Origin of the sequence: Streptomyces sp. NPDC059452 (genome assembly GCF_042750035.1) — a bacterium.
Classification (GTDB): domain Bacteria; phylum Actinomycetota; class Actinomycetes; order Streptomycetales; family Streptomycetaceae; genus Streptomyces.
Genome location: NZ_JBHYVE010000043.1, coordinates 1 through 40,528, shown reverse-complemented (window position 1 = coordinate 40,528; position 40,528 = coordinate 1). Strand labels below are relative to the sequence as shown.

General features: G+C 71.2%; 34 protein-coding genes, 1 tRNA gene and 2 pseudogenes. 12 read left to right on the top strand and 25 right to left on the bottom strand.

Translation table 11 applies throughout. The annotated features are described in order from the left end of the window. Nucleotides 1–429: 429 nt before the first annotated feature. Nucleotides 430–1,020 (top strand): lytic polysaccharide monooxygenase, encoded by a 591-nt coding sequence (locus ACFW9Z_RS34010; RefSeq protein ID WP_384647088.1) that lies wholly within the window; start codon nt 430–432, stop codon nt 1,018–1,020. Between the two features lie 72 nt (nt 1,021–1,092). Here ACFW9Z_RS34010 and ACFW9Z_RS34005 read toward each other — a convergent pair. From ACFW9Z_RS34005 to ACFW9Z_RS33995, 3 genes are all read right to left on the bottom strand, one after another. After that, nucleotides 1,093–1,165 (bottom strand) — tRNA-His (locus ACFW9Z_RS34005). 120 nt (nt 1,166–1,285) lie between these two features. Next, the gene (orn, locus tag ACFW9Z_RS34000) at nt 1,286–1,891 is read right to left on the bottom strand and encodes an oligoribonuclease (RefSeq protein ID WP_311602199.1); all 606 of its coding nucleotides are present in this window, start codon (nt 1,889–1,891) and stop codon (nt 1,286–1,288) included. A 10-nt stretch (nt 1,892–1,901) separates the two neighbouring features. Beyond that, the gene (locus ACFW9Z_RS33995; protein WP_384647085.1) at nt 1,902–3,116 is read right to left on the bottom strand and encodes a helix-turn-helix domain-containing protein; all 1,215 of its coding nucleotides are present in this window, start codon (nt 3,114–3,116) and stop codon (nt 1,902–1,904) included. A gap of 994 nt (nt 3,117–4,110) precedes the next feature. Between ACFW9Z_RS33995 and ACFW9Z_RS33990 the strand changes: the two genes are divergently transcribed. Further along, entirely contained in the window at nt 4,111–4,632 is a 522-nt protein-coding gene (locus tag ACFW9Z_RS33990; RefSeq protein WP_366821840.1) for a universal stress protein, read from the top strand. A 128-nt stretch (nt 4,633–4,760) separates the two neighbouring features. Here the strand turns inward: ACFW9Z_RS33990 and glmS are convergent, their stop codons facing one another. From glmS to ACFW9Z_RS33975, 3 genes are all read right to left on the bottom strand, one after another. After that, nucleotides 4,761–6,590, bottom strand: a complete 1,830-nt coding sequence (glmS, locus tag ACFW9Z_RS33985) for a glutamine--fructose-6-phosphate transaminase (isomerizing) (protein WP_384647082.1) — start codon at nt 6,588–6,590, stop codon at nt 4,761–4,763. A gap of 84 nt (nt 6,591–6,674) precedes the next feature. Next, nucleotides 6,675–6,950: a hypothetical protein gene (locus ACFW9Z_RS33980; protein ID WP_384647080.1), complete on the bottom strand. Its 276-nt coding sequence runs from the start codon at nt 6,948–6,950 to the stop codon at nt 6,675–6,677. 278 nt (nt 6,951–7,228) lie between these two features. Next, complete coding sequence (locus ACFW9Z_RS33975; protein WP_384647077.1) at nt 7,229–8,131, bottom strand: DUF4429 domain-containing protein; 903 nt, start codon at nt 8,129–8,131, stop codon at nt 7,229–7,231. 169 nt (nt 8,132–8,300) lie between these two features. On the opposite strand from ACFW9Z_RS33975, the gene ACFW9Z_RS33970 reads away from it, so the two are divergent. After that, nucleotides 8,301–9,908, top strand: a complete 1,608-nt coding sequence (locus tag ACFW9Z_RS33970; protein WP_384647110.1) for a beta-N-acetylhexosaminidase — start codon at nt 8,301–8,303, stop codon at nt 9,906–9,908. A gap of 62 nt (nt 9,909–9,970) precedes the next feature. On the opposite strand, the gene ACFW9Z_RS33965 is transcribed toward ACFW9Z_RS33970, so the two are convergent. The 6 genes from ACFW9Z_RS33965 to ACFW9Z_RS33940 form a co-directional block, all read right to left on the bottom strand. Then, complete coding sequence (locus tag ACFW9Z_RS33965) at nt 9,971–11,749, bottom strand: IucA/IucC family protein (RefSeq protein WP_384647074.1); 1,779 nt, start codon at nt 11,747–11,749, stop codon at nt 9,971–9,973. Next, the gene (locus ACFW9Z_RS33960) at nt 11,746–12,318 is read right to left on the bottom strand and encodes a GNAT family N-acetyltransferase (protein ID WP_384647072.1); all 573 of its coding nucleotides are present in this window, start codon (nt 12,316–12,318) and stop codon (nt 11,746–11,748) included. The genes ACFW9Z_RS33965 and ACFW9Z_RS33960 overlap by 4 nt, the downstream gene beginning before the upstream one ends. Continuing rightward, nucleotides 12,315–13,592, bottom strand: coding sequence for a lysine N(6)-hydroxylase/L-ornithine N(5)-oxygenase family protein (locus tag ACFW9Z_RS33955; protein WP_384647070.1), 1,278 nt, complete (start codon nt 13,590–13,592; stop codon nt 12,315–12,317). Before ACFW9Z_RS33955 ends, ACFW9Z_RS33960 begins: the two co-directional genes overlap by 4 nt. Then, the gene (locus ACFW9Z_RS33950; RefSeq protein WP_384647068.1) at nt 13,576–15,024 is read right to left on the bottom strand and encodes a pyridoxal phosphate-dependent decarboxylase family protein; all 1,449 of its coding nucleotides are present in this window, start codon (nt 15,022–15,024) and stop codon (nt 13,576–13,578) included. Before ACFW9Z_RS33950 ends, ACFW9Z_RS33955 begins: the two co-directional genes overlap by 17 nt. A 532-nt stretch (nt 15,025–15,556) precedes the next feature. Then, complete coding sequence (locus ACFW9Z_RS33945) at nt 15,557–16,420, bottom strand: siderophore-interacting protein (protein WP_384647066.1); 864 nt, start codon at nt 16,418–16,420, stop codon at nt 15,557–15,559. Between the two features lie 247 nt (nt 16,421–16,667). After that, a complete protein-coding gene (locus ACFW9Z_RS33940) occupies nt 16,668–17,309 on the bottom strand; it encodes a GNAT family N-acetyltransferase (RefSeq protein ID WP_384647064.1) in 642 nt (213 codons plus the stop codon). Between the two features lie 159 nt (nt 17,310–17,468). Between ACFW9Z_RS33940 and ACFW9Z_RS33935 the strand changes: the two genes are divergently transcribed. Further along, on the top strand, nt 17,469–17,912 hold the full coding sequence (locus ACFW9Z_RS33935; RefSeq protein WP_384647062.1) for a winged helix-turn-helix transcriptional regulator: 444 nt from the start codon (nt 17,469–17,471) through the stop codon (nt 17,910–17,912). Nucleotides 17,913–17,966: 54 nt separating this feature from the next. Next, complete coding sequence (locus tag ACFW9Z_RS33930; protein ID WP_384647060.1) at nt 17,967–18,509, top strand: DUF1707 domain-containing protein; 543 nt, start codon at nt 17,967–17,969, stop codon at nt 18,507–18,509. A gap of 118 nt (nt 18,510–18,627) precedes the next feature. On the opposite strand, the pseudogene ACFW9Z_RS33925 reads toward ACFW9Z_RS33930, so the two are convergent. The 6 genes and pseudogenes from ACFW9Z_RS33925 to ACFW9Z_RS33900 form a co-directional block, all read right to left on the bottom strand. Continuing rightward, nucleotides 18,628–18,858, bottom strand: a pseudogene (locus tag ACFW9Z_RS33925) (YdcF family protein); the annotation flags it as partial. Then, nucleotides 18,855–18,965, bottom strand: a pseudogene (locus tag ACFW9Z_RS33920) (GntR family transcriptional regulator); the annotation flags it as partial. The pseudogenes ACFW9Z_RS33925 and ACFW9Z_RS33920, both read right to left, overlap by 4 nt. Before the next feature lie 123 nt (nt 18,966–19,088). Beyond that, a complete protein-coding gene (locus ACFW9Z_RS33915; protein ID WP_384647058.1) occupies nt 19,089–20,258 on the bottom strand; it encodes an acyl-CoA dehydrogenase family protein in 1,170 nt (389 codons plus the stop codon). A 4-nt stretch (nt 20,259–20,262) separates the two neighbouring features. Continuing rightward, a complete protein-coding gene (locus ACFW9Z_RS33910) occupies nt 20,263–21,237 on the bottom strand; it encodes a hydroxymethylglutaryl-CoA lyase (RefSeq protein WP_384647056.1) in 975 nt (324 codons plus the stop codon). After that, complete coding sequence (locus ACFW9Z_RS33905; protein ID WP_384647054.1) at nt 21,234–23,192, bottom strand: biotin carboxylase N-terminal domain-containing protein; 1,959 nt, start codon at nt 23,190–23,192, stop codon at nt 21,234–21,236. Before ACFW9Z_RS33905 ends, ACFW9Z_RS33910 begins: the two co-directional genes overlap by 4 nt. Nucleotides 23,193–23,199: 7 nt before the next feature. Then, nucleotides 23,200–24,822, bottom strand: coding sequence for a carboxyl transferase domain-containing protein (locus tag ACFW9Z_RS33900; protein ID WP_384647052.1), 1,623 nt, complete (start codon nt 24,820–24,822; stop codon nt 23,200–23,202). A gap of 110 nt (nt 24,823–24,932) precedes the next feature. On the opposite strand from ACFW9Z_RS33900, the gene ACFW9Z_RS33895 reads away from it, so the two are divergent. The 3 genes from ACFW9Z_RS33895 (at nt 24,933) to ACFW9Z_RS33885 (ending at nt 27,630) form a co-directional block, all read left to right on the top strand. Beyond that, nucleotides 24,933–25,550, top strand: a complete 618-nt coding sequence (locus ACFW9Z_RS33895) for a TetR/AcrR family transcriptional regulator (protein WP_384647050.1) — start codon at nt 24,933–24,935, stop codon at nt 25,548–25,550. A gap of 83 nt (nt 25,551–25,633) precedes the next feature. Then, nucleotides 25,634–26,299: a GPP34 family phosphoprotein gene (locus ACFW9Z_RS33890; RefSeq protein ID WP_384647048.1), complete on the top strand. Its 666-nt coding sequence runs from the start codon at nt 25,634–25,636 to the stop codon at nt 26,297–26,299. 104 nt (nt 26,300–26,403) lie between these two features. After that, nucleotides 26,404–27,630: a DUF418 domain-containing protein gene (locus ACFW9Z_RS33885; protein WP_384647107.1), complete on the top strand. Its 1,227-nt coding sequence runs from the start codon at nt 26,404–26,406 to the stop codon at nt 27,628–27,630. Between the two features lie 9 nt (nt 27,631–27,639). Here ACFW9Z_RS33885 and ACFW9Z_RS33880 read toward each other — a convergent pair whose 3' ends face one another. Next, nucleotides 27,640–28,554, bottom strand: coding sequence for an NmrA family NAD(P)-binding protein (locus tag ACFW9Z_RS33880; RefSeq protein WP_384647046.1), 915 nt, complete (start codon nt 28,552–28,554; stop codon nt 27,640–27,642). Between the two features lie 270 nt (nt 28,555–28,824). On the opposite strand from ACFW9Z_RS33880, the gene ACFW9Z_RS33875 reads away from it, so the two are divergent. Then, a complete protein-coding gene (locus tag ACFW9Z_RS33875) occupies nt 28,825–29,484 on the top strand; it encodes a TetR/AcrR family transcriptional regulator (RefSeq protein ID WP_384647044.1) in 660 nt (219 codons plus the stop codon). On the opposite strand, the gene ACFW9Z_RS33870 is transcribed toward ACFW9Z_RS33875, so the two are convergent. After that, nucleotides 29,468–32,476 carry an SGNH hydrolase domain-containing protein gene (locus ACFW9Z_RS33870; protein ID WP_384647042.1) on the bottom strand — a complete coding sequence of 1,003 codons (3,009 nt, stop codon included), beginning with the start codon at nt 32,474–32,476 and terminating at the stop codon, nt 29,468–29,470. The two genes, ACFW9Z_RS33875 and ACFW9Z_RS33870, sit on opposite strands and share 17 nt — an antisense overlap. 24 nt (nt 32,477–32,500) lie before the next feature. Further along, nucleotides 32,501–34,411 (bottom strand): glycosyltransferase family 2 protein, encoded by a 1,911-nt coding sequence (locus tag ACFW9Z_RS33865; RefSeq protein WP_384647040.1) that lies wholly within the window; start codon nt 34,409–34,411, stop codon nt 32,501–32,503. 330 nt (nt 34,412–34,741) lie between these two features. Between ACFW9Z_RS33865 and ACFW9Z_RS33860 the strand changes: the two genes are divergently transcribed. Then, nucleotides 34,742–35,587 carry a phosphatase gene (locus ACFW9Z_RS33860; protein WP_384647038.1) on the top strand — a complete coding sequence of 282 codons (846 nt, stop codon included), beginning with the start codon at nt 34,742–34,744 and terminating at the stop codon, nt 35,585–35,587. A gap of 70 nt (nt 35,588–35,657) precedes the next feature. Here the strand turns inward: ACFW9Z_RS33860 and ACFW9Z_RS33855 are convergent, their stop codons facing one another. Genes ACFW9Z_RS33855 through ACFW9Z_RS33845 form a run of 3 tightly spaced genes read right to left on the bottom strand, consistent with a single transcriptional unit; the run spans nt 35,658 to nt 38,756 of the window. Continuing rightward, nucleotides 35,658–36,629, bottom strand: a complete 972-nt coding sequence (locus ACFW9Z_RS33855; RefSeq protein ID WP_384647036.1) for a cation diffusion facilitator family transporter — start codon at nt 36,627–36,629, stop codon at nt 35,658–35,660. 53 nt (nt 36,630–36,682) lie between these two features. Continuing rightward, nucleotides 36,683–37,555 carry an acyl-CoA thioesterase gene (locus ACFW9Z_RS33850; RefSeq protein WP_384647034.1) on the bottom strand — a complete coding sequence of 291 codons (873 nt, stop codon included), beginning with the start codon at nt 37,553–37,555 and terminating at the stop codon, nt 36,683–36,685. Between the two features lie 43 nt (nt 37,556–37,598). Continuing rightward, complete coding sequence (locus tag ACFW9Z_RS33845; RefSeq protein WP_384647031.1) at nt 37,599–38,756, bottom strand: acyl-CoA dehydrogenase family protein; 1,158 nt, start codon at nt 38,754–38,756, stop codon at nt 37,599–37,601. Between the two features lie 217 nt (nt 38,757–38,973). Here ACFW9Z_RS33845 and ACFW9Z_RS33840 point away from each other — a divergent pair, with 217 nt between their 5' ends. After that, complete coding sequence (locus tag ACFW9Z_RS33840) at nt 38,974–39,315, top strand: DUF5713 family protein (RefSeq protein ID WP_384647028.1); 342 nt, start codon at nt 38,974–38,976, stop codon at nt 39,313–39,315. A gap of 15 nt (nt 39,316–39,330) precedes the next feature. Here the strand turns inward: ACFW9Z_RS33840 and ACFW9Z_RS33835 are convergent, their stop codons facing one another. Next, on the bottom strand, nt 39,331–39,831 hold the full coding sequence (locus ACFW9Z_RS33835) for a MarR family winged helix-turn-helix transcriptional regulator (protein WP_384647026.1): 501 nt from the start codon (nt 39,829–39,831) through the stop codon (nt 39,331–39,333). Nucleotides 39,832–40,107: 276 nt separating this feature from the next. On the opposite strand from ACFW9Z_RS33835, the gene ACFW9Z_RS33830 reads away from it, so the two are divergent. Further along, nucleotides 40,108–40,461, top strand: a complete 354-nt coding sequence (locus tag ACFW9Z_RS33830) for a PRC-barrel domain-containing protein (RefSeq protein WP_384647024.1) — start codon at nt 40,108–40,110, stop codon at nt 40,459–40,461. Nucleotides 40,462–40,528: the final 67 nt, after the last annotated feature.

Here is a 40,528-nt window from a genome sequence, read left to right as displayed (position 1 = left end):
TTCCTTGCCCTGGGCGTCCCCCGGGTGGCGCCCCCGCCCCCCCGCCGCCCCCGCCGGGGTCACCGGGGGGGATGAGGGCCGCCCCGCCGCGTCCGGGTGGCCCCCGGGCCGGGCCCGGGGCCCGACCTGCTCGTTTGCGCCCCCTGTGAGCCCGGGCCCGCAGAGCGCCGCCCCTGTCATTGGTATGGACATGACCATGAAGCCGGGATTAGCCTCTTCTTGGTCTAGACCAAGCGTGGCGAGCCGCCGCCCGGTCCAGCCATCCGATCCACCTGATCCACCTGATCCATCCGATCCACCTGATCCATCCGATCCACCTGATCCATCCGATCCACCTGATCCATCCGATCCACCTGATCCATTCGATCTACCTGGTCCGTCCGATCCATCCGCCCGCAAGCTCCACCCCCCTCACCCCAGGAGCACCGCATGCGCAGAAAGATCACCGCCTTACTCCTCGGCCTCGGCGTCGCCGGGGTCTCCCTGTTGGCCACCTCCGGCAGTGCCCAGAGCCATGGCTACGCCGATTCGCCCGTCAGCCGGCAGCAGCTCTGCGGCAACGGGACCGTCCGTAACTGCGGGCAGATCCAGTGGGAGCCGCAGAGCGTCGAGGGCCCCAAGGGGTTCCCGGCGGGCGGTCCCCGGGACGGGCTGATCTGCTCCGGAGGCAATCAGCGGTTCGCCGAGCTGGACGACCCGCGCGGCGGGGCCTGGCCCGCCTCCGCCGTACGGGGCGGGCAGAGCCACACGTTCCGCTGGCGGATCACCGTGCGGCACGCCACGACCGACTTCCGGTACTACGTCACCAAGGACGGCTACGACCCGAGGAAGCAGCTCACCCGTGCCGACCTGGAGCCGCAGCCCTTCCTCACGGTGCCGTTCGGCGGCCGGCTGCCGGAGTCGACCGTCAGCCATGCCGGTGTCCTGCCGCAGAAGTCGGGCAAGCACCTGATCCTCGGCGTCTGGACCATCTCGAACACGGGCAACGCCTTCTACGCCTGCTCCGACGTCACGTTCTGAGTCCCGGCCGCACCAAAAGAGGTCACGGTACGAAGAAGGGCCCCGGTCCAAAGACCGGGGCCCTTCCATCAGGGTGAGTAACGGGACTTGAACCCGCGACATCCTGGACCACAACCAGGTGCTCTGCCAGCTGAGCTATACCCACCATGTCGCCCGGTCGTTTCCGACCGGCCGAGAAAAAGTGTACAGGGTCCGGGAGGGTGCTCGCTCCCCCGTTTCCCCGGGCCGGGCCACGGGCGCTCGCACGCCCGTGACCAGCGGGTTTCTACGGTGTGGCCGGGACCACATGGCGCGCCGCGATCTCCTTGGCGCGCTCGGAGTCCGGGCCGGGCTGCGGGACGAAGACCGCTTCCCGGTAGTAGCGCAGCTCCGCGATGGATTCACGGATGTCCGCCAGCGCCCGGTGGTTGCCGCTCTTGTCGGGGCTGTTGAAATACGCCCGCGGGTACCAGCGGCGGGCCAGCTCCTTGACCGAGGACACATCCACGATCCGGTAGTGGAGGTAGCCCTCCAGTTCCCGCATGTCCCGCGCCAGGAAGCCGCGGTCGGTGGAGACCGAGTTTCCGCAGAGCGGGGCCTTGCCCGGCTCCTTCACATGCTCGCGTACGTACGCCAGGACCTGCTCCTCGGCGTCGGCCAGGGTGGTTCCCCCGGCCAGCTCGTCGAGGAGACCCGAGGTGGTGTGCATCTGCCGCACCACCTCGGGCATGGTCTCCAGGGCCGCGTCCGGCGGGCGGATCACGATGTCCACCCCTTCGCCGAGCACGTTCAGCTCCGAGTCGGTGACCAGGGCGGCCACCTCGATGAGTGCGTCGTCCGTCAACGAGAGCCCGGTCATCTCGCAGTCGATCCACACCATGCGGTCGTTCATGCGCCCCACCCTACGGGGCGCTCCGCTGTCCCGGCAGGGCCGGGCGCCCGGGAACGTACGCGTCAGGACCCGGCGGGAACGGCTCCGGGGAGCCGCCCGCCGCCACGGAGACCGCCGCCGAGGGCACCGGAGCGCCCCTGCGGCCGGACGGCGAGCCCTGGCTGGGCACGACCGTCTCCAGCACCGTCGCGGCGCTCTCCGCCACCCCCTGCGGACGGCGGGCCCGGTAGGCGGCCCGGTACGCGGCGGGGGAGGAGCCGAGCTGGCGGCGGAAGTGCCCGCGCAGCGCGACCGGTGAGCGGAAGCCGCAGCGGCCGGCGACCTCGTCGACCGAGTAGTCGGAGGTCTCCAGCAGCCGCTGTGCCTGAAGCACCCGCTGGGTGATCAGCCACTGGAGCGGTGCGCTCCCCGTGAGCGAGCGGAACCTGCGGTCGAAGGTCCGCCTGCTCATGTAGGCGCGCGCCGCGAGCGTCTCCACGTCGAACTGCTCGTGCAGATGCTCCAGCGCCCAGGCCACGACCTCGGCGAGCGGGTCGGAGCCGATCTCTTCCGGTAAAGACCTGTCCAGGTAGCGCTCCTGCCCGCCACTGCGCCGCGGCGGCACGACGAGCCTGCGGGCGAGCGCGCCCGCCGCCTCCGTGCCGTGGTCGGTGCGGACTATATGGAGGCAGAGATCGATACCGGCGGCCGTACCGGCGGAGGTCAGCACATCGCCGTCGTCCACGAAGAGTTCGCGCGGATCGACGTGCACCGACGGATAGCGCTTGGCCAGCGTCGGCGCGTACATCCAGTGCGTGGTGGCCGGCCGGCCGTCCAGCAGTCCGGCCGCCGCGAGCACGAAGGCTCCCGTGCACAGCCCGACGATCCGGGCACCCTCCTCATGGGCGCGCCGCAGCGCGTCCAGTGCCTCGGCCGGCGGCGGGGAGGTGATCGACCGCCAGGCGGGCACCACCACGGTGCCTGCCCTGCTGATCGCCTCCAGGCCGTACGGCGTGGTCAGTTCGAGCCCGCCGGTGGTGCGGAGTGGTCCGTCCTCACCACCACAGACCAGCAGGCGGTAGCGGGGAACTCCCGCGTCCTGCCGGTCGATTCCGAAAACGGAGAGCGGGATGGAGCTCTCGAAGATAGGGCCGCCGCTGAAGAGCAGCACGGCAACGACTTCCCGGCGTCGCCGCCCGGTCAGCTTGCGTGCGGCCTCCGTCGCGGTGGCGGAGTCCTGGCTCATGACGCTAAGCCCCCCTCGGTGTTCGCGTCTCCCTGGTCCTTACGGGCCTGCCGCTCCTGCACGTTTCCCCTCGGTTTCGCACGTTTCCCCAGTCCCCGATTTTCAAGATCGAATCTACTGCGTCGCGTGGTCCTGCCGTGACACCTTCCCCCACCGGCGCTATGTCGATAAGGAAACGTGGCGTGAAGCGTTCGATCACGAAGCGTTTCACCCGCGAAGCGCACAGGGAAGTGCCCTTCGCCAACGTGGCCCGTCCGCGTCGGGTGAAAGCGTACCGCTCGGTCTCTTCCTGCCTGGCGGGAGGTGGGTTGTCCGGCCATTCCGGGAAGGGTTCGGCCGGTATATGAAGTTGGCTGAAAACTATCGGTTGTGTGCGCTGCTTCCGGTCACGCCGGGCGCACAACTACCGCTCGGCGGCTGCGCCGGTGCGCTCTCCCGGCCGCGCGGGGCGTGGCGGGTTCGGACCGCCGGGTCGGCAGGTGACGGTCCGTCGGTGCGCGGCCGGACGCGGAGTCGGGGGCGGTCCGATTACCGACCGGGTGGTCGGCGGGGACCGAGAACCGCCGATACGGTCGGGTGTCGGGGCGGGCTCGTCGCAGCATCGTCGACCGGGGTGACCGTCCGGCGGAGGTGTGGCCAACGGAGGCCGCCTGCCGGGTGTGATCGTCCGGGGGGCCGCGGGGTCGCCGGGTACCGTGGAAAACGGGGCGATCACCCTCATCCGGCCCGCCCGAGGCCCGTGTACGACACAACCGGCATTGCCATACCGGGCAGCCTCGGGCATGCTCCCTCCAGCGTCACGCGTGCTTTTGCGGGGGTCTGGGCAGTGGGGGAGTGGCGTCGTATCCTGGTGGGTATGGGGTTGGGAAGATGATTCCCGGACAGAGCTCGCCACCCGCTGACGCATCCCTGACCGATGCACCTCCGCCGACGCAGCCGATGCACCGCTCGAAACCGCTCCCTCCTCACGAGGACTCTCTTCGCCGAGACACCGATGGCCGGTCACGAAATCCCTGAACCCGCAGACCGCAAGCAGGTAGCCGACCCCCGGTCGGAGCCGCGGACGGTCGAAGAAGCACGCCATGCGTGCGATCCCGCCTTCCGGCACGGAGTCGTGGTCGGTTTCGACGGCTCCACCTCCAGCGAGCGGGCCCTCGCCTACGCGATCGGCATGGCCGGCAGGTCGGGCTCGGGCCTGATCATCGTGCACGTCGCCAACCGGCTCCCCACGACGGTCTGGGCGGGGTGCGAACCCCCCGTCTTCGTCGATGTCCCCGACCACCGCACCGAGGTCCTCGGCCTGGAGCTGGCCTGCGCGGACTATCTCTCCGACGTGCCCTGGGTGCTGGTGGAGCGCGGCGGCGACATCTGCCACGAACTGGAGGAGGTCGGCCGCGAGTACTCCGCCGACGCCATCGTCGTCGGCTCCACGCACGGCATCGTCGGCCGCATCTTCGGCTCGGTCGCGGGCCGCCTCGCCCGCCGCGCCCAGCGCCCGGTCGTCGTCATCCCCTGAGGGGCCGCCAGAAGGGCCCGCCACGCGATGAGTTGGGCCCCGTACGATGAGTTGGGCCCCGCACCGTCATCGCGACGGTGCGGGGCCCACTCACGTACGTACGGTACGTATCTACGGCGTACCGATCGCTACTCGACCGTGACCGACTTCGCCAGGTTGCGCGGCTTGTCGATGTCCCGGCCCATCGCGAGGGCCGTGTGGTACGCGAAGAGCTGGAGCGGGATGCCCATCAGGATCGGGTCCAGCTCGTTCTCGTTCTTCGGTACGACGATGGTGTGGTCGGCCTTCTCCTGGGCCTGGTGCGCCACGGCGAGGATGCGGCCGCTGCGCGCCTTGATCTCCTCCATCGCGGCCCGGTTCTTCTCCAGCAGCTCGTCGTCCGGCACGATCGCCACGGTCGGCATCGCGGGCTCGATCAGCGCGAGCGGGCCGTGCTTCAGCTCGGAGGCCGGGTAGGCCTCCGCGTGGATGTACGAGATCTCCTTGAGCTTCAGGGAGGCCTCACGGGCCACCGGGTAGCCGCGCACCCGGCCGATGAACATCATCGACCGGGCGTCCGCGTACTCCGCCGCCAGCCGCTTGATCTCGTCCTCGCCCGCCAGGATCTCGCTGATCTGCTCCGGCAGCCGGCGCAGCCCGTCGATGATCCGCTTGCCGTCGGCGACCGACAGGTCACGGATGCGGCCCAGGTGCAGCGCGAACAGTGCGAAGGCGACCACCGTGTTGGTGAAGCACTTGGTGGAGACGACGCAGACCTCCGGGCCCGCGTGCACGTACATACCGCCGTCGGCCTCCCGGGCGATGGCCGAGCCCACCACATTGACCACGCCCAGCACCCGGGCGCCCTTGCGCTTCAGCTCCTGGACGGCGGCCAGCACGTCGTACGTCTCGCCCGACTGGGAGACCGCCACGTACAGGGTGTCGGGGTCCACGACCGGGTTGCGGTAGCGGAACTCGGAGGCCGGCTCGGCGTCGGCGGGGATGCGGGCCAGCTCCTCGATCAGCTGGGCGCCGATCTGGCCCGCGTGGTACGAGGTGCCGCAGCCGAGGATCTTGATCCGGCGCACCCCGCGCGCCTCGCGGGCGTCCAGGTTGAGGCCGCCCAGGTGCACGGTGGAGAACCGATCGTCGATCCGGCCGCGCAGCGCGCGGTCCACGGCGTCGGCCTGCTCGGAGATCTCCTTGTGCATGTACGTGTCGTGGCCGCCCATGTCGTACGACTCGGCCTCCCACTCCACGGTGGTCGGCGTGGCCGTCGTGGTCGAGCCCTCCGTCGTGTACGTACGGAAGTCGTCGGCCTTCAGGGTGGCCATCTCGCCGTCGCCGAGCGTGACGACCTGGCGGGTGTGGGCGACCAGGGCGGCGACGTCGGAGGCGACGAACATCTCCTTCTCGCCGATGCCGAGGACGACGGGGGAGCCGTTGCGCGCGACCACGATGCGGTCGTTGAAGTCGGAGTGCAGGACGGCGATGCCGTACGTGCCCTCGACCGAGCGCAGCGCCTCGCGGACCCGCTCCTCCAGGGTGTCGGCCTGGGCGCGGGCGATCAGGTGGGTCAGCACCTCGGTGTCGGTCTCGGAGAGGAAGACGATGCCGTCGGCGATCAGCTTGGCGCGCAGCTCGGAGGCGTTGTCGATGATCCCGTTGTGGACGACGGCGACCTTGTTCTCCGCGTCCAGGTGGGGGTGGGCGTTCTCGTCGCTCGGGGCGCCGTGGGTGGCCCAGCGGGTGTGCGCGATACCGGTGGTCCCGGCGAACCGCTTGGGGACCTTGGCCTCCAGCTCGCGGACCCGGCCCTTGGCCTTGACCATCTTCAGCGTGCCGGGCTTGCCCGCCGCCGTCTTGCTGGTGATGACGATGCCCGCGGAGTCGTACCCCCGGTACTCCAGCCGCTGCAGCCCCTCCAGCAGCAGCGGTGCCACATCACGCTTGCCGATATATCCGACGATTCCGCACATGAGTTCTCTGCCCCTCCTCGACGTACACGTACATGTATGCGCTCGGCGCCCCGCACAGGCGCCCGGTGATCCGCCGCGGCCGGATCAGCCGTAGACGATGCGGCGCAGCTGGCGGAGCGAGAGCTCCGGCGGCGCCACGGCGCGGTGCGGCAGCTCGGCCGCGATCCGCTCGAAGATCTCCGTGTTGACCAGGCCGCCGGACTGCAGTTCGCGGTGGCGGCGCCGGACGAAGTCGTCGGTGCCCTCGTCGAAGTACGCCAGCACGTCGAGGACCACCCGGGCCGCCTCGCCGCGCTGGAGCGCGGTGGAGCGGACGAGGTGGTCGATGAGGTCGTCGTGCGACGAGCGGCGTTCAAGCACCCGTCGATATTGCGTGCCGGGGCGCTCTTACGCAAGAAATCTGCCCGATTTCGGGCAGCGGGGGCTCGAAAAGTGGCCCGAGCGGGTCATACGGGGGCCATGTGCGGGCCATACGAGGGTCCCGCACCGGTCAGATGCGGCCCAGGGTCGTCAGGTCTCGTACGGCCCAAGGCCGCCCAGGTCCCGTACGACCCAGGGCCGTCAGGTCCCGTACGGCCCAGGTCCCCGGCTCACATGCGGCCCAGGTCCCCGGCTCACATGCGGCCCAGGTCCCCGGCTCACATGCGGCTCAGGATCGCCTGCTTCGCCGTGCTGAACTCCTCGTCGGTGAGGACCCCGGCCCGGTGCAGCTCGCCCAGCTCCCGCAGCCGCCTCAGCAGGGCGTCGTGATCGTCGGCGGGCGGTACGGCGGCGGGTGCGGGCGTGGGCGCGGGCTCGGGCGCCTTGGTGAGGGCCGGGGGCCCGGCGGGCGCGTCCACGGCCGTACGGACCTGCGGCAGCCGGGCCAGCACCGCCGCCGCGACCACGACCGCTGTGTACTCCTTCTTCGACAGCCCCCACAGGTCCAGGGAGTACGGGTCGTACGCCGGCGGGGTCGAGACCGGCCCCTCCACCGGCTCGAACCGCAGGTAACCGTTCTCCATGCCGATCGACGGCAGCCACCGCACCCCCGCCACCCGCGCCAGCGGCAGGGTCGCCGGGCCGCTCGCGGTCTTGGCCTCCTCGGCCTTCCAGTTCCAGGTGAGCCGGACGGTCTCGCCGTCGAAGGACGCCGTACCGTCGCCGCCCCCGCCGGAGACCGGCAGCGCGGGCCCCGGCAGCAGGAAGCGGTCCACCGGGCCGTCGGGGACCTGCTCGATCAGCAGCGCGTTGCGGACCTCGTCGACGAAGTACTCCGCCACCCCCGTGCGGTCCTTCTCCACGGCCAGGACGTACGGGTCGGCCCCGTTCTTGAGGCGTCCGTCGGCGGCCTGAAGGACCGGGCAGGCGCCCCCGCGCAGCCGGAGCCGCAACCGGCCGCCCTTGCGCTCCGGCTCGAACGAGATGCCCGCCAAAGCCTGTATGGGGACGGACAGTTCACCCAGCGTCAGCCGGACCGGGTGGGCCTTGCCTCCCGGTACGATGCGTACCGTCTCCCCGTCGAACGTCCACGTTCCGTCACGCTGGATGATTTCTGCCATACCCACGATTCTGCCAGCCGGCTCCGGGGGGCGACCCGGCTCCACAGGCAGGACCCGTCGAAGGGACAGGCTTGTGCGACAGCGAGAGTCATGGCGGCGGTCACCGCGACAGCGGCGTACCGCCCGGCACGGAACCCTTCCCCGACTGCTCGGCACCCTGCTGATCGTCGTGGCGCTCGGGTTCTCCTCCGCGGGCGCGGTCCCCGCCCGGCCCGGAACGGAAGCCTCCGCGCCCCGGCCCCTCGGGCAGCTCGTGCCCGTCCCCGCCGAGGTGGTGCCGGGCGGTTCCCCGTACGCCATCACCTCCACGACCCCGATCAGGGTGGCCGACGGCTCCGGCCACGGCTCCGGCTCTGGCACCAGCTCCGTCTCCAGCTCCGGCTCCGTCTCCGACGAGGTGCGGCGGATCGGAACGTACCTGTCGGAGCTCCTGCGCCCCGCCACCGGCTACGCGCTCCCCGTCACCGACCGCCCCGGCCCCGGCGGCATCCGGCTGGAGCTGGGCTCCCCGGACCGGTCCCTGGGCGAGGAGGGGTACCGGCTGCACTCCACCCCCGCCGCGCTCACCATCACCGCCCGCGCCCCGGCCGGGCTCTTCCACGGCGTCCAGACCCTGCGCCAGCTCCTCCCGGACCGGGTGGAGGCCGACAGCCGCCAGGAGGGGCCCTGGAAGGTCGCGGGCGGCACGATCACGGACGCGCCGCGCTACGGCTACCGGGGCGCGATGCTGGACGTCTCGCGCCACTTCTTCCCGGTCGAGGCGGTCAAGCGGTACATCGACCAGCTCGCCCTGTACAAGGTCAACAAGCTCCACCTGCACCTCTCCGACGACCAGGGGTGGCGCATCGCCATCGACTCCTGGCCCCGGCTGGCCACCCACGGCGGCTCCACCGAGGTCGGCGGCGGCCCCGGCGGGTACTACACGAAGGAGCAGTACCGCGAGATCGTCCGGTACGCCGCCTCCCGCTATCTGGAGGTCGTCCCGGAGATCGATCTGCCGGGCCACACCAACGCCGCCCTCGCCTCCTACGCCGAGCTGAACTGCGACGGGGTCGCCCCGCCGCTCTACACCGGCACCACCGTCGGCTTCAGCTCGCTCTGTGTGTCCAAGCCGGTGACGTACGACTTCGTGGACGACGTGCTGCGCGAGGTGGCGGCGCTCACCCCGGGGAAGTACCTCCACATCGGGGGCGACGAGGCGGACGCCACCAGCGACGAGGACTACGTGGCGTTCATGGCGAAGGCCCAGGCGGTCGTCGGGAAGTACGGCAAGACGGTGATGGGCTGGCACCAGCTGACCGCCGCCGAGCCGGTGAAGGGCGCGGTGGCGCAGTACTGGGGGTACGACCGTACGGGCCCCGCCGAGCGCGGGCAGGTGGCCGACGCGGCGAAGAACGGCACCGGGCTCGTGCTCTCCCCGGCCGACCGGATCTACCTCGACATGAAGTACACCGAGGACACCGAGCTGGGCCTGCGCTGGGCCGGTCTGGTCGAGGTCCGGCGCTCCTACGACTGGGACCCGGCGACCTATCTGGAGGGGGCCCCGCAGGAGGCCGTCCTCGGGATCGAGGCGCCGATCTGGACCGAGACGCTGACCGACAGCACGGAGATCGAGCAGATGGCCTTCCCGCGGCTGCTGGGCGCCGCCGAGATCGGCTGGTCACCGGCGGAGGCCCGCGACTGGGACACGTACAGACTGCGACTGGCCGCCCAGGGACCCCGGCTGACCGCGCTGGGGATCGACTTCTACCGCTCCCCGCAGGTGCCCTGGAGCTGATCAGGGCAGGGGTGAGCGCCCGGGGGACCGTCCCCGGGCGCTCACCGGTCTGTGCGGACCGCTCAGAACTTCGCGATCGGGTTCTTCAGCCGTCCCACCAACTGGAGCGCGCCCGCAGGGTCGTTGAGGTCGACCATCTGCTGGTTGTCGCGCAGCTGGAGGCGGTTGAGGCAGGAGAGCGCGAACTCCGGTGCGAACAGGTCGTACTGCTCGAACTTCTCCGCGAGATACGGCACCGACTCCTGGTAGTCACGTACGCATGCGGCGACCGTCCGCCAGAAGGTGTCCTCGTCCAGGACCCCTTCGGTGGCCAGGCCCGCGCCCAGGAAGCGGAAGAAGCAGTCGAAGACATCGGTGAAGACCGACAGCAGCTTCATGTCCTCGGGGACCTCGGCCCGGATGCGGTCGACCTTCGGCGGCAGCACCGCGTCCGGGTCCATGACCGCGATCTCCTCGGCGATGTCCTTGAAGATCGTGCGGGTGACGACCCCGTCCTCCACGACCAGGATCACGTTCTCGCCGTGCGGCATGTAGACCAGGTCGTAGGCGTAGAAGCTGTGCAGTACCGGCACCAGATAGGCGTCCAGGTAGTGCCGCAGCCACACCTGGGGGTCGAGGCCGGACTCCTCGATCAGCGCGGCGGCCACCGAGCGGCCCTCGTGGTCGGTGTGGACGAGGGAGGCCATGGTGGCGACCCGCTCGCCCGGCTCCAGACCCGCGACGGGGCTCTCGCGCCAGAGGGCGGCCAGCATCTTCAGGTAGGGGGAGCCCTTGGCGGTGGCCGCCTCGTACGACCGGTGGTGGTAGCCGATCGCGGCCCGCTCCCGGATGATCGAGAACCGGGCGCCGCTCAGCAGGCTGTCGCGCTCGATGAGCCCGGCCAGCCAGTCGTTGATGGCGGGCGTGGCCTCCATGTAGGCGGCGGAGAGCCCGCGCATGAAGCCCATGTTCAGGACGGACAGAGCCGTCTTGACGTAGTGCTTCTCGGGGTGGTCGGTGTTGAAGAAGGTACGGATCGACTGCTGGGCCAGGTAGGTGTCCTCGCCCTCCCCGAGCACCACGAGGTGGCGTTCGGCCAGCTCGCCCGCGAAGGTGACGGCGAGCTTGTTCCACCACTGCCAGGGGTGGACGGGCAGCAGGAAGTACGCGTCCGGGTCCAGGCCCAGCGAGCGCAGGGTGGCGGCGAACCGCTCCCGGGTCTCCTCGCTCAACTCGCCTTCGACCAGCGTGTCGTAGTCCAGTCCGGCGCCCGCCGTGAAGGTCGCCCGGTCGCGGCGGGCGGCCAGCCACACCAGCCGGATCGGGGAGGCGGTCTCGGGGGCGTACGCACGGTACTCGTCGACCCCGAAACCGATCCGGCCGTTGTTGGCCACGAAACAGGGGTGGCCCTCGGTCATCCCGGTCTCGATGGCCTGGAAACCGGCGGCGACGAGCTGGCCGGAGGTGGCCGGTTCCTTGGTGAGTTTGTACGCGGTTCCGGCCAGGGTGGAGGAGACCTCCTCCAGGTAGACCGGCAGGATGTCCTCGGCCAGCCCGAGCGCGGTCCGCAGCTCGATGAAGAACTCCAGCGCGTCCAGCGGGACTTCGGCCCCGTGCCGGTGGCGCGTGATCGACTCGGCCTCGATCTGCCAGTGGTCCAGAGCGAAGAGGCGTGCGGTGAAACGGTACTCCGTTCCCGCGTCGTCGCTACGGAGGGTGTAGCGGTCCTCGCCGAGCGGAACGGGGGCCAGAAGTCGTTCGTGGCTGAATTCTGCCAGTGCTTTGCGGACCAGCAGTCGGTTTGCGGTGGCCCAGCGGCCCGGGGAGAGGTGGGCGACGCTGTCGGTGAGGGCGGTCGTCATCGGTCGGTTCCTCCGGTTGCTGCTTCGAACTGCTCGCGGGTGCAGGCGCTGAGCAGTGCGTTCTTCTCCGGTTTGGTGATCTCCCGCAACACCTCGAAGCCGACGGCCTTGTTGAGGGCCTGCACGGCGCTGTTGGTGACATCGGGCTCGACGACGACCCGGCGCACCGACGGGTCGGCGAAGAGGAAACGCATCACGGCGGTGATCACGGCGCGGGTGAAGCCGTGCACCGGGGTGTCGGTCGGTGCGACCAGGAAGTGCATCCCGATGTCGCCGGGCTCCGCCTCGTACAGCCCCTTCAGCTCGACCTCGGTGGGGTCGTACCGCTCGATCAGGAAGGCGGGCTCACCGTCGTGGAGGCCGATGAACGCGTCGTGGTGCGCGTGGGCGGCGATCGCCATGTACTCCCGCTCCACGTCCTGGAGTTGGGCCCCGCCCATCAGCCAGAAGGCGGCTTTGGGGTGGGTCACCCAGCCGTGCACGAGCTCGGCGTCGGCGAGGGGGTCGAGCGGCCGGACGGTGAACGTGCCGAGTTTTCCCGGGGTTTTTCCGCTGTCGGGGCGGCTCATATCGCGAACTCCTGGAAGGCGATGGACTTCTCGACCGGGTAGTACTCACGGCCGAGCAGTTCGCCGATGATGTACGCGTTGCGGTAGGCACCCATGCCCAGGTCGGGCGAGGTGATCGAGTGGGTGTGAACTCCGGCGTTCTGCAGGAAGATCCCGCGCCCGGTGGTGTCGATGCTGTAGTTGCGGGCCACGTCGAAGCGGCCCCGGCTGTCGTGGCGCAGCCGCTCCCGGACGGGGTCCAGGAAAGCGGGCGCCTCGTAGCGGTAGCCGGTGGCGAGGATGAGCCCCTCGGTGGTGAGCTCGTACTCCTTGCCCTGCTCCTCCTGGCGCAGCCCCAGGCTGTACGCGCCGCCCTCCTCGTCGTAACGAGCACTCAGCAGAGCGGAGTTGGTGAGCAGCCGGGTCGGCACGGGGCCGGGCAGGTTCTTCTGGTAGAGCAGGTCGAAGATCGCGTCGATCAGCTCCCCGTCGATGCCCTTGAACAGCCCCTTCTGCCCGGACTCCAGCCGGTAGCGGGTCTCCTCGGGCAGCGCGTGGAAGTAGTCGATGTACTCCGGAGAGGTCATCTCCAGCGTGAGCTTGGTGTACTCCAGCGGGAAGAAACGCGGCGAGCGCGTCACCCAGTTGAGCCGGTAGCCGTATGTGTCGATCTCGGAGAGCAGGTCGTAGTAGATCTCCGCCGCGCTCTGCCCGCTGCCGACCAGGGTGATGGACTTCTTCTTCTGGAGCTTGGCTTTCCCGGCCAGATAACGGGAGTTGTGCAGGAAGTCCCCGCCGAGGCCCTGGCACGCCTCGGGGATGTACGGCGGGGTCCCGGTGCCGAGGACCAGATGGCGGGAGCGCAGGACGGTCCCGGCGGCGGTGGTCACGGTGTAGAGCGCCTCGCCCTCGTCGTACGTCACCGCCTCCACGGTCTCGTTGAACCGGATGCTGCTCAGTTTGGCGGCGGCCCAGCGGCAGTAGTCGTTGTACTCGGTCCGCAGCGGGTAGAAGTTCTCCCGGATGTAGAACGAGTAGAGCCTGCCGCGTTCTTTGAGGTAGTTGAGGAACGAGTACGGCGAGGTCGGGTCGGCCATGGTGACCAGGTCCGACAGGAACGGCGTCTGGAGATGGGCCCCTTCGAGGAACATCCCGGAGTGCCACTCGAAGTCCGGCTTGGACTCCAGGAAGACACCGTTCAGTTCGTCGATCGGCTCGGTCAGGCAGGCCAGTCCGAGATTGAACGGGCCGAGCCCGATCCCGATGAAGTCGTGGGGGTCAGGAAGCGCGGTCAAGGGAGTCTCCCAGGTACTGCTCGGCGTGGCCGGAGATCAGGTCGAGGACCGCGGCGATGTCGGCCACGGTCGTTTCGGGGTTGAGGAGGGTGAACTTCAGGTACTGCCGGTCGCCGACCTTGGTGCCTGCGACGATGGCCTCGCCGGAGGCGAACAGGGCCTTGCGGGCATAGAGGTTGGCGCGGTCGATGTCGCCCGGGGAGGTGACCCGGGACGGGATGTGGCGGAAGACGAGCGTGGAGAGCTGCGGCTGCACCACGACATCGAAGCGCGGGTCGGCGGCGAGCAGCTTCCACCCCTCGGCGGCCAGGTCGCAGACCTCGTCGAACAGCTCACCGATGCCGTCGGCGCCCATGACGCGCAGCGTCATCCACAGCTTGAGCGCGTCGAACCGGCGGGTCGTCTGGAGGGACTTGTCGACCTGGTTGGGTATCCGCTCCTCGGCCATCCGGCGCGGGTTCAGATACTCCGCGTGGTACGTGGCGTGGCGCAGGGTCGCCCGGTCGCGGACCAGCAGGGCCGAGGAACTCACGGGCTGGAAGAAGGACTTGTGGTAGTCGACGGTCACGGAGTCGGCGTGCGCGATGCCTTCGAGGAGACCCCGGCGCTGGACGGAGGCCAGCAGCCCGCAGCCGTACGCGGCGTCGACATGCATCCAGGTGGCGAACTGCTCGCAGAGCGCGGCGATCTCGGGCAGCGGGTCGATGGAGCCGAAGTCCGTGGTGCCGGCGGTCGCGACGACGGCCATGGGCACGCCACCCTCGGCGACGCACTGCTCAAGGGCGCGGGCGAGGGCCACGGTCTGCATGCGCTTGTTGCTGTCGACGGGGACGGAGACCACCGCGTCCGGCCCGAGGCCGAGCAGTTTGGCGGACTTCTGCACGCTGAAGTGGCTGCACTCGGAGGTGAAGATCCGCAGCCGCGTGTAGTGCTCGGGCCGGACCTTCGCCTCCTCGCGGGCCAGCAGCAGGGCCTGGAGGTTGGACTGCGAACCGCCGCTGGTGAAGACGCCGTCGGCGGCCGGTCCGAGACCGATCCGCTCGGTGGTCCAGTCGATCAGCCGGCGCTCGATGAGGGTGCCGCCCGCGCTCTGGTCCCAGGTGTCCAGCGAGGAGTTGACCGCGGAGAGCACGGCCTCGCCGAGGACGGCGGGGATGACGACCGGGCAGTTGAGGTGGCCCAGGTAACGGGGGTGGTGGAAGTAGACGGCGTCGCGGAGGTAGACCTCGCCGAGTTCGTCGAGGGCGGCGGCGGCGTCGCCCAGCGGCCGGTCGAGGTCGATCGCGTCGACGACGGGGGAGAGCTCGTCGACACCGACCCCGCTGAAGGGGCGCTCGGTGGCTGCGAGTTTGGCCGCGACCCGTTCCACTCCTGCGGTGACGGTGCGCCGATAGTGCTCCGCAGTCGTGTTGTTGAGCAGGTGCGAACGCATGAAGGGGTCCTCCCGGGTGAGGGGAACTTCATCGCGTCCCTCCGGGCAGGAAAAGGGGGGACGAGGGGCGCGATGTCGAAGTGAGGTTAGCCTAACCTAACTCGATCACGGGCTGTTCCTCGCCCCCGTTGGGTGCAGGGTTTGTCCGCTTAGGTCAACTTTTGGGGGCTGCGGTTTGGTCCGGCCTGGCCCGGGGGGTGCTCTGTGGCTCGGTCCGGCCGGGGGTCCACTCTCCGGGGCGGCCCGGCCCGAGGGGGTGCTCCGCGGCCTGGTCCGGCCTGACCAGAGGATCCACTCCCCGGCCTGCCCCGGCCGGGCATCGGGATGGCCACTCCACCGCCCCGACCCGGCGAGGGGCCACTCCACGACCGCGGCCCGGCGAGGGGCTGCTCCGCGACCGCGGCCCGGTCAGGGGCCACTCCGCCACCGCGGCCCGGTCAGGGGCCACTCCGCCACCGCGGCCCAGCCAGGGGCCACTCCACCACCGCGGCCCAGCCAGGGGTCACTCCACCACCCCGCCCCGGCCAAGGGGCTACTCCATGGCCCCGCCCCGCGCGATCGTTTCCGCCCGCAGCTGCTCCTCGCTGAGCCCGCGCCGCCAGTACCCGACGAAGGTCACCCGCTTGCGGTCGAAGCCGCGCTCCTGGACCAGGTGGCGGCGGAGCGCGCGCACCTCGGACGACTCGCCCGCGATCCAGACGTACGGGGTGCCCTCCGGCAGTTCGGCGGCGCGGACGGCCTCCACGGCGGGCAGGGCCCCCTCGCTCCGGACGAGCCAGCGGATACGGGCCTTGGCGGCGGTGTTGAGCGCCTGCCGGTCCTCCGTCTTCGGCACCTCCAGCCAGACCTGGGCCGGCATCCCCGCCGGCAGCCACTCCAGCGCGGCGGAGGCGGCGGGCAGGGCCGTCTCGTCGGCCCAGATCAGCACCCAGTCGGTGTCCTTCGGCGGCCGGAAGCGTACGGAGGTGTTGTCCCGGACCGCGGGCCCCAGCACCTTGAGCCGGTCGCCCGACGCGGCCATGAGCGCCCAGCGGGAGGCGGGGCCGCCGTCACCGTGGAGCGCGAAGTCGATGTCGATCTCGGTGGATCCGTCGGCCGGTGCGCGCTGAGCCCGTACGGTGTACGAGCGCATCACGGCCCGTACGTCCTCGGGCAGCGCCCGCCATTTCGGGTACCAGGCCCCGTCCTCACCCTCCGGCACCACGGCCTCGCTCTGCCCGGGGTGCGGCAGGAAGATGGACAGGCTCTGGTCGCGGCCCCCGGCGCGGAACCCTTCGGCGCCCGGCCCGCCCAGGGTGATCCGGAGCATGGAGGGGCCGAGCCGCCTGACCCGCAGGACGGTCAGGTCGAAGAACCGGAACGGGGCGACATGGGGAACGGCGGCAGTCGTCGTCAACGAGGGCTCCTCCGGGGCAGGCCAGGAGCGGCGGACGGACGGGCCCGGCTCCGGCGGGGGCAGTCCGAAGGAAGGTTAGCCTAACCTTGCTAGACGGTCACGGTGTCGTGGGGCCGGAATCAGCGGTGTCGGCCCTGACGTGCGACGGGAATGGGCCTCCACGGCCCCGCTCCCACGGCACCTGCCCACGATGACGCCCGCCCCCACCACGCCCGAAACAGGACCCTCGCTCCCCGGGTGCGGGGGCCTACACCCCGAAGTCGGCCCGGCAGGCGTCGAGCCCCTCCACGCTGACGTCGACGTTCCGGTGCGCCTCCCACCCGGCCCGGTCCAGCCGCAGCCGCCGCAAGGTGACGGGAGCCCCGCGCACCACCTCCACGTGGAGGCCGTCCGGGGCGTACCCGAGCCGCCGCGAGACGCCGAGCGAGCGCAGGTTGTCCGTCATCGCATCGGAGACGGCGTACCGGGCGCCGAGCCCGTCGAAGGCCAGATGGAGGGCGGCGGCCCGCATCTCCGTCCCGATGCCCTGCCCCTGATGGACGAGACCGAGCCAGGACCCGGTCATCACCTCCCGCCGCACGCCGAACTCCCGCCCCATCAGATCCTGCCGCCCCACGACCTCGCCCTCGTGCAGCACGGCGAGGGAGAGCGTCCACTCCCGGACCGACCACCCGGCGACGGTGCCCAGCACGTGCTGGAACACGGCCCGGCCGACGTCATCGGGCTCACCGTCGGTCCACGGAAAGGTGAACGGCATCCGGTCCGGTGCGTGCACCCCGGCGGCGGCGACCGACGCCAGCTCGTCCAGGAGCCGTTCGTCGGGCAGGCGCAGTTCGAGGCGGGGGGTGCGGATGCGGAGCCCGTGGAGGGGCCAGTAACGCTGGTTCATAACAGAGAATCTGCCGAACGACCGACCGGGCCGTCGAACGGATTTCGCCCCCACGTCACCGCGCGGACCTTCCAACCGCCATCCCTCACAAGAGAGTTACGAGAAAGCAGGTCGGTTCCCGCTTGTAACCGACCGCAGTATGCGGCACTGTTGGCAGGTATGGGAGAAGGCACTTTGAAGTCACCGAGTTGCTGCGGTGGCAGCGGCGTCGAGCAGGACTACGACGTCCTCCAGTGGGACACCCGCGAGGGCTGCGAGGTGCGGCAGATCCTCGACCGCGTAGCCGACAAGTGGTCGCTGCTCGCCATAGCGCACCTGGAGCGCCGGACCCTGCGCTTCTCCGAGCTGCGCCGCCTGATCGACGGCATCAGCCAGCGCATGCTGACGGTGACCCTGCGCCAGCTCGAACGCGACGGCTTGGTGCGCCGTACGGTCTACCCGGTCGTCCCGCCCCGCGTGGAGTACGCGCTCACCCCGATGGGCGCGACCCTGCACACGACGATCCAGTCCCTCGTCGACTGGACCGAGGGCCACCAGCAGGAGATCGCGAAGGCCCGGGCGGAGTACGACAGCCGACAGGACGTGGACGCGGCCGTTTCCTGAGGCATGCGTTCTCGTGCATGTCCACGGGGGCGGCTTGGCGGATAGGGTGAAGTGGTGACCTCTCCTCAAGCGAATACCGGGCCGCTGCTGGACGAAGAGGCTCGGGAGGGCGCGGTGCGGCGCCTGCGTGAGGCGTACGCCGAGGAGGCCATCACCCACCAGGAGATGGACGAGCGCCTCGGCCAGGTGCTGGCCGCCACACACCACGGCGAGCTCGCGTCGGTTCTGGGCGCCCTCCCGGCGGAGAAGCCGGACACCACATCGACGATCGCCGCGGCCGGCGGACGGATACAGCGTCGGGGAGCGTGGCGGGTGCCCCGCTTCCTGAAGGTCGAGTCCGCCTTCGGGCGGGTGCGGCTGGATCTGTCCCGAGCGGTCTTCGAGCACCCGGTCGTCGACATCGAGCTGCAACTCGGCACCGGTGGAGCACGGATCACGGTGCCGCGCGACGCGACCGTCGAGGTCGAGGGCCTGAGCACCGAGTGGAAGGACCTGCGCTACAAGCCGCGGCGGCCTTCTGGGCCCGGCGGGCCGACGATCCGTTTCTCGGGGGCGATGGGGTACGGGCGGCTGAAGATCCGCCATGCGAGGCGCTGAGAGCAAGTGGGCCGTGGTCGGGGCCCGGCCCCCGGGCCCTACGGGATCAGCCGATTCGTGAACCCGGCCCACATACAGCCGCTCGTACGCGGCCGCGACCTCATCCGGGACGGGTTGCTCGATCATGAACCCCTGATCGAGGCATCCGGTCCCGGGTGGTGGGGCTGGTCGCGCCGGTGAACACCACGATCGGAGCCAGGCCCCGGAGGGAGAACCCCGCGCAGGTGTCGGCCACGCCGAGGTCATGCCTGCCCAGCCCCACGATGATCGAGCAGGGGCGGGTGGTGTGGTGCATGAGGTGGTGGTCCCACAGCTGCCGGGCGTCCGCCCAGAACTGCGCGGAGATCATGGTGCCTCGCCTTCCGTGAGCGCCGAGTCCGGCACCGCGAAGTCGTACGTCCACCGGAATCTTGATGCTGCGTGCACACCGATGGCGAACTCGACCGTTGTCCCCTCGTACCGCCGGAGAGGGAGGAGTGATCCCCGGCTGACGCGACCGCCCCGGCCGCCGTGGAACGATCCACGGCGGCCGGGGCGGCAGTCGGAGCATCAGGCGGCGGTCAGAGCTTCAAAACAGGGTCAGGTCGTCGGGAGGCCCAACTCCCTTGCGATCAGCATGCGCTGGACCTCGCTCGTCCCCTCGCCGATCTCCAGGATCTTCGAGTCGCGCCACATCCGCGCCACCGGGTACTCGTTCATGAAGCCGTAGCCGCCGTGGATCTGGGTGGCCTCGCGGGCGTTGTCCACCGCGACCGTGGAGGAGTACAGCTTCGCGATCGCCGCCTGCTTCTTGAACGGTTCGCCCGCCACCAGGCGGGAGGCCGCGTCGCGCCAGCCGATGCGGGACATGTGGGCGCGCATCTCCATGTCGGCGATCTTGAACTGGATCGCCTGGTTCGCGCCGATCGGCTTGCCGAACGCGTGGCGCTCGGCCGCGTACTTCACCGACTCGTCCACGCAGCCCTGCGCCAGACCCGTGGCCAGGGCCGAGATCGCCACCCGGCCCTCGTCCAGGATGCGCAGGAACTGGGCGTAGCCCCGGCCTTCCTCGCCGAGGAGGTTCGCCGCCGGGACGCGGACGTCGGCGAAGGAGAGCTCGCGGGTGTCCGAGGCGTTCCAGCCGACCTTGGAGTACGGGGCCGCGACCGTGAAGCCGGGGGTGCCGGAGGGGACGATGATCGCGGAGATCCGGGGGCGGCCGTCCTCCTTGCGGCCCGTCACCGCTGTGACCGTCACCAAGTCGGTGATGTCCGTACCGGAGTTGGTGATGAAGCACTTCGAGCCGTTGATCACCCACTCGTTGGTCGCCTCGTCCAGCACCGCCGTCGTCCGCGTGCCGCCCGCGTCCGAGCCGCCGTCCGGCTCGGTCAGGCCGAACGCGCCCAGCGCCTCGCCCGAGCAGAGCTTCGGCAGCCACCGCCGCTTCTGCTCCTCCGTACCGAAGAGGTGCAGCGGCATCGCTCCCAGCGACACCCCGGCCTCCAGGGTGATCGCCACCGAGGAGTCCACCCGGGCCAGTTCCTCCAGGGCGATCCCGAGCGCGAGGTAGTCGCCGCCCATGCCGCCGTACTCCTGCGGGAACGGCAGCCCGAACAGGCCCATCCGTCCCATCTCGCGCACGATCTCGTACGGGAATTCATGGCGCTCGTAGAAGTCGCCGATCTTCGGTGCGACCACATCGTGCGCGAACTCCTCGACCGTACGGCGCAGTTCCTCGTGTTCGGCGGTCAGCCGGTGGTCCAGGGACATGGGGTCACTCACTCCTTGTGGGAGAGGAAGAAGGGGGAGAGGTCAGGGCGCGGACCGTGCGGGATGGGCTCGGTCGTCCCAGGTGGTCGGCCAGCCAGATGCTGGTGGCGGTCAAGGCGTCCAGGTCGACGCCCGTTTCGATGCCGAGGCCGTCGAGCATCCAGACCAGGTCCTCGGTGGCCAGGTTGCCCGTGGCGCTCTTCGCGTACGGGCAGCCGCCCAGGCCGCCCGCCGAGGCGTCGATGGTGCTCACGCCGTGCTGGAGCGCCGCCAGGGTGTTGGAGAGCGCCTGGCCGTACGTGTCGTGGAAGTGGACGCCGATCGATGCGGTGGGGACGGCGGAATCGTTCAGGGCCGTCAGCAACGCCGTTACGTGGCCCGGCGTCGCCACCCCGATCGTGTCGCCCAGCGACAGCTCGTCGCAGCCCAGGTCCATCAGGGCCTTGGCCACCTTCACCACTTGGGCGACCGGCACCGCGCCTTCCCACGGGTCCCCGAAGCACATCGACAGGTACCCGCGGACGTGCAGGCCCTCCGTCTTCGCCCGGGCCACCACCGGCTCGAACATCGCCAGCGACTCGTCGACCGTGCGGTTCAGGTTCCGGGCCGCGAACGTCTCCGTCGCCGAGCCGAACACCGCGATGGACCGGGCCCCGAGCGCCAGCGCCCGGTCCAGTCCGCGTTCGTTCGGGACCAGGACGGGGAGCGTTACGTCGCCGATGTCCGCGACCTCGCCGAGGAGCGGGAACAGCGCCTCCGCGTCCGCCAGTTGGGGCACCCACTTCGGGTGGACGAAGCTCGTCGCCTCGATCGTGGTCAGGCCCGCCACCGCCAGGCGGCGGATGAACTCCGCCTTCACCTCCGTCGGGACCGTCTCCTTCTCGTTCTGGAGGCCGTCCCGGGCGCCTACTTCGTGGATGCGGACCCGGGAAGGGAGACCCGGTGCCGGGACCTTCATGGGGAGACCCTGTGCGCTCATGACGCCTCCTCCCCGTCGGTGAACGGAGCCACTACCGCCAGGATCTGGTCCATCGCCACCGTCGCGCCCGCCGTGACATCCAGCTCGGTGACCGTCCCCGCGTGCGGGGCCGAGATCACGTGTTCCATCTTCATCGCCTCCACCACGAGCAGGCTCTGACCTGCCTCGACCTCGTCCCCGACGGCCACCTTCACCACCGTGACCGTGCCCGGCATCGGCGCCGCCAGCGTGTCCGCCCCGGATCGGCCCGCCCCGCTCAGGGACGCCTCCACCGGGTCGTGGTCCTGGACGTGCCAGGTGTCGCCGTCCCGGCCCAGCCAGTCGCCGGAGCGGTGGAAGTGGTGCGTGAGGCCGTGGAGTTCGACCGTGACCCGGTCGGCCGTCACCGTCGCGGAGGCCGGGGTGCTCTGAGTAACGGGTTCAAGTCCCCCTACTCGCAAGGGAAAGAGCAGGGGGGCCCGCACACCCCCCGTCCGCCACCCGCTCGGCACCGAGAACGGGTCCGTCCAGCCCCCCGCGTCCGGCCGGGGCGCCAGGGCGTCGAGGCGGACCGCTGCGGCCGCCGCGTACACCTCGTCCGGTACGCCGTCCGGCACCAGGCCCTCCGCCTCGCGCTCCACCAGCCCCGTGTCGAGGTTGCCCGAGACCACGTCCGGGTGGGCCAGCAGGCGGCGCAGGAAGCCCGCGTTGGTCGGGACGCCCAGGGTCACCGTGTCCGCCAGGGCCGCCCGCAGTTTGCGGATCGCGGTCGCGCGGTCGGGGCCGTACGCGATGACCTTCGACAGCATCGGGTCGTACAGGCTGCCCACCGGCACGCCCTCGCTGAGCCCCGAATCCGTCCGCACCCCGCCGCCCTGCGGCTCGCGCAGCGCCAGCACCGTACCGCCGGAGGGCAGGAAGCCGCGGGAGGGGTCCTCGGCGCAGAGCCTTGCCTCGATCGCCCAGCCGGTCAGGGTGATGTCCTGCTGCGCGTACGGGAGTTGCTCGCCCGACGCCACCCGCAGCTGCCACTCCACCAGGTCCAGGCCGGTGATCAGCTCGGTGACCGGGTGCTCGACCTGGAGGCGGGTGTTCATCTCCATGAAGTAGTACGAGGCCGGGTCGTTGCCCGGGACGATGAACTCCACCGTCCCCGCGCCGACATAGCCGCAACTGCGCGCCGCCTGGACCGCTGCCTCGCCCATCGCCGCCCGGGGCGCCTCGTCCAGCAGGACGCTCGGAGCCTCCTCGATGATCTTCTGGTGGCGGCGCTGGAGCGAGCACTCGCGCTCGCCCAGGTGCACCACGTTGCCGTGGGCGTCGGCCAGCACCTGGATCTCGATGTGGCGCGGGCGGTCGATCCACCGCTCGACGAGGAGGGTGTCGTCGCCGAAGGAGGCGCGCGCCTCGCGCCTGGCCGCCGCGATCTCCTCCGCCAGCACCGCCGCGTCACGGACCAGGCGCATGCCCTTGCCGCCACCCCCGGCGGAGGGCTTCAGGAGAACCGGTGTGCCGATCTCCCTTGCGGCTTCCTCCAGTTGGGCGTCGGTGAGGCCGCTGCCGGAGGAGCCGGGGACCACCGGGACCCCGTATGCCGCGACCGTCTCCTTGGCCCGGATCTTGTCGCCCATGAGCGAGATCGCGGAGGCGGGCGGGCCGATGAAGACCAGGCCCGCTTCCGTGCAGGCGGCAGCGAACTCCGCGTTCTCCGCGAGGAATCCGTAGCCGGGGTGGACCGCCTGCGCTCCCGTCCGGCGGGCCGCTTCGAGGAGCGCGGGCACGTTCAGGTAGCTCTCGGACGCCGGCGGCGGGCCGATCCGTACCGCCGTGTCCGCCTCCCGTACGTGCCGGGCGTCGGCGTCCGCGTCGCTGAAGACCGCGACCGAGCGCACCCCCAGCTCGCGCAGGGTCCGGATCACCCGGACGGCGATCTCGCCGCGGTTGGCGACCAGCACGGTGTCGAACATCGTCGTCATCTGTTCCTCACATCCGGAAGACGCCGAAGCCGGGACCGGCCGGGTCCTTCTGGGGCAGCGGGGCGTTGGCGCAGGCCGTGAGGGCGAGGCCCAGCACCTGCCGGGTGTCCACGGGGTCGATCACGCCGTCGTCCCAGAGCCGGGCGGTGGCGTAGTACGCGTTGCCCTGGGTCTCGTACTGGGCGCGGATCGGGGCCTTGAACGTTTCTTCGTCCTCGGCGCTCCAGTCGTCGCCGAGCTGGTCGCGCTTGACGGTGGCCAGGACGGAGGCCGCCTGCTCGCCGCCCATCACGGAGATCTTGGCGTTGGGCCACATCCACAGGAAGCGGGGGCTGTACGCCCGGCCGCACATGGAGTAGTTGCCCGCCCCGTACGAACCGCCGACCACGACCGTCAGTTTCGGGACGCGGGTGGTGGCGACCGCCGTGACCATCTTGGCGCCGTGCTTGGCGATGCCGCCGTGCTCGTAGTCCTTGCCGACCATGAAGCCGGAGACGTTCTGGAGGAAGACGAGCGGGATGCCGCGCTGGTCGCACAGCTCGATGAAGTGCGCGCCCTTCTGGGCCGACTCGGCGAACAGGATGCCGTTGTTCGCGACGATGCCGACAGGGTGGCCGTGGATCCGGGCGAAGCCGGTGATCAGCGTCGTACCGTACTCCGCCTTGAACTCCTGGAAGCGGGAGCCGTCCACGATCCGGGCGATCACCTCGCGTACGTCGTACGGCGTGCGCGAGTCCACGGGCACCGCCCCGTACAGACCAGCCGGGTCCACCTTCGGCTCCTCGGCCGGTTCGACCGACCAGGGGAGCGGGGCGCGGTCCGGGAGGGTCGCGACGATGTTGCGGACGATGCGCAGCGCGTGTGCGTCGTCCTCGGCCAGGTGGTCGGTGACGCCGGAGATCCGGGAGTGGACCTCGCCGCCGCCCAGCTCCTCCGCCGTGACGACCTCACCGGTCGCGGCCTTCACCAGCGGCGGGCCGCCGAGGAAGATCGTGCCCTGGTTACGGACGATCACGGCCTCGTCGCTCATCGCCGGGACGTACGCCCCGCCCGCCGTGCAGGAGCCCAGCACCGCCGCGATCTGCGGAATGCCCGCCGCCGACATCCGGGCCTGGTTGTAGAAGATCCGCCCGAAGTGGTCCCGGTCGGGGAAGACCTCGTCCTGCATCGGGAGGAAGGCGCCGCCCGAGTCGACCAGGTAGAGGCAGGGGAGACGGTTCTCCAGGGCCACTTCCTGGGCGCGCAGGTGCTTCTTCACGGTCATCGGGTAGTACGTGCCGCCCTTGACGGTCGCGTCATTGGCGACGACCACGCACTCCCGGCCCGAGACCCGCCCGATCCCCGCGATCACGCCCGCGGCCGGGGCCTGGTCCCCGTACATCCCGTCCGCCGCCAGCGGGGCCAGCTCCAGGAACGGCGAACCCGGGTCGAGGAGGGTGTCCACCCGGTCCCGGGGGAGCAGCTTGCCGCGCGCCTCGTGGCGGGCCCGCGCCTTCTCACCCCCGCCCAGCCGTGCCGTGGCGAGCCGTGCCGCCAGCTCGTCGGAGAGCGCGTGATGCGCCGCCTCGTTGGCCTGCCAGGCCTCCGAGGCGGGATCGGCCGCGCTCGCCAGGACCGGTGCCTGCTCCATCGTGTCGAGCCCCCTTGCCCGTACCGCGATCATGTCAGTGGTGTTAATGACCGTTAACGCGTTTCCCTCAGGTTAACGAGCGCTAACGACCCTGTCTAGAATGAATCCTCATGAGCACCCATGCCGCCGCCCGCGTCGCGGCCCCCACCCGCCGTGAGCAGATCCTGCGGGAGGCCGCACGCCTGTTCGCCGAGCGCGGCTTCCACGGTGTCGGCGTCGACGAGATAGGCGCCGCGGTCGGTATCAGCGGCCCCGGCCTCTACCGCCACTTCCCCGGCAAGGACGCGATGCTCGCCGAGCTGCTGGTGGGCATCAGCGAGCGGCTCCTCGACGGCGGCCGCCTGCGGGTCTCGGAGGACGCCGAGCGGGGCGGCGGCTCCCCGGAGGCGCTTCTGGACGCGCTCATCGAGGGCCACATCGACTTCGCCCTCGACGACCGCCCCCTCATCACCCTCCACGACCGCGAGCTGGACCGGCTGCGCGACACGGACCGCAAGCGGGTGCGCCGGCTCCAGCGCGAGTACGTGGAGGTCTGGGTCGGGGTCGTACGCGCCCTCTACCCCGGCCTCCCCGAGAACGAGGCCCGCGTCACCGTGCACGCCGTCTTCGGCCTGCTGAACTCCACCCCGCACCTGGCCCGCCCGGAGGCCCGCCCCGGCCGCGAGGCCACCGCCGCGCTGCTGCACCGGCTGGCGCGCGGCGCGTTCGCGGCGGCGGGCCCTTCCTGAGCGGCAGACTCATCTCCTGGGCAACCCGGGAAGGGTTCTCCACGTCTGTCCGACCAGGACGAAGAGAATCGGGGAGCCTGACCATGGCCGTCTCGCTGGGCGAAGAGATCATGCTGTTGTCGCTGGACGACGCGACCGGCGCGGCGAAGGGGGAGTCGGCGGCGCGCTGGGGCGTGGCCGCGGGCATGCTGCTGGAGCTGGTCATGGCGGGCCGGGTCACGGTGAAGAGCGGCCGCGTCGAGGTCTTCGACCCGTCCCCGACCGGGGACACCCTGCTGGACGGGCGGCTCGACCGGCTGGCGCGGTGGGTCCACGGGGCCTCCAGCAGCCGCAAGGTGACCGACTGGCTGGCCCGGGACCACGCCAAGGGCTCACAGGACGTCGTGGACAGCCTCTGCGCCCGTGGCCTGGTGACCGAGGAGCGCCACCGGGCCCTCGGCGTCTTCCCCGTACGCCGCTATCCGGAGGCCGACGGCTCCGTCGAGCGGGAGCTGCGCGCCCGGCTGGCCGCCGTGGTGCTGCACGGGGCCGAGCCGGACGTCCGCAGCAGCGCACTGATCGCGCTGCTGCACGCCACGGGCATGCATCCGCAGACCTTCCCCGGCCTGCCGAAGAAGCAGGTGGCCCCGCGCATGGCGGAGGTCGCCGAGGGGCACTGGGTGGGCGTGAGCGTGCGGGAGGCGATCCGCAATCTCCAGGCGGCGATCTCCACGGTGACCGTGGTGACGGTCCTGTCGGTGGTCTCGTGAACGGCCTGGGCGGCGGTGGTTTCGTGCCCCGTCCGGACACCGGTGGTTTGGTGAACCGTCCGGACGCCGGTGGTTCGGTGAACCGTCCGGACACCAGCGGTTTGGTGAACCGTCCGGACACCAGCGGTTCGGTGAACCGCCCGGGCACCATCGAGCTGACGGCCGGAACCCTCCGGCCCCACCGCATCGTCGAGGTCGACGCGCTGCGCGGCTTCGCCCTCTGCGGCATCTTCCTGGCCAACGTCCTGGTGATGGCGGGCCTCGACGGGCAGCGCGGCGGCGGACCGGACGCCACAGCCGCGGACCAGGTGGCGCAGTGGCTCGTCATGATGTTCGTGCAGACCAAGTTCTACCTGCTGTTCTCCTTCCTCTTCGGCTACAGCTTCACCCTCCAGATGGCCTCGGCCGAACGCGACGGCGCCTCCTTCAGGCCCAGGATGCTGCGCCGTCTGCTCGGCCTGTTCGTGCTCGGCGCCCTGCACGCCGTCCTGTTGTACCCCGGCGACATCCTCACCACGTACGCCGTCCTCGGCCTGGTCCTCCTCGCCGTCCGGGCCGCCGACCCGGCCGGGGTGTGGCGTGCCGCGCTCTGGGTGTACGGGGCCGTCGCCACGCTCTACCTGCTCCTCGCGGCGCTCCTCGCCCTGGTGGACCCGGGCGACGAGGACGGGGCCCTCGCCACCCGGACGGCCGAGCTGACCGCCGCGTACCGGGGCGGCCCGGCCGATGTCGTCCGCGCCAACATGGATGCCTGGGGCGACCTCGTGGCCGGGCTCTTCATGATGGGAGGCATGGTCGTCGCCGCGTTCCTGGCCGGGTTCGTGGCGGGGCGGCGCCGCCTGCTGACGGACGCCCCGGCCCGCGCGGTCCGGCTGCGCCGGATCTGTGTCTGGGGCTTCGCCGTCGGGCTGCCCGGCGGCGCGCTCATGGCGGCGGGCATGGTGGGACCGCTGGGCGCCCGCTGGGAGGTCCCGCTGTTCCTCGTCGGAATGATCACCGCCCCGGCGCTCAGCGCCGCGTACGCCGGCGGCCTCCTCCTCTGGTTCACCACCCCGCGCGGTGCCCGCCTCGCCGCCCGGCTGGCCCCGGCGGGCCGCATGGCCCTCACCAACTACCTGACGCAGTCGCTCGTGATGGCCCTCGTCTTCACCGGTTACGGGGCGGCCCTGTACGGCCGGGCCGGTGCGGCGGCCGTGGTGGGCGGGGCGTTGCTCTTCTACGGGTTCCAACTCGCCGCCTCCGCCTGGCTGATGAGGCGCCACCGCCTCGGCCCGGTCGAACGGCTGCTGCGTGCGGTCACGTTGTGGGGGCGGCCGTCGCCCCGCGTCTGAAGGCCGTTCTCAGGCCGTCGTCAGGTGATCGTGCGTCCAGGCGGCGAACGTGGTCACCGGAATCCCGAGCGCCCGGGCGAGTTCGGGGCGGGCCGGCTGGGTGACGGCGTTGCTCCAGAGGTGTCCGGCGCCCCACGTCGGCATGCCCGCCGCGAGGGCCTCGTCGAGGCTCATCGTCGGTGCCTCCACCCGTACGTTCCACGCGGCGGACAGCGTCCGGGCGACCTCCTCCATGGTGAGCAGATCCCCGGCGAGCTCCAGCTCCACCCGGTGGAAGCGGTCGGGATCCCGTACGGCGTGGGAGACGGCCGCGCCGATGTCCTCGGTCGCCACCAGCGCCAGGACCGTGTCCGGCAGCAGGACCGTCGCCAGGCCGCCTTCGGGTCCGTGGGGCGCCAGTTGGGGCAGGTTGTCCATGAAGAACGCGGGCTTGACCACGGTCCAGCGGGCGAAGCCCGCCCCGCGCACCTGCTCCAGGATCGCCTGCTTGGTGTCGAAGTAGCCCTCCAGCGCCGCCCACCGGCCCGCCGCCCAGCCCGGTGTCTCCGTGTGCCGCCCGACCCCGCTGGTCGAGGACTGGACGAACTGGGGTACGCCGACGGCCCGCGCCGCCTCGATCAGATGGGTCGCCTGGGCCAGCTCCGCGCCGAAGTCGATCCCGGTCCCGGCCCCGTCCATCGGCGGCATCTGCACCGAGAACACGGCACGGACGCCCGCGCAGGCCGGATCCAGCGAGGGCCGGTCGGCGAGGTCTCCGGTGACCAGTTCGACGCCCAGCGCCTCGACGGCCTGCGCGCGCGGGGAGTGCGGGTTGCGCACCAGCGCGCGCACCGGCACGTTCGCCGCCAGCAGCGCCCGGGTGACGGCCCCGCCCTGACGTCCGGTGGCACCGGTGACCAGTACGGGGGCGGAACGTGATGCCATGGCTGTGTCTCCTCGCGGGTCGGGAACGGCGCAGCTGGGGGAGAGCTGCGTACCCAGGGAGCGGCGCAGCTCGGGGAACGTGAAACGGCGGGGCCCGCCGTTTCCTGCTCGGTACGATATGGCGGGGCCCGCCACTTGGCAAGGAGGGCCACTTGGCAAGGAGCCACTCGGCGAGGAGCCACTTGGCGAGGAGAGCCACTTGGCAAGGAGCCACTTGGCGAGGAGAGCCACTTGGCAAGGAGCCACTTGGCGAGGAGAGAAGGAGAGCACGTGCCCGGTCAGCGCTCGGACGCCCGCCGCAACTACAGCCGCATCCTCGCCGTGGCGGAGGCGGAGGTCGCCCGGCACGGCGCCGCCGCCTCCCTCGAACAGGTCGCCCGTACCGCCGGTGTCGGCTCCGCCACCGTGCGCCGCCACTTCCCCACCCGGCAGGCCCTGCTCGAAGCCGTCTTCCAGGAACGCATCCAGGCCCTCTGCGACCGGGCGGACGCGCTGAGCCGGTCCGGCGACAGCCGGACCGCCCTGCTGGACTGGCTCCACGACCTCGTGCGGTACGCCGTCTCCGCCCGCGGCCTGGCCGACGCCCTCACCTACGAGCCCCCCACCGAGCCCCCCCGCACGGACGCCCCCGCTGAAGCGCCCACCACCGTCCCCACCACCGCGCCCGCCGACGCCTCCCCCCACGGCCCGACCGCCACCCCCACCGCCACCCCCGCGCCGCACTCCTGCGCCGCGCTGCTCGAAAGCGCGGCCACCCCCCTGCTCCGGCGCGCCCTGCGCGACGAGGTGGTCAGGCCGGGCGTCACCTTCCACGACCTGATCACCCTCGCCGTCGGCATCGCCCTGGCCACCGAGCACCACGCGGAACCGATGGTCCAGGCCGACCGCCTCTTCACGCTCACCGTCGAGGGGCTCAGCCCCCGTCCTTGACCGAGACCGTGACGTGGTCCACCCGCATCGGATGGCCCGGTTCGGTGTCCGGCCCGGCCGTGGCGCCGTCCGCCTCCGGGAGCTTGCCGCCGATCGCCACGTTGAGGATCAGGAACACCCCGTGGTCCACCGCCCGCTTCCAGGTCCCGGCGTCCATCCGGTCGGCGCTCACCCGGTGGTACACGCGGCCGTCCAGATACCAGCGGACCTCGTCCGCGCCCAGGTCCACTTCCACGGCGTACGAGTGGAACTCCGTACGGCAGGTCGCGCACGGCTGCGGACCCGAGGTCAGCCCCACGGGCTCCTCGCACGGCCCGCCGTCCAGCACCCCGCAGTGCATCGAGCCGAAGACGGTGTCCCGGCCGTTGACGGACTCCATGATGTCCAGCTCACCGACGCCCGGCCACCCCGTGTACCCGTCGCGCAGCGAGGCGCCCAGGGTCCAGAACGCCGGCCAGTAGCCCGCCGCCTTCGGCCCGGTCACGTCCGGCAGCGCGATCGACGCCTCGATCCGCAGCACCCCGCCGGGCGGCGGCGCGAAGTCGGAACGTACGGTCTCGATCCGGCCCGAACTCCACTGGTCACCCTTCCTGGTGGGGACGATCTCCAGTGCGCCCTTCCCGTCCAGGCGGACGTTGTCGGTGGAGTCGGTCATGGTCTCGATCTCGCCGGTTCCCCACTGCGGGGCCGGGCAGCCGGGGTAGCAGGTGCCGATGTCGTACTGCCAGTTCACGGGGGAGGGGCGGCTGCCCGCGGCCCCCTCGAAGTCGTCCCGCAGCAGCTCGGTCCAGCCGTCGGCTCCGGGGGCCGCAGGGGTTGTGGCCGTCGGCAGCGCCCCCGCCTCCGTCAGCAGCCGCTCCAGCCTCGGGGTGAGGACGACGGCCGCCACGTTCGTCAGGTGGGCGTCGTCCCGGTAGAGCAGGATGCGGTCCCTTACGGCCGGGCAGGTCGGGCCGTCCCCCGGGCACAGGACCGGGTTCACGCTGATGGACCGTACGCCCGGCACCTTCCCCGCCGCGATCCGCCGCGCCAGCGGATCGGCCGGGACCGCCTCCGCCCGGTCGAACGCACAGGCGGCGGCATCATCGGGAGAGCCGGAGACGCAGGCGGGGATGTCCGTACCGGGTACGGGGGTGTCCTCGATGTACACGATCGGGGCGCCGGTCTCCCGCAGCGGGCGCAGGGTCTTCTCCCAGGCGGAGGTGAGGAGTTCACGGTCATCGGTGTACCGGTTGAGGGAGGCGATCACGATGAGCCGGGGCGTGGGCCCCGTACGCAACCGCTCCAGGACGTCCGCACGCCAGGTGTCGCACTCCCGGTAGGTGCGGCCCAGTTGAGGGCTCTCCACCGTCAACTGCGGTAGCGGGCAACCCTGCTTGACCAACTCCTGGAGCGCCCAGCCGCGTTGGGCGGCCAGCGCCAGCATCGGGGAGAACCACTGGCCCGCGTGCGAGTCGCCGAGCAGCACGATCCGGTCCGGGCTCTCCACCGCCCCGAACAGGCACTCCGGGCTCCGCGTCACCTCCGGGGCGACCTGGCAGCCCTCGTCCGGCGGGAAGTCCTTGCGCGCCTGCGCCGGGCTCGGCACCACCGGGCCGTCCCCTGCGGAGGCCCCGAGCAGCGACGGCCCGGCGGCGGCGCCCGGCGGGAGACCCTTGACGTCGACCGGCGTGGTCGGGCCCATCAGGTGCAGCGTCGCCGTGCCCACCACCAGGGCCAGCGCGACCGGCAGCACGATGGCGGAGACGCCCACCGCCAAGCCCCGGCGCGGGAGTTCGGAGACCGTACGGCTGCGGCGCAGCGGCTGCTCGACCCAGCGCATCGTGGCGAGGGCGGGCAGTACGGCCGCCAGCGTCAGCGCGGTCTTCGCGGGCCAGCCCAGCGTGCCGAACCGGGCCTCGGCGAGGACGAGCACCGGCCAGTGCCACAGGTACAGGTTGTACGAGAGCCGCCCGACCGCCCGGGGCCCCCGCCCCGCCAGCAGCCGCCCGACCCCGTAGGTGCCCTGGACGTTCCGCTCGCCCCGGCCGGGTATCGCGGCGAGGATCACGGCGGCGGTGGCCAGGGTCGGGACGAGCGCCGCGTAACCGGGGTACGGCGTCGAGGCGTCGTACGCCACCACGCACCAGCCGATCGCCACGGCCCCGCCCCAGCCGCACAGCAGTCGCAGCGGACGCGGGCCGCGCAGCAGGTGCCACGGCAGCAGCGCGAGCAGCGCCCCGACGCCGAACTGCCAGACGCGTGAGGGCGTTCCGAGGTACGCGAGCGAGACCGAGTGCTCCGTCCAGTGCAGGGACAGCGCGAACGAGCCGAGGACCAGCACCCCGGTGACCAGCGCCACGGCCGACCGCACGGCCCGGCCCCGGCGGACCGCACGGGTGGCGCAGAGGACGACGACCGCGAGGAGCGGGGCCCAGAAGAGGTAGAACTGCTCCTCCACGGCGAGCGACCAGAAGTGCAGCAGCGGGCTCTGGTCGTGCCCGGCGGCGAGGTAGTCGGTCTGCTGGGAGACGAACCGCCAGTTGGCGACGGAGAGCGCCGCCGCGAGGACGTCGTACTCCAGGTCGGTGCGGCGCAGCGGTACGGTCAGCCAGGCCCCGGCCACCGCCACGGCCGCGAGCACCACGGCCGCCGAGGGCAGCAGGCGCCGGGCCCGGCGGGAGAAGAAGTCGCCGAGCCGGATGCGGCCGGTACTGATCGCCTCGCGGACGAGCAGGCCGGTGATCAGGTAGCCGGAGATGACGAAGAAGACGTCGACCCCGATGAACCCGCCCGCCGTGCCCGGGATTTCGGCGTGGAAGGCAAGGACGGAGAGGACGGCGACCGCGCGCAGCCCCTCGATGTCGGGCCGGAAGGTGGAGCGGTGCGGGCTCGGCCCGGACTCGCCGCCGCCGGAGCGCGCGGCGGGTGGTGCGGGCGGCGGGACGGAGGCCGGTGCGGAGGTCTGCGCGGATCGCTTCCGGCGTGGGCCGGGAGCCAGGAGGAAGGGCATGGTGGTGAGGCCTTTCAGCGCGGCTCAGCCCGACCAGGGGAGCATGGGGTTGACCCATCCCGAGGCGAGCAGACCGGTGAGCAGGAGGACGGCGGAGGCGGCGAGGGTCTCGGGCCAGCGGCGGGGCAGCATGCCGGGTGCGGGGCGCGGGTGCGGGGCCGTACGGGAGCGCAGGGCGGCGAGCAGCTTCGCGGACCGCCCCACCGGACGGGGCCCGGCCTCTGCGGGATGGGGCTTGGCTCCTGCGGGATTGGGCTTGGCTTCTGCCGGATGGAGTCCGGCTTCTGCGGGATGGGGCCTGGCTTCTGCGGGACGGAGCTCGGCCCCCGCCGAATGGAGCGCAGCCTCCGCCGGATGGACCTCGTCCCCCACCGGGAGGATCTCAGCCCCCACCGGACGGCTCCCAGCCCTCGTCGGACGCAGCTCGGCCAACAGGTCCCGTACCAGCGGCACATTGATGTGGAGCTGCACCAACAGGTACAGGCCCAGGCCCCAGTTGGGCTCCCAGCCGTTACGGGCCACGGCCAGCGCGATGCCCGTCGCCGCCGCCCCGTTGGAGAGGACCAGCCAGACCAGCGAGACGCCCACCACCCGGCGGGCCATCGACCCCGAACTCCCCTTGTTCTGCGCCCCTGTGGGCACCCAGGCGGCGCTGCGCCCCCGCAGCGTGTGCAGGAACGCGGTGGCGGCGGCCACGCTGGTGAGGACGTTGGCCCGGATGACCTCGACCCGCCACCGGGTCCGGCTGATCCGGGGGAGCAGCACATGCCAGAGCCAGAGCGGGGCGAGCAGCGGCAGGACGTGCCAGGGCCGGATGTGGTCCGGATACCAGAACATCATCACCAGTGGCGGCAGCGGCGCGGCGAAGGTGTTCACGGCCGTGGTGAGGTACCCGACGACTCCCTCGTAGAAGCAGAGCCGCATCCGCCAGGGCGCCCGCATCCGCTTCAGGACCGGGGTCCCGAGCAGATGGAGGTTGCCCATCGCCCACCGGTACTGCTGGTTGACGAAGGAGGTGAGCTCGTCGGGCGAGGTCCCCTTGGCGACCAGCACGGGGACGTACTGCGTGCGGAACCCCTTCTCGTGCAGCGCGAGCCCGGTGTACAGGTCCTCGCTGTGGTCGAGCCGGGCGAAGCCGCCGGCCAGGTCGATCGCGCTGCGCCGGTAGACGGCGTTGGAGCCGCAGCAGATGGCGGCGTCACTGGCATCCCGGGACGGCTGGATCCAGCGGAAGAACCACTCCTGGGCGGAGCCCGCGGCGCGCTGGATCCACCCCATGTCCTCGTCGGTGTCGAACCACTGCGGGCTCTGCACGATGCCGACGGCGGGGTCGGCGAGGTACGGCACCAGGTGGCGCAGGAAGTCCGGGCGGGGCGCGAAGTCCGCGTCCAGGATCGCGATGTACTCCGAACTGCTCAGCGTGAGGGCGTGGTTGAGGTTGCCCGCCTTCTTCAGGTGGCCCCGGTCGGGGCGGACGACGTACTCGTACCCGTACGAGGCGGCCAGCGCGGCGACCTCGGGCCGGTCGCCGTCGTCCAGCACCCAGACGGTCAGCGCGCCCGGCCAGTCCACGGCGGCGACCGCGCGGTAGGCGTTGGCGAGGATGGGGAGCGGCTCGCCGCAGGTCGGCAAGTACAGGTCCACGGAGGGCAGTTCGGCGGGCTGCCAGGCACGGATGAGGATCTCGTGCGACGGCCGGGTCAGCCGCCGCTTGCGCAGGCTGTTGACGGAGGAGAGCAGGAGTGCCACGACGTTCAGCCCGAGGATCGCGAGGAACGCCCAGAGCGCCGGGGTCCGCAGGGCGAAGGCGAACATGGTGGCCGCGGTGAAGACGAAGGCGAGTGAACTGCTCACCAGGACCCAGCGGCGCTGCGGCCCGAAGTACCAGTACAGCTCGTCGTCGGACGGTGGTTGCGGAAGGTGATGCACGGTCATAAAGCCCCCCACGGCTGTGTATGTACCCGTTTCAGGTGGCCCACCCTAGTGCCAAAGGTATAGACCACTTGCGCGAGAGCGAGGTGGTGGGCGGAAATGAGACAGCGGATTGGCGTGACTCAATTGGTCCAGACCTCTGGGCGTTCCCATTCGACCGGCCGCACCCGTCGGGCCGAGGAAGGCGCAGGTCACGGGCGGATGAACAATCCCGGAAGAGTCCGGAAGAGTTACGGGGGCTTGCGGCGGGAGCGCCCTGCGTACGGGACGGCCGGGGTGTCCGGCGTACGGGATACCGGGCACGCCCCGCACCCCGGACGGCACAATGGGTGCATGCCGATACCCAGCCGCGCCGCCCTCGTCGACCACCTCGTCCGTACGCGTATCGCGGGGGACGTCGCCACGCCACGCGACAACAACCTCTCCCACTACCGCAAGCTCGCCAACGGTGACCGCCACTACTGGCTGGGCCTGGAGCTCGGCGACCGCTGGACCGACGAGCAGGACGTGCTCGCGGTGATGGCCGAGCGCTGCGGAGTGAACGACGACCCCGCCCACCGGACGGGCCAGGACACCATCGATCCCGAGCTGACGGTGGACGCCCTGGAGCGGATGGCGGCCCGCCTGCGCAAGGCGGCGGACGGCCGGGAGCGCGTCCTGTTCGCCACCGGCCACCCGGGCGGCCTGCTGGACGTGCACCGGCAGACGGCGGACGCGCTGCGCCGGGCGGGCTGCGAGATCGTCCGCATCCCGTCGGGGCTGATGGCGGACGAGGGCATGGTCTTCCAGTTCGCCGACGTGGCGATGCTGGAGCGCGGGGCGACCCTCTGGCACACCCACTCCCCGGCCCCGATGGCCGCCATCCTGGACGCCATGGCGCACCTGGGCCGCCCGCTGCCCGACCTCGTCGTCGCGGACCACGGCTGGGCGGGGTGCGCGGGCCAGCGGGGGCTGGACGCGATCGGTTACGCGGACTGCAACGACCCGGCCCTCTTCCTCGGCGAGTCGGAGGGCACCCTCCAGGTCACCGTCCCCCTGGACGACCACGTCACCGACCCGCGCTTCTACGACCCGATGACGGAGTACCTGCTGCACGCGGCGGGACTGCTGGAGGAGGAGGCGACGCCGGAGCCCGCGGGGCCTGTGGCGCCGCCCCTCGCGGAGGAGCCTGCGGCGTAGGGCCTGGGGCGGGGCCCCTCGCGGAGGAGCCCGCGGCATAAGGCCTGGGGCGGGGCCGTGAGGCTGAGGCTCAGGAGCCGGGGGGCTGCCGCTGTTCCCGCCGACGCCGCTGCTCATGCCCCGGCGTCGGGTCCAGATACACCCGCCGGACCGACGGGAACCGCTCCCGCAACTGTGCCTCCGCCTCCTCGCACGCCCACTCGACCTCCTCGGCGGTGGCCATGTCCCGGAAGTCGATCTTCGCGGCGATCAGGATCTCGCTCGGCCCCTGGATGAGCGTGGTCAGCTCCAGTACGCCGACGATGTGCGGTACGGACTTCAGCTCCTCGCGCACCCCCGCCCGCATCGCCGCGGGCAGCGGCCGCCCGATGAGCAGTTGCGCGTTGGACCGCCCGAGCACCCAGGCCACGTACACCAGGAGCAGGCCGATCAGGCAGGACGCGATCCCGTCCCAGACCCCCGACCCCGTGAGCTGCCCGCCGAGCAGCCCGCCCGCCGCCAGCAGCAGTCCGATCAGGGCCGCCGAGTCCTCCATGACGACGGCCTTCACGGCGGTGTCGGGCGTGTGGCGCAGGTAGTACGTGTCCGGCACTCGCAGCCGGGCCGCCTCGCGCCGGACCTGTTTGACGCCGGTGCGCAGGGAGTAGCCCTCCAGCAGGAAGGCGACGCCGAGGACCACGTACGAGACGAGCGGGTCGCCCAGCTCCTCGCCCGCGATCAGGGTGTGCACCCCGTCGTAGATCGAGAAGACCGCACCGCCGACGAAGGTGGCGATGGAGGCGAGCATGGCCCAGATGTAGCGTTCGGGGCCGTAACCGAGGGGGTGGTCCTCGTCGGCCGGCTTCTCGCTCCGCTTGAGCGCGGTGAGGAGCATGACCTCGGTGACGGTGTCCGCGACCGAGTGGGCCGCCTCGGAGAGCATCGCGCTCGACCCGCTGATCAGCCCGGCGACGGCCTTCGCCACGGCGATGCCGAGGTTGGCGAGGGCCGCCACGATCACCGTGAAGGTGGACTCCCCGCCATCAGCTTTCGAGTCGCTCATGGTGGGGAGTATGTCCGAAATGGGGCGGCAGGCGGTGCTCATCCCGCCGCTGGTCAACGAGGGACCCGGACGACACCCTCCTGGATGACGGTGATCGCCAGGCGCCCGTCGGCGGTGTGGATACGGGCCTGGCCCAGCCCCCGCCCGCCGGAGGCCGACGGCGACTCCTGGTCGTACAGCAGCCACTCGTCCGCCCGGAAGGGCCGGTGGAACCACATCGCGTGGTCCAGGCTCGCCCCGACCACGTCCCCGACCGCCCAGCCGCCCCGCCCGTGGGCCAGGAGCACCGAGTCCAGGAGCGTCATGTCGGAGACGTACGTGGCCATGCAGACGTGCAGCAGCGGGTCGTCCGCGAGCTTGCCGTTGGTCCGGAACCAGACCTGCGAGCGCGGCTCGCGCGCCTCGCCCACCGTGCCGAACGGCGGCGCGTCCACATACCGCAGGTCGACGGCGGCCCGCGCCTCGATCAGCCGGTCGGCCATTCCGGGGTCGGCGAAGAGGTGCGCGTACCGCGGCAGCATCTCGGCGGCCGTGGGCAGGGTCTCCGGATCGGGGGAGGCGGGCATGTCCGCCTGGTGCTCCAGCCCGTCCTCGTACGTCTGGAAGGACGCGGAGAGGTGGAAGATCGGCTGCCCGTGCTGGACGGCGACGACCCGGCGGGTGGTGAAGGACTTCCCGTCGCGGATGCGGTCGACGCTGTAGACGATGGGCGCGCCCGGATCACCGGCCCGCAGGAAGTACGCGTGCAGGGAGTGGGCCACCCGCTCGGCGGGGACGGTACGGCCCGCGGCGACCAGCGCCTGGGCCGCGACCTGCCCGCCGAACACCCGGGGCACGACCGAACTGCGGCTCGCGCCCCGGAAGATGTCCCGCTCGATCTGCTCCAGGTCGAGCAGATCGAGCAGGGAATCGAGTGCTGCGCTCATGGAGTGAACGTAGTCCTTACCGCCTTGTGGAAGGGCGTGCTGCCTACAGCCCCATCGACTTGGCGATGATCGACTTCATGACCTCGCTGGTGCCGCCGTAGATGCGGTTGACCCGGTTGTCCGCGTACAGGCGGGCGATCGGGTACTCGTTCATGAAGCCGTAGCCGCCGTGGAGCTGGAGGCAGCGGTCGATGACGCGGTGGGCGACCTCGGTGCAGAACAGCTTGGCGGAGGCGGCCTCCGCCGCCGTGAGTTCACCGGCGTCCAGGGCCTCCAGGGCGCGGTCGGCGACGGCCTGGGCCGCGTCCACCTCGGCCTGGCAGGCGGCCAGCTCGAACTTGGTGTTCTGGAAGGAGGCGACGGTCTTGCCGAAGACCGTGCGCTCCTGCACGTACTCCTTGGCGAACCGGACGGCTGCGGCGGCCTGCGCGTACGCGCCGAAGGCGATGCCCCAGCGCTCGGAGGCCAGGTTGGTGCCGAGGTAGCCGAAGCCCTTGTTCTCCTCGCCCATGAGGTCCTCGACCGGGACCTTGACGTCGACGAACGCCAGCTCGGCGGTGTCGGAGGTCTTCAGGCCGAGCTTGTCGAGCTTGCGGCCGACCGAGTAGCCCTCGGACTTGGTGTCGACGGCGAAGAGGGAGATGCCGAAGCGGCGGTCGTCCTCGCGCGGGGCGGCGGTACGGGCACAGACGATCACGCGGTCGGCGTGGACGCCACCGGTGATGAAGGTCTTCGCGCCGTTGAGGACGTAGTGCGTGCCGTCCTCGGAGAGCTTGGCGGTGGTCTTCATGCCCGCGACGTCGGAGCCGGTGCCCGGCTCGGTCATCGCGAGGGCCCACATCTCCTCGCCGGTCGCGAACTTCGGCAGCCAGCGCTTCTTCTGCTCGTCGGTGGCGAGCATCTTGATGTACGGGAGGCCGAGCAGCGTGTGCACGCCGGAGCCGCCGAAGGAGACACCCGCGCGGGAGGTCTCCTCGTAGATGACGGCCTCGTACTTGTGCGAGTCGATGCCCGCGCCGCCGTACTCCTCGTCGACCTCGATACCGAAGATGCCCAGCTCACCGAGCTTGAGGTAGAAGTCACGCGGCACCTCACCGGCGGCGAACCACTCGTCGTACACCGGCACGACCTCGGCGGCGATGAAGGCGCGGATGGTCTCCCGGAACGCCTCGTGGTCCTCGTTGAATACCGTACGGCGCACGGGGTGCCTCCTTGGTCGGCTGGTGTGTCGGTCGCTCGCGCACGCTCACCGGGCAGGGCTAAGCGCTTGCTCATTCCCTATCGAAGTTACCGGTCGGTCAAGGAGCTGTCCAGGGTGATGCTGAGCACGCGCGTGGGCGTTGTCAGTGGTGTGGTGCACGATCGATGGAAGCGCATCGGTACGGGGGATGCGGGTGGGTGCGGGTGGAGGGGACATCGTGACGATCATGAACCAGCAGGTGGCGGAGCACGCGTTCTTGCTCCCGCTGTACGAGGACGACTACTTCCCGGACCACGTCCTGGACCGGGGCCGGGCGGTGCTGCTGCGCCTGTGCGAGCGGATCGAGGCCGAACGGCCGGGGGACCTGTCGGCGCTGTACCGCCTGACCGAGGGGGCGACGGAGGAGTTCAACGCCCTGGAGGCGGAGTTCGAGGCGGCGGGCAGCGAGATCGAGACGGTGGCCCGGGAGGAGATAGGCGAGGCGTTCTGGTTCATCGCGCAGGCGTACGGCTTCGAGGACGCGGACGGGGAGGAACTGATCGCGGCACGGGAGTGGTGAGGGGGGTCGGGGGCGTCAGCCCGTACGTCGCCCCGCCCCATCGTTCGGCGGCTCCGCCCGTACGACGGTGAGCGCGGCGCGGATGGCCTCCACGGCCTCCATCAGCCGGGCCCGCGAGGCCGGTGACGCCCGCGCCAGGACGGCCGCCAGCCGCTCCTCGCGCAGGTCCCGCAGCCGGTCCAGGTGCGCCCGCCCCTGCGCGGTCAGCCGCAGCTCGACCTCGCGCCGACTGGCCGTGCTGGAGGACCGCCGTACGAAGCCGATGGCCTCCAGCCGGTCGCACAGGCGGCTCACCGACGACGGGGCGGCCTCCAGCTCCGCGCCGAGCCGCCGCAGATTGATGCCCTCCCGCCGTTCGAGCACGTACATCACCCGGAGCTGCGGCGCGGACACGGTGACGGGCGAGGACGTGTCGGGGGCCCGCGCCCAGTAGACCTCCAGCAGCTCGATGACCCCGCGCACCGCCCTCGCCACATCGCGAAGCCGGTGATCAGGGCCGGATTGCTCTACGCCCATGCTGGAACACCCTCGGTCGAGCTGCGGCCCCGTCCACGCCTGCGGGCAGGTCCTTCATAGCGTTGACGCCCCAGCCGTTCCGAAACCCATGATTCTTCTTCCGGCGCCGCGCGGGGGCGCGGCCGCGGGGGCGTCGAATTCCCGCGAAATGGATCGAAAAACGCACGAGTTCACAGACATGGTGCCGAAGGTGCCGGGCACGAGGCTGGCAGCGGTTGCTCAGGAAGTGAGCACGGCGGAATCATTCACGTGCGATCGAAGATCGAAGGAGCACTTATGAGCGAGAACCTGTGGGGCTACCAGCCGACCGCCGGCCACACCGCCGGTACCGACCTGATCGGTTACAAGGTCGAGGCGACGGACGGCAGCATCGGCAAGGTCGACAAGCACTCCGACGACGTCACGTCCTCGTACCTGGTGGTCGACACCGGCGTATGGATCTTCGGCAAGCACGTCCTGCTCCCGGCGGGCACGGTCAGCCGGATCGACGCCGACGACAAGAAGGTCTACATAGACCTCACGAAGGACCAGATCAAGGAAGCCCCGGAGTTCGACAAGGACAAGCACATCGGCGACTCGGACTTCCACCGCACGACGGGTGAGTACTACGGGCGCCACCGCCGCGTCTGAGCGGACGGTGTGAGGCCGGCGGATACCGGCGTACGGGCAGCGGGCGGGGCGGAACGCGGATCATCGC

Coding starts and splice junctions, on each gene's coding strand:
- ACFW9Z_RS33905 (WP_384647054.1), bottom strand. CDS start 23,192: ATGACGACGATGTTCGACACCGTGCTGGTCGCCAACCGCGGCGAGATC.
- ACFW9Z_RS33865 (WP_384647040.1), bottom strand. CDS start 34,411: ATGACCGTGCATCACCTTCCGCAACCACCGTCCGACGACGAGCTGTAC.
- ACFW9Z_RS33965 (WP_384647074.1), bottom strand. CDS start 11,749: ATGACGACCGCCCTCACCGACAGCGTCGCCCACCTCTCCCCGGGCCGC.
- ACFW9Z_RS33995 (WP_384647085.1), bottom strand. CDS start 3,116: ATGAGCCAGGACTCCGCCACCGCGACGGAGGCCGCACGCAAGCTGACC.
- ACFW9Z_RS33830 (WP_384647024.1), top strand. CDS start 40,108: ATGAGCGAGAACCTGTGGGGCTACCAGCCGACCGCCGGCCACACCGCC.
- ACFW9Z_RS33935 (WP_384647062.1), top strand. CDS start 17,469: ATGGGAGAAGGCACTTTGAAGTCACCGAGTTGCTGCGGTGGCAGCGGC.
- ACFW9Z_RS33835 (WP_384647026.1), bottom strand. CDS start 39,831: ATGGGCGTAGAGCAATCCGGCCCTGATCACCGGCTTCGCGATGTGGCG.
- ACFW9Z_RS33895 (WP_384647050.1), top strand. CDS start 24,933: ATGAGCACCCATGCCGCCGCCCGCGTCGCGGCCCCCACCCGCCGTGAG.
- orn (WP_311602199.1), bottom strand. CDS start 1,891: ATGAACGACCGCATGGTGTGGATCGACTGCGAGATGACCGGGCTCTCG.
- ACFW9Z_RS33975 (WP_384647077.1), bottom strand. CDS start 8,131: ATGGCAGAAATCATCCAGCGTGACGGAACGTGGACGTTCGACGGGGAG.
- ACFW9Z_RS33890 (WP_384647048.1), top strand. CDS start 25,634: ATGGCCGTCTCGCTGGGCGAAGAGATCATGCTGTTGTCGCTGGACGAC.
- ACFW9Z_RS33950 (WP_384647068.1), bottom strand. CDS start 15,024: ATGCGTTCGCACCTGCTCAACAACACGACTGCGGAGCACTATCGGCGC.
- ACFW9Z_RS33990 (WP_366821840.1), top strand. CDS start 4,111: ATGGCCGGTCACGAAATCCCTGAACCCGCAGACCGCAAGCAGGTAGCC.
- ACFW9Z_RS33880 (WP_384647046.1), bottom strand. CDS start 28,554: ATGGCATCACGTTCCGCCCCCGTACTGGTCACCGGTGCCACCGGACGT.
- ACFW9Z_RS33910 (WP_384647056.1), bottom strand. CDS start 21,237: ATGAGCGCACAGGGTCTCCCCATGAAGGTCCCGGCACCGGGTCTCCCT.
- glmS (WP_384647082.1), bottom strand. CDS start 6,590: ATGTGCGGAATCGTCGGATATATCGGCAAGCGTGATGTGGCACCGCTG.
- ACFW9Z_RS33855 (WP_384647036.1), bottom strand. CDS start 36,629: ATGAGCGACTCGAAAGCTGATGGCGGGGAGTCCACCTTCACGGTGATC.
- ACFW9Z_RS33850 (WP_384647034.1), bottom strand. CDS start 37,555: ATGAGCGCAGCACTCGATTCCCTGCTCGATCTGCTCGACCTGGAGCAG.
- ACFW9Z_RS33900 (WP_384647052.1), bottom strand. CDS start 24,822: ATGGAGCAGGCACCGGTCCTGGCGAGCGCGGCCGATCCCGCCTCGGAG.
- ACFW9Z_RS34010 (WP_384647088.1), top strand. CDS start 430: ATGCGCAGAAAGATCACCGCCTTACTCCTCGGCCTCGGCGTCGCCGGG.
- ACFW9Z_RS33870 (WP_384647042.1), bottom strand. CDS start 32,476: ATGCCCTTCCTCCTGGCTCCCGGCCCACGCCGGAAGCGATCCGCGCAG.
- ACFW9Z_RS33915 (WP_384647058.1), bottom strand. CDS start 20,258: ATGTCCCTGGACCACCGGCTGACCGCCGAACACGAGGAACTGCGCCGT.
- ACFW9Z_RS33940 (WP_384647064.1), bottom strand. CDS start 17,309: ATGAACCAGCGTTACTGGCCCCTCCACGGGCTCCGCATCCGCACCCCC.
- ACFW9Z_RS33960 (WP_384647072.1), bottom strand. CDS start 12,318: ATGAGCCGCCCCGACAGCGGAAAAACCCCGGGAAAACTCGGCACGTTC.
- ACFW9Z_RS33860 (WP_384647038.1), top strand. CDS start 34,742: ATGCCGATACCCAGCCGCGCCGCCCTCGTCGACCACCTCGTCCGTACG.